The organism is Candidatus Enterococcus moelleringii (genome assembly GCF_017377575.1).
Classification (GTDB): Bacteria; Bacillota; Bacilli; order Lactobacillales; family Enterococcaceae; genus Enterococcus_A; species Enterococcus_A moelleringii.
Genome location: NZ_JAFREM010000048.1, coordinates 1 through 57,671 on the forward strand (window position 1 = coordinate 1; position 57,671 = coordinate 57,671).

The 57,671-nt window shown below is 42.0% G+C and carries 57 protein-coding genes, 2 pseudogenes and 1 other annotated feature (1 of these 60 running past the window's edge); of the genes and pseudogenes, 11 read left to right on the top strand and 48 right to left on the bottom strand.

All coding sequences use genetic code 11. The features are described from left to right. Positions 1-189: 189 nt before the first annotated feature. From JZO70_RS21775 to JZO70_RS21800, 6 genes and pseudogenes are all read right to left on the bottom strand, one after another. Positions 190-435, bottom strand: a pseudogene (locus tag JZO70_RS21775) (PhzF family phenazine biosynthesis protein); the annotation flags it as partial. A 200-nt stretch (positions 436-635) separates the two neighbouring features. Continuing rightward, a pseudogene (locus tag JZO70_RS21780) lies at positions 636-857 on the bottom strand (transposase zinc-binding domain-containing protein); the annotation flags it as partial. Between the two features lie 177 nt (positions 858-1,034). Further along, positions 1,035-1,775 (bottom strand): SDR family NAD(P)-dependent oxidoreductase, encoded by a 741-nt coding sequence (locus JZO70_RS21785; RefSeq protein ID WP_207675808.1) that lies wholly within the window; start codon positions 1,773-1,775, stop codon positions 1,035-1,037. Between the two features lie 223 nt (positions 1,776-1,998). Continuing rightward, a complete protein-coding gene (locus JZO70_RS21790; RefSeq protein WP_207675809.1) occupies positions 1,999-2,217 on the bottom strand; it encodes a hypothetical protein in 219 nt (72 codons plus the stop codon). A 108-nt stretch (positions 2,218-2,325) separates the two neighbouring features. Further along, entirely contained in the window at positions 2,326-2,526 is a 201-nt protein-coding gene (locus JZO70_RS21795) for a cold-shock protein (RefSeq protein WP_207675810.1), read from the bottom strand. A gap of 236 nt (positions 2,527-2,762) precedes the next feature. Beyond that, on the bottom strand, positions 2,763-3,056 hold the full coding sequence (locus tag JZO70_RS21800) for a hypothetical protein (RefSeq protein WP_207675811.1): 294 nt from the start codon (positions 3,054-3,056) through the stop codon (positions 2,763-2,765). A 250-nt stretch (positions 3,057-3,306) separates the two neighbouring features. On the opposite strand from JZO70_RS21800, the gene JZO70_RS21805 reads away from it, so the two are divergent. The 3 genes from JZO70_RS21805 to JZO70_RS21815 are packed head-to-tail and all read left to right on the top strand — an operon-like array spanning position 3,307 to position 5,165. Continuing rightward, positions 3,307-4,266, top strand: a complete 960-nt coding sequence (locus JZO70_RS21805) for an alpha/beta hydrolase (RefSeq protein ID WP_207675812.1) — start codon at positions 3,307-3,309, stop codon at positions 4,264-4,266. A gap of 16 nt (positions 4,267-4,282) precedes the next feature. Beyond that, on the top strand, positions 4,283-4,741 hold the full coding sequence (locus JZO70_RS21810; RefSeq protein ID WP_207675813.1) for a LytTR family DNA-binding domain-containing protein: 459 nt from the start codon (positions 4,283-4,285) through the stop codon (positions 4,739-4,741). Beyond that, on the top strand, positions 4,734-5,165 hold the full coding sequence (locus JZO70_RS21815; protein WP_207675814.1) for a DUF6608 family protein: 432 nt from the start codon (positions 4,734-4,736) through the stop codon (positions 5,163-5,165). The genes JZO70_RS21810 and JZO70_RS21815 overlap by 8 nt, the downstream gene beginning before the upstream one ends. Before the next feature lie 56 nt (positions 5,166-5,221). On the opposite strand, the gene JZO70_RS21820 is transcribed toward JZO70_RS21815, so the two are convergent. The 4 genes from JZO70_RS21820 to JZO70_RS21835 all read right to left on the bottom strand — a co-directional run bounded on the left by JZO70_RS21820 (position 5,222) and on the right by JZO70_RS21835 (position 7,563). Continuing rightward, the gene (locus tag JZO70_RS21820; RefSeq protein WP_207675815.1) at positions 5,222-5,563 is read right to left on the bottom strand and encodes a toxin-antitoxin system; all 342 of its coding nucleotides are present in this window, start codon (positions 5,561-5,563) and stop codon (positions 5,222-5,224) included. Between the two features lie 57 nt (positions 5,564-5,620). After that, positions 5,621-6,310: a helix-turn-helix domain-containing protein gene (locus JZO70_RS21825; protein WP_207675816.1), complete on the bottom strand. Its 690-nt coding sequence runs from the start codon at positions 6,308-6,310 to the stop codon at positions 5,621-5,623. Between the two features lie 195 nt (positions 6,311-6,505). After that, entirely contained in the window at positions 6,506-6,973 is a 468-nt protein-coding gene (locus tag JZO70_RS21830) for a PTS sugar transporter subunit IIA (protein WP_207675817.1), read from the bottom strand. A gap of 143 nt (positions 6,974-7,116) precedes the next feature. Further along, entirely contained in the window at positions 7,117-7,563 is a 447-nt protein-coding gene (locus tag JZO70_RS21835) for a hypothetical protein (protein ID WP_207675818.1), read from the bottom strand. 141 nt (positions 7,564-7,704) lie between these two features. Here JZO70_RS21835 and JZO70_RS21840 point away from each other — a divergent pair, with 141 nt between their 5' ends. Together JZO70_RS21840 and JZO70_RS21845 are read left to right on the top strand one after the other, a co-directional pair. Beyond that, positions 7,705-8,616 (top strand): DUF2268 domain-containing putative Zn-dependent protease, encoded by a 912-nt coding sequence (locus tag JZO70_RS21840; protein ID WP_207675819.1) that lies wholly within the window; start codon positions 7,705-7,707, stop codon positions 8,614-8,616. A 367-nt stretch (positions 8,617-8,983) separates the two neighbouring features. After that, the gene (locus tag JZO70_RS21845) at positions 8,984-10,252 is read left to right on the top strand and encodes a RidA family protein (protein ID WP_207675820.1); all 1,269 of its coding nucleotides are present in this window, start codon (positions 8,984-8,986) and stop codon (positions 10,250-10,252) included. A 94-nt stretch (positions 10,253-10,346) separates the two neighbouring features. On the opposite strand, the gene yjeM is transcribed toward JZO70_RS21845, so the two are convergent. The 6 genes from yjeM to JZO70_RS21875 all read right to left on the bottom strand — a co-directional run bounded on the left by yjeM (position 10,347) and on the right by JZO70_RS21875 (position 17,534). After that, positions 10,347-11,828: a glutamate/gamma-aminobutyrate family transporter YjeM gene (yjeM, locus tag JZO70_RS21850; RefSeq protein WP_207675821.1), complete on the bottom strand. Its 1,482-nt coding sequence runs from the start codon at positions 11,826-11,828 to the stop codon at positions 10,347-10,349. 741 nt (positions 11,829-12,569) lie between these two features. Next, positions 12,570-14,561 carry an ABC transporter permease gene (locus JZO70_RS21855; protein ID WP_207675822.1) on the bottom strand — a complete coding sequence of 664 codons (1,992 nt, stop codon included), beginning with the start codon at positions 14,559-14,561 and terminating at the stop codon, positions 12,570-12,572. Position 14,562: 1 nt separating this feature from the next. Then, positions 14,563-15,324 (bottom strand): ABC transporter ATP-binding protein, encoded by a 762-nt coding sequence (locus JZO70_RS21860; protein ID WP_207675823.1) that lies wholly within the window; start codon positions 15,322-15,324, stop codon positions 14,563-14,565. Between the two features lie 93 nt (positions 15,325-15,417). Further along, the gene (locus tag JZO70_RS21865; RefSeq protein WP_207675824.1) at positions 15,418-16,407 is read right to left on the bottom strand and encodes a sensor histidine kinase; all 990 of its coding nucleotides are present in this window, start codon (positions 16,405-16,407) and stop codon (positions 15,418-15,420) included. A 3-nt stretch (positions 16,408-16,410) separates the two neighbouring features. Next, on the bottom strand, positions 16,411-17,085 hold the full coding sequence (locus JZO70_RS21870) for a response regulator transcription factor (protein WP_207675825.1): 675 nt from the start codon (positions 17,083-17,085) through the stop codon (positions 16,411-16,413). Between the two features lie 38 nt (positions 17,086-17,123). Continuing rightward, the gene (locus JZO70_RS21875; protein ID WP_207675826.1) at positions 17,124-17,534 is read right to left on the bottom strand and encodes a hypothetical protein; all 411 of its coding nucleotides are present in this window, start codon (positions 17,532-17,534) and stop codon (positions 17,124-17,126) included. A 213-nt stretch (positions 17,535-17,747) separates the two neighbouring features. Between JZO70_RS21875 and JZO70_RS21880 the strand changes: the two genes are divergently transcribed. Continuing rightward, positions 17,748-17,963 (top strand): hypothetical protein, encoded by a 216-nt coding sequence (locus JZO70_RS21880; RefSeq protein WP_207675827.1) that lies wholly within the window; start codon positions 17,748-17,750, stop codon positions 17,961-17,963. A 402-nt stretch (positions 17,964-18,365) separates the two neighbouring features. Here the strand turns inward: JZO70_RS21880 and JZO70_RS21885 are convergent, their stop codons facing one another. Further along, the gene (locus tag JZO70_RS21885) at positions 18,366-19,493 is read right to left on the bottom strand and encodes an RNA-guided endonuclease InsQ/TnpB family protein (protein ID WP_207675828.1); all 1,128 of its coding nucleotides are present in this window, start codon (positions 19,491-19,493) and stop codon (positions 18,366-18,368) included. Positions 19,494-19,667: 174 nt separating this feature from the next. On the opposite strand from JZO70_RS21885, the gene JZO70_RS21890 reads away from it, so the two are divergent. Next, complete coding sequence (locus tag JZO70_RS21890; RefSeq protein WP_347565231.1) at positions 19,668-21,224, top strand: PucR family transcriptional regulator; 1,557 nt, start codon at positions 19,668-19,670, stop codon at positions 21,222-21,224. 53 nt (positions 21,225-21,277) lie between these two features. Here JZO70_RS21890 and JZO70_RS21895 read toward each other — a convergent pair whose 3' ends face one another. The 16 genes from JZO70_RS21895 to JZO70_RS21970 form a co-directional block, all read right to left on the bottom strand. After that, a complete protein-coding gene (locus JZO70_RS21895; RefSeq protein ID WP_207675829.1) occupies positions 21,278-22,876 on the bottom strand; it encodes an ABC transporter in 1,599 nt (532 codons plus the stop codon). Beyond that, positions 22,873-23,610: an ATP-binding cassette domain-containing protein gene (locus JZO70_RS21900; protein ID WP_207675830.1), complete on the bottom strand. Its 738-nt coding sequence runs from the start codon at positions 23,608-23,610 to the stop codon at positions 22,873-22,875. The genes JZO70_RS21895 and JZO70_RS21900 overlap by 4 nt, the downstream gene beginning before the upstream one ends. A gap of 143 nt (positions 23,611-23,753) precedes the next feature. Then, positions 23,754-25,496, bottom strand: coding sequence for a carbon starvation CstA family protein (locus tag JZO70_RS21905; protein WP_207675868.1), 1,743 nt, complete (start codon positions 25,494-25,496; stop codon positions 23,754-23,756). 198 nt (positions 25,497-25,694) lie between these two features. Continuing rightward, complete coding sequence (locus JZO70_RS21910) at positions 25,695-26,372, bottom strand: hypothetical protein (protein WP_207675831.1); 678 nt, start codon at positions 26,370-26,372, stop codon at positions 25,695-25,697. A gap of 15 nt (positions 26,373-26,387) precedes the next feature. Then, a complete protein-coding gene (locus JZO70_RS21915) occupies positions 26,388-27,506 on the bottom strand; it encodes an NAD(P)-dependent alcohol dehydrogenase (protein WP_207675832.1) in 1,119 nt (372 codons plus the stop codon). A gap of 18 nt (positions 27,507-27,524) precedes the next feature. After that, positions 27,525-28,589, bottom strand: a complete 1,065-nt coding sequence (gene buk, locus JZO70_RS21920) for a butyrate kinase (protein ID WP_207675833.1) — start codon at positions 28,587-28,589, stop codon at positions 27,525-27,527. Between the two features lie 4 nt (positions 28,590-28,593). Next, entirely contained in the window at positions 28,594-29,484 is an 891-nt protein-coding gene (locus tag JZO70_RS21925; RefSeq protein WP_207675834.1) for a phosphate acyltransferase, read from the bottom strand. Between the two features lie 10 nt (positions 29,485-29,494). Then, the gene (locus JZO70_RS21930) at positions 29,495-30,835 is read right to left on the bottom strand and encodes an aldehyde dehydrogenase family protein (protein WP_207675835.1); all 1,341 of its coding nucleotides are present in this window, start codon (positions 30,833-30,835) and stop codon (positions 29,495-29,497) included. Between the two features lie 144 nt (positions 30,836-30,979). Then, the gene (locus tag JZO70_RS21935; protein ID WP_207675836.1) at positions 30,980-31,558 is read right to left on the bottom strand and encodes a TetR/AcrR family transcriptional regulator; all 579 of its coding nucleotides are present in this window, start codon (positions 31,556-31,558) and stop codon (positions 30,980-30,982) included. A gap of 253 nt (positions 31,559-31,811) precedes the next feature. Further along, positions 31,812-32,669 (bottom strand): AraC family transcriptional regulator, encoded by an 858-nt coding sequence (locus JZO70_RS21940; RefSeq protein WP_207675837.1) that lies wholly within the window; start codon positions 32,667-32,669, stop codon positions 31,812-31,814. A 94-nt stretch (positions 32,670-32,763) separates the two neighbouring features. Continuing rightward, positions 32,764-33,915, bottom strand: coding sequence for a pyridoxal phosphate-dependent aminotransferase (locus JZO70_RS21945; protein ID WP_207675838.1), 1,152 nt, complete (start codon positions 33,913-33,915; stop codon positions 32,764-32,766). 19 nt (positions 33,916-33,934) lie between these two features. Then, positions 33,935-34,657 (bottom strand): amino acid ABC transporter ATP-binding protein, encoded by a 723-nt coding sequence (locus JZO70_RS21950; RefSeq protein ID WP_207675839.1) that lies wholly within the window; start codon positions 34,655-34,657, stop codon positions 33,935-33,937. Next, entirely contained in the window at positions 34,650-36,104 is a 1,455-nt protein-coding gene (locus JZO70_RS21955) for an ABC transporter substrate-binding protein/permease (RefSeq protein ID WP_207675840.1), read from the bottom strand. The genes JZO70_RS21950 and JZO70_RS21955 overlap by 8 nt, the downstream gene beginning before the upstream one ends. Before the next feature lie 206 nt (positions 36,105-36,310). Next, the gene (locus JZO70_RS21960; RefSeq protein ID WP_207675841.1) at positions 36,311-36,853 is read right to left on the bottom strand and encodes a hypothetical protein; all 543 of its coding nucleotides are present in this window, start codon (positions 36,851-36,853) and stop codon (positions 36,311-36,313) included. Between the two features lie 120 nt (positions 36,854-36,973). Next, a complete protein-coding gene (locus tag JZO70_RS21965; protein WP_207675842.1) occupies positions 36,974-37,495 on the bottom strand; it encodes a hypothetical protein in 522 nt (173 codons plus the stop codon). 129 nt (positions 37,496-37,624) lie between these two features. Further along, on the bottom strand, positions 37,625-38,206 hold the full coding sequence (locus JZO70_RS21970) for a hypothetical protein (protein ID WP_207675843.1): 582 nt from the start codon (positions 38,204-38,206) through the stop codon (positions 37,625-37,627). 207 nt (positions 38,207-38,413) lie between these two features. On the opposite strand from JZO70_RS21970, the gene JZO70_RS21975 reads away from it, so the two are divergent. From JZO70_RS21975 to JZO70_RS21985, 3 genes are all read left to right on the top strand, one after another. Beyond that, positions 38,414-39,508 (top strand): iron-containing alcohol dehydrogenase family protein, encoded by a 1,095-nt coding sequence (locus JZO70_RS21975; RefSeq protein ID WP_207675844.1) that lies wholly within the window; start codon positions 38,414-38,416, stop codon positions 39,506-39,508. Positions 39,509-39,941: 433 nt separating this feature from the next. Then, complete coding sequence (locus JZO70_RS21980; protein ID WP_207675845.1) at positions 39,942-41,363, top strand: basic amino acid/polyamine antiporter; 1,422 nt, start codon at positions 39,942-39,944, stop codon at positions 41,361-41,363. A gap of 67 nt (positions 41,364-41,430) precedes the next feature. After that, positions 41,431-42,147 carry a DUF1361 domain-containing protein gene (locus tag JZO70_RS21985; RefSeq protein ID WP_207675846.1) on the top strand — a complete coding sequence of 239 codons (717 nt, stop codon included), beginning with the start codon at positions 41,431-41,433 and terminating at the stop codon, positions 42,145-42,147. A 51-nt stretch (positions 42,148-42,198) separates the two neighbouring features. On the opposite strand, the gene JZO70_RS21990 is transcribed toward JZO70_RS21985, so the two are convergent. The 7 genes from JZO70_RS21990 to JZO70_RS22020 all read right to left on the bottom strand — a co-directional run bounded on the left by JZO70_RS21990 (position 42,199) and on the right by JZO70_RS22020 (position 48,028). After that, positions 42,199-42,798, bottom strand: a complete 600-nt coding sequence (locus tag JZO70_RS21990; protein WP_207675847.1) for a DUF1349 domain-containing protein — start codon at positions 42,796-42,798, stop codon at positions 42,199-42,201. A gap of 80 nt (positions 42,799-42,878) precedes the next feature. Beyond that, complete coding sequence (locus JZO70_RS21995) at positions 42,879-44,609, bottom strand: hypothetical protein (RefSeq protein ID WP_207675848.1); 1,731 nt, start codon at positions 44,607-44,609, stop codon at positions 42,879-42,881. A gap of 50 nt (positions 44,610-44,659) precedes the next feature. Beyond that, entirely contained in the window at positions 44,660-45,202 is a 543-nt protein-coding gene (locus JZO70_RS22000) for a GNAT family N-acetyltransferase (RefSeq protein WP_207675849.1), read from the bottom strand. A 19-nt stretch (positions 45,203-45,221) separates the two neighbouring features. Next, positions 45,222-45,737 carry a GNAT family N-acetyltransferase gene (locus tag JZO70_RS22005; protein WP_430748909.1) on the bottom strand — a complete coding sequence of 172 codons (516 nt, stop codon included), beginning with the start codon at positions 45,735-45,737 and terminating at the stop codon, positions 45,222-45,224. Positions 45,738-45,808: 71 nt separating this feature from the next. Then, a complete protein-coding gene (msrA, locus tag JZO70_RS22010; RefSeq protein WP_207675850.1) occupies positions 45,809-46,315 on the bottom strand; it encodes a peptide-methionine (S)-S-oxide reductase MsrA in 507 nt (168 codons plus the stop codon). An 18-nt stretch (positions 46,316-46,333) separates the two neighbouring features. After that, positions 46,334-47,146 carry a MetQ/NlpA family ABC transporter substrate-binding protein gene (locus JZO70_RS22015; protein ID WP_207675851.1) on the bottom strand — a complete coding sequence of 271 codons (813 nt, stop codon included), beginning with the start codon at positions 47,144-47,146 and terminating at the stop codon, positions 46,334-46,336. A gap of 75 nt (positions 47,147-47,221) precedes the next feature. After that, positions 47,222-47,464, bottom strand: a binding site (T-box leader). Positions 47,465-47,572: 108 nt separating this feature from the next. Continuing rightward, positions 47,573-48,028 carry a hypothetical protein gene (locus JZO70_RS22020; protein WP_207675852.1) on the bottom strand — a complete coding sequence of 152 codons (456 nt, stop codon included), beginning with the start codon at positions 48,026-48,028 and terminating at the stop codon, positions 47,573-47,575. Positions 48,029-48,181: 153 nt separating this feature from the next. On the opposite strand from JZO70_RS22020, the gene JZO70_RS22025 reads away from it, so the two are divergent. Then, a complete protein-coding gene (locus JZO70_RS22025) occupies positions 48,182-49,282 on the top strand; it encodes a DNA alkylation repair protein (RefSeq protein ID WP_207675853.1) in 1,101 nt (366 codons plus the stop codon). Between the two features lie 28 nt (positions 49,283-49,310). On the opposite strand, the gene rbsU is transcribed toward JZO70_RS22025, so the two are convergent. From rbsU to JZO70_RS22065, 8 genes are all read right to left on the bottom strand, one after another. Then, complete coding sequence (rbsU, locus tag JZO70_RS22030; RefSeq protein ID WP_207675854.1) at positions 49,311-50,198, bottom strand: ribose/proton symporter RbsU; 888 nt, start codon at positions 50,196-50,198, stop codon at positions 49,311-49,313. Between the two features lie 86 nt (positions 50,199-50,284). Next, positions 50,285-50,680, bottom strand: coding sequence for a D-ribose pyranase (gene rbsD, locus JZO70_RS22035; protein ID WP_207675855.1), 396 nt, complete (start codon positions 50,678-50,680; stop codon positions 50,285-50,287). A gap of 18 nt (positions 50,681-50,698) precedes the next feature. Further along, on the bottom strand, positions 50,699-51,604 hold the full coding sequence (gene rbsK / locus JZO70_RS22040) for a ribokinase (RefSeq protein ID WP_207675856.1): 906 nt from the start codon (positions 51,602-51,604) through the stop codon (positions 50,699-50,701). 105 nt (positions 51,605-51,709) lie between these two features. Then, positions 51,710-52,711 (bottom strand): ribose utilization transcriptional repressor RbsR, encoded by a 1,002-nt coding sequence (rbsR, locus tag JZO70_RS22045; RefSeq protein ID WP_207675857.1) that lies wholly within the window; start codon positions 52,709-52,711, stop codon positions 51,710-51,712. A gap of 123 nt (positions 52,712-52,834) precedes the next feature. Further along, positions 52,835-54,244, bottom strand: coding sequence for a glycoside hydrolase family 1 protein (locus JZO70_RS22050; protein ID WP_207675870.1), 1,410 nt, complete (start codon positions 54,242-54,244; stop codon positions 52,835-52,837). Positions 54,245-54,260: 16 nt separating this feature from the next. After that, complete coding sequence (locus JZO70_RS22055) at positions 54,261-56,105, bottom strand: beta-glucoside-specific PTS transporter subunit IIABC (RefSeq protein ID WP_207675858.1); 1,845 nt, start codon at positions 56,103-56,105, stop codon at positions 54,261-54,263. A 113-nt stretch (positions 56,106-56,218) separates the two neighbouring features. Continuing rightward, complete coding sequence (gene licT, locus JZO70_RS22060; RefSeq protein ID WP_207675859.1) at positions 56,219-57,052, bottom strand: BglG family transcription antiterminator LicT; 834 nt, start codon at positions 57,050-57,052, stop codon at positions 56,219-56,221. A 238-nt stretch (positions 57,053-57,290) separates the two neighbouring features. Continuing rightward, positions 57,291-57,671, bottom strand: the end of a protein-coding gene (locus tag JZO70_RS22065; RefSeq protein ID WP_207675860.1) for an MFS transporter. The gene runs 864 nt beyond the window's last position; the window shows 381 of its 1,245 coding nt (coding positions 865-1,245); the start codon falls outside the window, past its right edge; the stop codon is at positions 57,291-57,293.

The following is a 57,671-nucleotide window of genomic DNA, read 5'->3' on the forward strand; positions in this document are numbered from 1 at the left end:
CAATGGGCGGAAGAAAAAGAAGCGAAAAAAATCAAGAAGGCGCTAGATAAAAAGAAACCTGGGAAGAAGAAACCCGGGAAGAAAAAACCGAAGAAGAAACGGTGATGGGAGTTGCTTTACTAAGAACAACTTTAATCGAAAACAAATAAGCCCTTGAAAACAAGAGCTTTAGGCACTACAGAGGGCGGATCATGCCCATTCACCTTTGGCAACTAAATGAACATTGCCGCCAACATAAATTTCATAAGTATCTTTGATTAAGGATGCCTCAATGTGAAGCAAGGAAGGACGATTGATTTCGATCCCCTGCCGAAGGTTGTATTGAAGCTGATTTTTCCCAAAATAATTGTACTTCAGCAGATAGGCGGCCAAATTGCCATTGGCACTGCCAGTCGCTGGATCTTCTGTGATACCGGCATCTGGCATAATGACCCGAACATAAAGGTCACTGCATCAACGGATTTTAACGGAATTATTGTACAAGGCAATCCAGTGGAGACTAATTGAATCGGATAATCAGAGTCAATATCCTCTTCACTAAGATTAAAAATGGCAGCCATTTCCGGAACCGCGATCGCTTCTTTCAATGATTTACCGAATACCGGCTGATTCTGCTGGCTTTCGCCTATTGTTCAAGTGGGACAAAACTTTCCACGACATTTTAAAGGAACAAACTTTGTGGTATGGCATCCTTCGCAGACAAACAAGCGGTATCCTTTTCGAATATCTCCACAATAACTGAATTTGTTTACTTCTCGCTTGACAATTGGTCGAATCCGGCGTCCATGAGTAGCAACAAAATTATCCCAATTGTGGTATTCGTCGAAAAAGGTTGCTTCGAGGATATTTGCTTTCATAGGATTATTTTACTAGTTCAAAAAAAATGAAAAGGGTCAAGAAGACTGGTGTTACAGCCTTCTTGACTCTATATTTTTTATACTTTCTTTACTGTCAAAAAAACCTTAGCAATAATTCAGCATAAAACTGAATAATCGCTAAGGTCATTTCCAACCATAAAATTACATCTGTTCTTTTTAAGGCATTACAAATCCGCCATTTGGCGAAATAGTCTGACCAGTTAAATAAGGTGCGCTAATAATATATTCCATACAACCAGAAATATCCGAAACATCTCCAATTTTGCCTAATGGAATTCCTGATGCCAAAGCATTCAATTCATCTTGATTTACACCTTTAAGCATGTCACTCATAATCATTCCTGGTGCAATGGCATTGACTCGCACTTTACGTCCAGCATATTCCAGCGCCAGTGCACGGGTCAATCCCAAGACGCCGCTCTTCGCTGCACAGTAGTCGGCTTGGTTTTCTACACCGATTAACCCACCGATTGATGAGGTGTTGATAATGCACGAATCATGATCCACCATGTGAGGCAGGGTCAGGTGACACATGTGCAATAAGCTCATCAAGTTCGTATTGATAACCGCTGTATACTGCTCTTTCGTAATATCGATAAAATTGCAATTGTTAGTAATTCCGGCATTATTAACCAGAACATCGATCTTTTCACCAAATTTATCAATAGCTGCCTTCACTAACGCTTCGCAATCTTCATACTTGCTGACGTCCGCTCGAACCACCAACGTACCCACACCATATTTTTCCTCGATGTCTTTCGCCAGGTCTTCCGAGATAACTTTGGAGCTGTCACTAACATAATTGATGACGACGTTATAGCCCATCTCGCCTAATTTCCGTGACATAGCATTGCCGATTCCCCGTGATCCTCCTGTTATTACCGCTGTTTTGCTCATTTTGTTACCCCCTCATTTTTTATGGTACCAATTACTAGTTTAGCATAAACAAAGTTGGAATATTCAGAAAATTTTATTTATAAAAGATTTTTTTTGTATTTAACTATCTATCTGTCTTTTTACACAAACAGCTGGCACTAATTTTCTTTTAAAAGAGCAAACAAAAAACCTTAGCAATTTACCAGCCGAAGACTGAAAGATTGCTAAGATTTTTTTAAATGCCTTAGTTAGTGGTTAATTTGCCATAACTAATGACGGTTTTTTCGTTTTGAGCCTTTTCATTAGGCAAGTCTTTCAGATTGATAATCGCTGAATTGACCAATAAAACTGCTACTTCGCCGCTGCGCATCACTTTTTTATGAGTGAAAAATACTTCTTGTCCCTCACTAAAATCTTTGCTTTTTTCTGAAGGTACGGTTTGTCTCCATCCATTGAATCCCATTGAGAATAGCCCCTTTTCTTTGTCTAAAGCATCGGTGTAACAACGTGTGGCAATTTTGAAAAAAAGAAGCGACCCAAAACTTTTTGGATCGCTTCTGACTAGTTTAAATTAGTTTTTGAAGATGTTAGTTGCTTGTAAGCCGCGTTGGCCTTCTTCAACGTCGAAAGTCACTGCTTGACCTTCGTCTAAAGTTTTGAAGCCGTCACCTTGGATAGCTGAGAAGTGTGCGAACACATCTTGTCCGTTATCTTGAGTAATAAAACCAAAACCTTTGTCTGCATTAAACCATTTCACTGTACCTGTATTCATATTGTGTATCCTCCTAGTGCTTATGCACATATAATTTTTTGCAATATCTTGTTGCTAAAAATGAAGAATGACAACACCCATACGAATGAAATGACTCTTTGTTTTAACTGAACAAATCTACTACATCTATTAATATACACCCATTAAGCAGATATGTATACCTATCTAGGCCTTAAACCCAAATATACTGCTTTTCTTACGTGTTCCTTAATGTTTGACGACAAATTTGTCGTTTTTTAGCTAAAAAGCGCCAGAATGAAGAATATTAGGGAAATAGCCACACATACATAGCCAGCGAATTTACCACACTTGATTTCAACAGCCGATAATTCATTCCTGTCTCTCGAAACCATGGTGGAAAGGAAGTAGTATTTTTTGAAAAGAATCAATGCTGCCATCATGCCCAGAACGCTACCCAGAATCAAATTTCCATAAACAGGCGACAGCATGCCCCACGACATAAACAAAATAGGTCCTGCGAACAAGACAACAAAGGTTACTAAAATGATTCTTTTCTTTGCGATACTCATCTTACACGTTCCTCCTCATAAAAAATCCCTTGCACCAATCTTCACCTAAAATGATAAACAATCTAAACGTGATTGTAAAGGCACATACATGAACGAAAATCCCTTCGATTCATTTTTTCTGACCCGTCAACCAACCAGTGCAACTCAGTCCCTCTAAAGTGCAACAAAGGAAAAAGTGGTAGAAACTCCTAACAAGATTCCTTATGATGATTTTAGAAGCAAAGCAAAAGAAGGATTGGAGGAACACAAAATGAAAAAATCAATCAAAAAGAAATTAATCATCGGAGTAAGTATTTTGATGGGCAGCATCGTCATTGCGGGTCTCGGAGCTAGTTATTATTTTGGCAAACTGGTAGTCGAAGGCTTATTTTATCAAAACGACGGAAATGATACGAAAAACAACAGTCTTGTGCAGTTGGAAGAATGGGGCTACGACTTAGAAGCTTTCAATGCCAAATACTCTGGCAAAGATTTTAATCTGGAAGCCGAAGATGGCAATACTGTTCCGGTTACTTTTTTCAGCACGGACGATAATGAGAATAAGGATACCGCGATCTTGATCCATGGTGCAGGCGGCGACCACGTGTTTGTTTCGCCTTTGGCTGAGATGTATTTAGAAAACGGCTGGAATGTACTATCCTTTGACACCCGAGGCCACGGCGATAACGAAAGTCCTTTGGTAACTTTCGGCTATTTGGAACGATTTGATGTCAGTGCCATTGTTGACTACGCTGAAGAGATAACTAACAATAAAAAAATCGTGGTTCACGGTCAATCCATGGGTGGTGCCACTGCCGGAATGTACGCAGCAACGGAGCATGCGGCCGAGCATACGGATGCCATTATCATGGACTCGCCGGTGTACAGTATGGAAGAAATGTTCGTGGGCGTTTGGCAAGAAATGGAGGATACCGAAGACATTCCCCTACCTTATATCATTGCTTGCGGGAATTTATATATGAAGCTAAATCACGGCTTTACCTTTAAAGATGTTGAAATCACGGAGCAACAAAAATATAATGAAGTCAAAACCTTGGTCATTAACAGCGCTCAGGATGACATTTGTTCGCCGGAAAAAGTGGTGGCCTTATATGACAATGTGGCTTCTGCCGATAAAGAACTTGTCACCATCAATACCGAACATATCAAAGGCATTTTTGACCAAAAGGAAGAATACGAAACAGCCGTTATGCAATTTTTATCAAATTAACCATTGGAGCTGACTTATGCGGATCAAACTATTTCAAGAGAAAACCCTTGAAGAAGACCGAGCAGAAATCTATTACCGAGAGATGACTGTGGAAATCGAAAAAGTGTGCCAATTGCTGGAAGGAGCCACGCCGCAACTTTATGGTCTGGAGGATGGCCAGCAGATTCTGCTGAAGCTGGAGGAAATTTACTATATCGATACTGTCGACAAAAAAACCTTTGCGTACTTAAAGGAGCAGGTCTATCAAATCCAAGGCAGCTTGTCTTTTCTCGAAACGGCTTTGTCCCAGCATGGCTTTTGCCGCATCAGCAAAGCCAACATCGTCAATATTCAGCATATCCACAAAGTGAAATCCGAACCCAACATGCGGCTGAAAGTGGTGTTGACTAACCAAGAGGAGTTAGTGATCAGCCGTTATTATCGCAAGCCGTTTCAAAACTACTTAACGAAAGTACGAGGAATTTTGCATGACTAAAGCCCGTTTAAAAGAAATGCTGTTGGTAATTTCTGTCAGCTATACGATTATCTCTTTAGGCACCAGCCTGTTTGATGCGGTACTTTCTGGCAGCGGTGAAGAATTTTCCCGGTTGCTATTCAAGTTTATCTGTACCGTGATTGCGGTAAGTATTCTTTATACCCATCCGATGCTGGAACGCTTGTCTCCATTGGCAATGATCCTGCTTCAGTATGTGGCTGCCATGCTGCTGGTATTTTTAACGATCTGGATTAGCAGCTTTTTTGAAGAAATCCACGAATCCGGTTATTTCGATGCCTTCCGATCCTTTACGATTATTTATATCATCGGTGCTGTTGCCTATTATGTTGGCCTTCATCTGGATGTTCGCAAACAAAATAAATTGCTGCAGGAAATTCAAGCGGGACAGAATAAATTACATTAATATAAATGAAAAACTGCTGCTGAGTATTTTGGGCTCAACAGCAGTTTTTTGATCAATTATTGCGGTGAACACTCCTTGTTTATTTCTTTCTCAAGTTCTGTTCGTGTCATTATCGGTTCGCTCATAGTCTCTACACTTAATTTTTGGAGCGCTTTTGAGACTTCTTTCTTTCGCTGCGAAAATTTGTTAACTAAATCTTCTCCGGTTACACCTTGGCTAACCAGCTCGTGTAAAACTTCAGTATCGAAATCCAAAAAATCATCCTCGGATTTGATGAATTCATAAAAAATACCGGTAGGAAATAGCTTTGCTTCCATCGTCATATCCTCATCAATATTGAATTCTTTCGGGACAGTTACCGTAATAGAGTTTCCTTGTTTGCGTGTTTTTATCTTCACTTTCACCCCTCCATTATTCCATTTCATTTACTTCCCTAAAAGTATCATGAAGAATTTCTACTGATCCCCAAGTTTATAAGAAGCTAACTCTTCAGCAATCTCATCTATTTCTACATTCGCCAAATCATTCAGTAATCGTACTTGTTCAATCTGATGCGGCTCAGTCTCTTTCCCTAATAATTTTAGCCGAACTTCTACCGGAATGAGTAAAGTCAAAATGATTTGTGAAGAGCCTGAAGCAGGGCCTACCCCTTGTTCCCAACGACGAATTGTCGTCACTTTTACATTCAATTTTTTGGCAAGTTCTTCTTGACGCATATTCCAGTATGCTCGCAGATTCTTGTAAAATTCCTTATTTTCAAAATGCTTCCCTCTTTTAATGATTCGATAAAGACTGGCAGAATAATATTCTTTTCTGCGAGCGTTGACTTCATTTATCAAATCTTGATCTATTATTATCGATATCTCCTTCAACACCTCATTTTGTTCACCAAATAAAATTTTATCTAAATCCTCTTCATCTATTCTGTATTTTTCAAAAAGGTATTCATCTCGATAATTTAGTTTTTGCAAATTCCAATTAATTCGTCGACCTATCTCTAGAAAGTCTTTTTCTTTATCGTCTACCTGATCAATTGGTTTTTCTTTTTTTAAAACTAAGTAATCATCGTTCTCTTCAGTCAAAAAATCTATAATCCTCCATCCAACAAACGCTTCATTTTGTTTTTGAGAATCATCTATTTTCATGTGGCTTTCCTCCTACCCAACCCCCTGAAAGAAACATCATAATATAAACGAGGTAACATATTATATTACTGTTCTTCTATGATTTTACCATAGACTTTCAGAAGGAAGAACAGTAATCAAAAAATATATATTAGTTTATTCTCGCTTTCATTTGTGAACAAAAAAAGACAGCCATCTCTGACCGTCTTCCTTCTATTATAATTCAGCGACTAAGTCACCTTGATTCGACAAATCGAATTTGCCTTTTTCCCCTTTGTCCAAACTAGGGAAGACCACCATGACATCTGTGCCTTTACCAGCTTCTTTAATAGAAACAAAATCAACCGTGGCGATTTTTTGTTGAGCAGTTACCTTGTCGCCGGCTTGGACTAAAATCTCAAACCCTTCTCCCTTTAGCTCAACAGTGTCGGTTCCGATGTGGATCAGAATCTCCAGCCCTTTGTCCCCTTTAATCGTTAAGGCGTGCTTAGTTGGAAAAACACTTTCAATTGTTCCGTCAATTGGTGAGACAATCTCATTAGAATCCGGCTGAACTGCGAAGCCTATTCCCATCATTTCACTGGAAAACACTTCATCGGCTACTTCTTGCAGCGATACCACGGTTCCCGATACCGGTTGGTACACCTTCACTGGACTTTTCTTTTTGAATAATTTGTTAAACAAAGAAATTCCTCCTCTAATCGTCATCAAGTTATTGATTCGCATCGTTTATTACTACTTTATCATACCGCATTTCTCAAAATGTAGAAAACGTTTTTAATCCTAATCCCAAAAAAGAAACAGCACCCATGCACCGTTTCTTCCTGTTACCCATTTTCCGACAGCTGCTTCCAGCGAATCAGGGTCTTATTCACGTAATTCAGCACCATGATTTTGCACTTTTCCTGCTCATTTTTATCAAAGCCCACTTGCTTGAACTGCTTTTGAAAGTCCTTCAAAGCAGCAATCACTTCATCGATCGCCTCTTCATCGATACCGGCAGAAGGTCTTTGGCGATTTAACATCAATTTTTCAATAATTGCTGGCGTGTGTTTTTCCAAATAGGCGAAACCAAATCGCTTGGTGTCGTCTCGATAAGTTCTCAATGTGTCGATCGGCGTCTCAAAGGATGCCTGGCGTGTCGTTCTTTTAACTGGTTCTGGCTGGCTGGTTTTCTTACGCTTGTGCCACCAATTGGTTAACAAAACCGCTACGATAAAAACGATAATATTGGAGATCAGAGTTTCCACTGTAAATAAATTTTCTATGTTCAAATGCTCACTTCCTTAATATTTATCATAGCAGTAAAAGGTTAAATGACAAAGATTATTTTGCGATAATTTACTAAAAATATTGCTTGACCTTCACGCGGCGTAAACCACTATAGTAAAAGTATCGAAAAGGAGATGAGAAACATGCAAATTCAAGCGATTCGTTCCGATCAAGTCTATCAAAAAATGATTGACTCCCCCCTGCAAAAGCGCAACGATCTTTTTCGCTACGAGCTGATGAAGCCTTTTGAGAAAAAGTGGGCTTGCTATCACGTTCCCTTAAAGGCAAAGGAAGAAAATGGCTATGATGTCGTAATGGCTAGTAGTATGTTAGGTTATTTGGCACCTGCCCAAATTGACGAAAGCCAACAGGACAGTGTAAAGCTGCTATCAAATGATGATTTTTGGCAAACTTGCCAGCAAGCAATAGAGGAGAGTCTACATCGGTTTGAAGAAGTTGGGATTGATTTGCCAGTGAAGGAGTACTTGTACACTATTTTGCTAGCTGACCCTGAGAGTCCTTATACCATTTTAAGTGATGGTTATTCTGGTGATGGCGGGATTCCAGGGTATATTTTTGGGGCGATTTCGCCGAATACCTTTACGCTAGATCGCATGCCGGCTGCTCTAGCCCATGAATGCAACCACAATGTCCGCTTTCAATTTATTGAGTGGCGCAACGATATCACTTTAGCAGAGATGATGGTGAGTGAAGGTTTAGCGGAAAATTTTGCCACTTCACTTTATGGCAAAGATAAGTTGGGGCCTTGGGTTAGCAAGGTGGACCTGGCAACTTTAAATGAGTATATCAAGCCGCTGATCAAGGATGCCCTTGACGTTTCTGGTATGGAGAATTTGACTGCTTACCTTTATGGAGATGAAATTGCTGAAATGAGCAATTATTTCCCGGTCGGTCTGCCTTTCTGTGCTGGTTATGCTTGTGGTTATTACATGATTGAACATTATTTGAAGAAAACCGGTAAGACCATTGTCGAAGCAACGATTTTGCCGGCTGATGAAATTTTAAAAGAAATTGAAGACTTTTGGGAGATTTAAACAAGCAGGCAATGAGAATTTCTCGTCGCCTGCCTTGTTTCTTCTATTATATATAATCTATTGCTGTCACTTCGATCTCTTACTATCATTGCGGCTGGTTTGATTTCGGCGAAAAACTCGCCGTGAGCTTTGCCGATTATATCTCAGTAAGTAATGTCGGCGACAAACATTCTAGTGTGAATGACATTTTACAGTGACATCCCCAACTGTCCTTAAATTGTTAGCAATCTCACTCAAATTTTGGTGAGATTTTTTATTTTTCCAGGTTAAATAAAAAAACTTTAATGTAAGCGTTGACATCTGGTGCTTTATCCTTTAATATCTCTTTTATGACAAAAATTATTTCGCTTCAAGAAAGGAACCATTTATGACTAAAGACAATGCAGTATTAGCAAGAAACACTCAAGAGGCACCAATCGACAAATTCGCTTCACAGTCCGTTGCTTTTTCTCATTACAACAATCTTTCTGCCCAATTGCCGATTGATCCGCAAACGGGTGAATTAGCAGCTGGCGGAATCAAAGAACAAGCGGAGCAAGCCTTTAAAAACGTAGCTGCCATCGTTCAAAGTATTGATCACGTGATGAGCGATGTGGTGCGCTTAACTATTTTCGTAAAGGATTTAAGAGATTTGGATGCAGTTGACGCGGTTTACAAAAACTATTTTGCTGGCTATCTTCCAACACGAACGGTTGTGGCAGTTGACGCATTACCATTAGATGCCTTAGTTCAAGTTGAAGCGCTGCTTTCAAATGGCGAAGGAACTATTCCTGATGCTCCACAAGCTGGCGACTTGATCAAGCTAACGAACCATACTGAAAACGCACCGGCGGACGCATTGTCTAGTCAAATCGTGGCATTTTCTCACTACACCAATCTTTCGGCTCAATTACCGATTGATCCAGAATCGGGTCGGGTAGTCGCTGGTGACATTAAAGTACAAACGGCCCAATGTTTGAAAAATATTAAAGCCATTTTGACTAGTGTGGATGTTCCAGTGGATGACATTGTTAAAATCACGATTTTTGTAAAAGACTTAAGTCAAATGAAAGCGGTTGACGAAGTGTACAAAACCTTCTTTCCGGATTCAGCGATTGCCAGAACGGTAAATTATGTACCCGCTCGAACAGTTGCAGTTGCCAGTGATTTACCAATGGGCGCAGACGTTCAAATCGAAGCAGTGGTTTCTTATGGCGACGGCACACCACCGCAGGCAGTTGAAGATCGTCACGGCTTAATTCTAGAAGCGAACAATACAAAGGATGCTTGGAAATGTCCAATGGCTACCCAAACGGTTGCTTTTTCTCATTACAATAACCTAGCGGCCCAATTGCCGATTGCACCAAACACGGACGATATTGTATCCGGCGGCGTAAAAGCGCAAACGGAACGATGCTTGAAAAATATCAAAGCCGTGATTGAAAGTGTCGATCACTTAATGGAAGATACTGTGAAGATCAATATTTTCGTTAAAGATTTGGCTGACATGGATGCAGTCAATGAAGTGTATCAAACATTCTTCCCAGAAGGCACACCTGCTCGCAGAGTCGTGGGCGTTGGTGAATTACCAAAAGGTGCGCTGATCCAGATGGATGCCATCGTTGGAAACGCAGAAGGCACGCCACCATTGGCTTAGTTTTTCAATTTCAGCAAAAAAAGTAGGCATAGGATATGCTCCTATGCCTATTATATATTAAGAACCTAGCAGCTTTCACTGCTGAGTCCGTAATTTATTCTTTTTCGCGACGAGTGTAGTTTGAATACAAGATCATACCGACAATCGTGAAGCCGATTGGTCCGGCAATCATCCACAAGGTATCACGTATGCCGGCACCTTCGATGATTGGTTGGAAAATCGTGAAGATGTTAGCGCCCAATACTAGTAAGAAGACAACAACACTGACGATCATGGTCATGCTTTTTGTTTTATATACTTCAAAGGTTTGAGGCATATTTTTTTGTTTGAATTTAGGAAATGCATAGATCAAGAACAAGTATGGTAAAGTCATTGATACGTTTGCCATTAACGTTAAAATGTTGTAGAAGGCAGATGGATCTGGTGTCGCAAATGATGCGATTAAAATGATCGCAACCACTAACGCACATTGTGCCCACATTGCATAAGAAGGCATGCCGTTTGCGTTCAATTCCGTAAATTTCTTTGGCCATAATTTCTTCGGTGTTCCCATGATCAAGGTCTTCAATGGTGAATAAGTTAAGGTAAAGAAAGCACCACTGTAAGCTAAGAACATACCTAAACCAGTGTAACGAGCGAACCAGTTACCCATGCTGATGGCTGCTGATTGACTCATGCCGATTGCATTCCCGAACTCAACCCCTAAGTTGTTCATCATTACATAGCTGATGTTACCAAGGTTTGTAGAATCGCCAGAAAGAACGGCATCCCAGTTAGTACTTACACCCCATAGGAAGATCCCTAGCGCATAACCGATGGAAATAACAATCGCTGAGAAAACGACACCTTTAGGGAAAGTTTTCTCTGGGTTGCGGGTTTTATCAACCATGCCCCCAACAGCTTCGATCCCACCGTAAGCGAAGATCGCAAATACTGCGAAACCTAGTAAGCCGATTGGGCTTTGGTAGCTAGGGTTTGGTGAATGTAAAATTTGTTCGAATGGTTGTGCCAATTGGCCGCCATTGATCACCAAAATAATACCAGAAATAATAATTAATACGACGTTCAAGCTTGTTACCGCAATCCCACCAAGACTGGTGATTTTTACGATTCCCTTGATCCCTTTAATAGAAACCACCGTTACGATAACCATCCATAGACAGGCTAGTAAACCAACCATTTGTGTGGAATTTAAACCAAACAAACCAAGTTTTTGCGTTTGGTCACTGCCGGCAAATGCTGTAGTAAATGGAATCCATACTTTCGAAGAAGTTGATACCATCCAGACAACATAAGAAGCAAACCACATAAAGGTACCGATAAAGGCAAATCGTGGTCCCACACTAACTTCCAACCATTTGTACATACCGCTGTTTTCGCCCTTGATAGTCGAACCAAACTCCGCCATCATCAATGCAAACGGGATGAAGAATAAAATCGCTGCAACGACGTAGAAGACGATTGATCCATAGCCCATCAAGTAAAAGGCCACCGGCCCATTGGCAAACCCGAAAACTGAGGTAAAGATCATCATGACTAAGGCACCCAGTGTCATACCTTTTTCCGCTTTGGACATTTCAATCACTCCATTTCGATTTTTTTATTGGGCTGCAAATTATATTGCGTAATAAATAATTGACAGTTCGTTATTGATTGAACAAGTTAGTTACAATAAAATAAGAGCTCCCACTTATGACTCTACCTTTAAAAAAGACGTCTAGCAAGAAAGGCGCTCACAGAATATTTCTGTCAAAACTGCGGTTTTCTCATTGTTTTACAGTGAGCAAGCCTGTTTTCGCCAGATGATAAAATAACTATAACATTTATAATATAGCACTATATATATCACTTAAATTCTAATAAACTCGCCACTTTCAATTTAGTATGACGTTATCACAGACGAAATAGGCTTACTTTTTGCAAGTAAACCCGAAAAAAGGTATTATGAGAAGCATTCTAACTAAAACTAGTTAAAGAACTCATTAATCAAAAGAAAAAACATGAGAGATTTGCCATCGCAAGTCAAAAGACTTTTTAGCGTCTTTTTAAGAGCGCTGTAATGAGGGTTAAAAGAGAATAATTTTAGTTTATTGCCCATTTAATTTTAACTTATACACATCCTGCGGCCATCAAATTCCGTGCAACGGCTAATTTTTCTGAAAATTTTTGAAATTATTGTGACTAGGAATTGTGCGGATTTTTAAAACTATTGATACCGTTTACTATGTAAGTTACCCCGGTTGCTGTCTTTAAAAATTTCAACAACAAAAAAGGTAAGAAGACGGAGAATTACTCAAGTCTTCTTACCTCTTCTATTTTATTGGTGGTCCCGCTCAACAATTTGGTAATAGCTGCGAGCGGTTAGTTGATAGACTAAAAAGTACAAGAAAGCAAAGATCAAGACAACTACTAGTGCTACCACTAAAGTAATATGCCAATTCGTCAGGCCGAACATGATGAGCAGCTTACAAATAATCCGAAAGGCAAAAGCCAAATGGATAACCGCAATAATTAGCGGAAATAAGAAGACCATTAATACTTGCTTGTGGATGACCTTTTTCACATCACGATGACTCATCCCAACTTTTTGCAAGATTTCAAAACGTTCTTGATCGTCCATACCTTCCGAAACTTGTTTGTAGTAGATAATTAAAGCTGTAGCCAGGGTAAAGGTGACCCCGAAAATCGCACCTAGAAATAAAAAGCCGCTAGCAAACGTTCGATTATCCCGAGCATACTTGTCCTTTGAACCCATCCGGTAGGTTCCCGCTTCAAACTGTTGCGCAAAGCTTTGCTCTAATATATCAGCAAAGGCGATGCGTTTTGCTGGTGAGGCAGCGATATTAAAATCCATATTATAAACCGGTGCCCGCAGCTCCGCTTCTTGTTCCGGTGTAGTCAACCATTTATCCAGTAAGCCATCAAGTATTGTTTGATCCTTTAAAACGACTATGAACATGTCGCTTAAGTTATTTTGCTTCTGCAGACCAACAAACTCACTGACCTTCTCTTTAATTTCGAAGCTTTGATCCTGCAGCGATATAGTTTTAGCTGGTGCATCGCCGCTTTCTTCGAAAATGATTACCTCATTATCAGTCAGCTGCTCCTGTTTTCCAGCCAGCCGATTATATTCATCCAGTGTCATAAAGCTCATCAATGAAATTAGCGGCAAAACATCCACCGTCAAATGATCCTCCAGCTTAAACTTAGACGAATCCTCCTGTCGGACAAAAGAAAGCTGCTGCGACATTTCTAAGATTTGCATATTTTCCAGTGATACGCCTTGCTCTTCAGCCGTCGCCAACGCACTTTCTTCCATCTCCGCAATGGGCAGATCTGAACTAACACTAATATCATGGGTAAAACGAGAATCCACCATATTTTGTTGGCCAAAGTACAGACTCCCAGTGGTGGTCAATGTGACGATCACCATCGTGGATAAAATACAAATGCTGGCCAGGCCTGCCGCGTTTTGCTTCATGCGGTAGATCATATTGGAAACGGAGATAAAATGATTCGGCTGATAATAGTAGCTTTTCCGTTTCTTCAGCTGCTTCAGCAAAGTGATACTGCCGGAAATGAACAAGCTGTAGGTTCCGATAATAACCAAGATAATCGCTACAAAGAAATACGTCAGCGCCTCAATTGGCGATTGAATTTTTACAGCAAAGATATAGCCGGCCGCTAAGCAAATGATCCCGATAATCGACATAATCCAGCGGCTCTTCGGTTCTTTTTCTCCGGACTTGCTGCCATACAAGAGTTGAATTGGATTCGTTCTGCTAATTTGCAGACAATTGATGATAAACAGCAATAGGAAAACCAAGGCGTAGAACAAAGCCACCATCACCGTGCCATCCAGTGCTAGGGTGAATTCAAATGCTTCACCAATACCCAGCATCTTTTTCAAAATTAGAAATCCTAAGCGGCCAAAAATAATCCCGCTGATGATTCCAGCAACCAAAACCAGAATAAAGCTAAACAAGTTTTCCCAAAACATTAGGATGTAAAGCTCTCGCTTGCCTAAACCTAAAACATTGTACAAACCGATTTCTTTTTTCCGTTGCTTCAGCAAAAAACTATTGGTATAAATCGAGAAAATCACCGCAAAAATCAGCAAAATGATATTTCCTAAATTGAACATCATCATCGCGGTTTGACTATCCGGCAATGTGCGCATTCCAGGATTGTTGACGATGACTTGGGTCATAGTGGTCACCACTACCAAGAAAATCATGGAGATTAAAAACGGCAGGTAAGCCCGCTGATTTTTCCGTAAGTTGTTGAGGGCTAATTTTATGTAAAACATACTACCCCTCCTTTGACAATAAGGCCGTCATTGTTTCATTGATGGTCTCAAGAAATTGGAAGTTGGCCTTTTGTCCACGATACAGCTGATGAAAAACCTGCCCGTCCTTAATGAAAAGCACCCGATCCGCATGACTGGCGGCAATCGAACTATGGGTAACCATCAAAATCGTTTGCCCGTTTTGGTTGATCTGTTGGAAAATCCCCATCAATTGATCAGAGGTTTTGGAATCCAGTGCGCCAGTGGGTTCATCCGCCAGCAGCAATTCCGGTTCGGTAATAATCGCCCGTGCCACCGCGACCCGCTGTTTTTGTCCGCCAGAAAGCTCGTAAGGATATTTTTCCAATAGCGGATAAATGCCCAGCGATTTGGCAACTGGTGTCAGCCGACTTTCCAAGTCTTTTACTTTCACCTGCGATAATACTAGTGGCAATAAGATATTGTCTTTCACTGAAAAGGTATCTAACAAATTAAAATCTTGGAAAACAAAGCCCAAGTGATCCCGTCTGAAGGCCGCCGCATGTTTTTCGGGAATTTTGGTTAAATCCATATCGTTTAACATCATGGTTCCGGCAGTTGGTTTGTCTAAGGTCGCCACTAAATTCAGCAGTGTGCTTTTTCCTGAACCGGATTCTCCCATAATCGCTACATACTCTCCGGCATCGACACTAAAATTAATCGAACGCAGGGCCTCCACCGCCAAACCGTTCATCTGACTTTGATAAACCTTCCGTACATCTTTTACATATAATAATTCGCTCATGTCTATCTCCCCCTCTCCTATATCATATGCCCGAAGACGACCCAGAGCTACTTACAAAAAGAAACCCAAACTTACAGTTCTGAAAGTTTGGGTTTACTCCATCGGCCGCTTCTTAGGAAAGAAAATAGAAACCGTCGTACCTTCGCCAATTTTCGATTCAATCGCCAGACGGCTGCCAATCTTATCGGCAACTTTGCGGCTAAGATACAAACCTAAGCCACTAGCCCGTTGCTGCTCCCGACCATTGTAGCCGGTATAACCTTTTTCAAACACCCGCGGCAAATCCTCCGCACGAATGCCGATGCCGGTATCTTGAATATCCAACTGCTGACCGTAAAATGCTATCGTGATTTTCCCATCCGAGGTGTACTTAATCGCATTAAACAAGACCTGCTCCAAAATAAAGATCAGCCATTTCTTATCCGATAGTACCGTCCCCTCCAGCTGCTTTAATTCCAGCTGCAGATTTTTTTGCGAGAAGAAAAAAGCATACTTCCGCAATACCTCCTTCACGACTGCATCCACGGATAATTCCTGAATCATCAAATCCTGGTTATCTAAATTCTGCCGCAAATAATTCAGCATCAGCTGCAAATACTCGTTCACCTTAAACAGCTCAGCTTTCATTTCTTGCGGATGAGCCTCGCCAGATTGGATCAATAAATCCATTGCTGCTACCGGGGTTTTGATTTGGTGCATCCACAAGCCGAAATCATCATAGACTTCTTGCTTGTCCTGCTGGCCCTTAATTCGTTCCTGATTGGTTTCCGCTAACAGTTGGCGAACCATTTCCTGATAATAGCGTTCTTCCTGGGTTTCAGCTTTAGGAAAAATCACCGGCGTTTCCGCCTGCACCACGTTATCCACTAGCAGCTTCAAACTTTTCTGCTTGCGAACGTATCGATAGAAAGCAATGATACTATACAACACCATCACAAATCCGGTAAACAAGGCTTGATCCAAAAACGGTTCCCAGGAAAAAGTATGCAAATAAAAAGTAAAGCCACTCAACCCGATAATTAGCAGATACAACAAGTAAAGCACTCGACGCTCATAAATAAACGAACCCACTAGTTTTAGCATAGCCTACTCCTCAATTAAGTATCCTTTATTTTTCACCGTTTGAATGATGTCCGTTAACCCGGCTGCCGCCAATTTTTTACGTAAACGTGTGATATTCACAGCCAAGGTATTATTATCAATAAACTCGTCATTTTGCCACAACAACTCAATGATTTGTTCCCGCGCCACAATTTGCCCCCGATTTTGACACAATAATTGCAAGATTCGCGATTCATTGGGAGAGATTGGTACACTGGTCAGCTCATTTTTCAAAAAGTTCTCTGTCGGATAAAACTGGAAATTCTTCAACGGATAAACAGTTTCCTGATTGCCATATTGGTAGCTGCGCCGTAACAGGGCTTGAATTTTCGCCACTAATAAAGACAGATCAAAGGGCTTCGCCATGAAATCATCTGCCCCCATCGACATCGCCATGATCTGATTCATTTTATCCTCCGCTGACGATAAGAAAATAATCGGCACCTCCGAAAATTTGCGAATCTCCTGACACCAATGAAAGCCGTTAAAAAATGGCAGCGAAATATCCATAATCACTAAATCCGGTGCTTCCTTTCGCACCTCCTGATCCACTGCCTGAAAATCCTTCGGCGCCAAACATTCATAGCCCCACTGCTGCAAATGTTCCTGCACCACCTTCACAATCGTCGGATCATCTTCCACCAAAAACAATTTTGTCATTTGCTTACTCCCTTTTTCTTCTATTATATAGTCTATTTTTAATTGTTGTTTTCCTGAAGAATGGACTTTGAATAGAACTCCACCCATTGATTATCAATCCAGCGGCTGACTTCCTCGTAACAACTGTTTTCCGGCGACGGTTCTTCCCATAAAAAAATACGAATGTTTTTCCCATGGATCAGATTTTGCATCAGTGCATAAGTCAGCTCGGAAAATCCTGAAGGACCGATATATCCGGCTATCCCCTTTTTCTTCTTATTATATAGTAGAAAAATATCCGCCTCTTCAATGTGTCGAAAGAATTCTTTCAACAGCATCGGATACTCTTGATCCAGATCATCGCCCAATCTCGGATAATCAATTACCTGAATCCCCGCTTGTTCAAACTTTTGGATCAACTCTTGGTATTCTGTTTGAAATGCTATACTACCTGAAATGATCGCTTTCATTCATATTCTCCTCTAACTGTTAAAAAGTAGTAGCCAAAATCCCCCGAGATTTTTCATTTCCTTCTATTATACTAGAAGTCTGACAGGCTGCGTAGAATTTTCCGATTTCCCAGATATTTTCCCCACAAGCCCAAGCACATTAGTTGAATCTTTTCTGCTTTCGTATTATCACTATATATAGAGGTAATTATAAATTGAAAGGATTGATCAGCTATGCCAGAAAAACCAGTCGGAAATATGGAACACGCACATGATCCAGAAAAACTAGGATTACCAAAACCAGTCATCGTTACGTTTATGGACGGTGAAGTCGTTGAAGGAACCTTAATCGCCGTTCACCCTAAACGGATGGATATCGAATTAAGCGACAAACGCGTCATCAGTGTCTTTAAACACGCCATTAAGTATTTTGAACATCCAGAAGGATAAAGAAAAGAGGTTGACGTCGGCGTCAACCTCTTTTTATTTCGAGCGACACACAAGCGATTAAGAAACGGCGGCTATTAATACCTCTATTCCTCTCTCTAATTTTTCTTCGAATCATCAAATTAGAATAGCCGTCTTCCCCATTTTCTGCTAATATATCTCTAATCATTTATAGTTTTACAGGAGAGGATGTGCCCTTTGAAACTCAATCAATTATTAAGCGCCTGTCAACAACTCACGACTAAAGTCACGAGCTTGTCTCTCACTAAAAGTGAGTGTGTTTAGTTCTCTAAACACCTTTTAGACTTATTCCTATCCGGTAGTGTAAACATACTGATTACCTCAATACTCCTACCTTAAAGTGATGGAATATTAGGACGGTTGACTTCGCCCCTGCTCAAGAGGTCATGCCCCTTGAACATCTGTTTCGATCAGGTTAACACCTTTTCTAAACAGATTCATGGCACCGATGCGATCATCGTTGCTTTGGTACCGACATTTTTTGCAGCAGAAATGGTGACGTTGCTTATCACGATTCCCTTTATTAACATGCCCGCACTTCGGGCAGGTCTGAGAAGTGTACTTCGGTGATACAACAACTACTTGTTGTCCGTTCAAAGCAGCTTTGTATTCTAGAAATTTCCGGAATTGATAGAATGCCCAACTTACTGTCACGTATCGATGCTTCACTCGTACTTTCTCTGTAGTTTGCCGCACACCAGATAAATCTTCAAGAACAAAAAGGGTGCCTTTCGGATAGTTCTCTACGAGTGCCTTCGTTACTTGATGGTTTATATCTGTAACATAACGGTTTTCTCGTGAGCCGATGGTTTTGATCTTCTTGCGACTGCTTGGTGTTTTTCGTTGCTGCAATTGTTTGCGGAGAGCCTTGGCTTTTCCGCGATGATGCTTGACTTCACGGCCATTGAAAAAGTTCGTCTTGCCGTCGCTGTCATAAGTAGTGGCTAAGAAGTTAATCCCAAGATCAATGCCAACTACTTGAGTTGTTTCTGCTAATTCTGGAAGTTGGTTCTCCTTTGACATAGAAATATGCAAGAACCACTTATTGAATTTGTGTACTAGCTTTGCCGTACCGAATTTCCAAGTACCGTCAAAGAAACGCCGCATTCCTTTCTTTTCAAAGCAGAGCTTCAAGCGACCACTTAGGGTATTTACAGAAAACCACGACTCTTTCAGTGAATAATCTCGGTTCCAAACTAAGTCATATTGCGGCTGCTTAAACTCAATTTGAGTCCAAGCGTGCCCGTTTGATTTGCACGTTTTATACTTGGCAATCACGGTCTTCATGACGGATTGAGTCATCTGAGCCTTCAAACCAAAGCATTCACGCAATTTTCGATAATAAAGTTCATTCAAAAGGAACTGTTTTAACACTTTCGATTGAAACACCTGCTGGGATAACCAGTTGCACGCATTCTGATAGGCTGTCATGGTTTGCATTAAGTTTACTTGGTCTTTTTCATCGGGTACGTAAAGTTGGATTTTCGCTGTGAGTACATTCAATTGTTTCACCGCCTCTCACCTTTAATTATAAAGCAATGAGAGAGAAAAGTATATAAAAATACGAACGTTTGTTCTGTGTTTTTTTTTTTTGAAAAGAGGAGATTTTCGGCCAAGCCGATTATTTTCTCCTCCCCTGACTGAAGTCACGGGTATCCGAAAACAAAGGTATATAAAGCGCAATATATCCAAGTTGCCAATCAGCAGGCGGACTTGACGAGAGAAGTTACTACTGTTGGTATGATGGAGGCGCCAGACATTATCGATTTTTTAGTTGAAGGACAACTTTTGGTGACCACTGGATTTCATTTTGCCCAGGATATCCCAAGCCTGATAGAAGTAATCAAAGAAATGCATCAGCGAAAATGTGCCGCTATCGGTATTAAGGATCAACGTTACTTTTCAACGATTCCAGCAGAAGTAATCGCGGTGGCTGATCAGCTGCAGTTTCCGATTTTGCTGCTGCCTAAAGATGTTGGGTTATCTGTCGTTGTACGGGATTTGCTGCATCGCTTGTTAAACTCCCAATCGGATCAACTGAAGCGAGTGATCGAGACCACCAATGAATTGTCCAATTTGATTTTAGAAAAAGAAGATACTGAGCTTTTCTTGGAAAAAATCGCGGATCGGCTAAAAAAGGATCTGTTCATCATTAATTCTCATTACGAGATTATTTATTGCAGCAGCGGGATTCGCCATCATGCAGGAGAAATTGAGCAGGCTCTTCGACTAGGTATGCCGGAACATTTACTTGATCTCACTCATCCATTAGCAGACACTTATTCACAATACTCAATTCAACTGTTTCCAATCAGCACCAATTTCCGATCGGAAGGTCAATTTTTAGGCATTTTAAACGAAAAAGAGGAGGACTTTGAAACCAAATTATTAATCCAGCAAATCGTTAACCTATTAGGCTTCTCCACATTGCGAGCCCTAATTAATCAAGAAACGAAACGACAAATCAAAAATGACTTGTTTACTTCTATTATTTCGGGAAAAACCGAGGCAGCAGCTTCTGCAGATCAGTTGGCGTTGCAGGAAATTGATACGGAAAGTGAACACAAATGTGCTATTATTTCCATCAACACTGAAGGAACCGCCCATTTGATCAACTACAAGACGATCCGTTTTGTCCACGATTACATTAAATGGTTTTTTGATGAGCGCAATACCCTTGCACAACTGTTTATCGACGGTCAGGAGTTGGTGTTATTTCTCCCAACAGCAGCAGCGAACCGCAGCGTTCTGGAGCAGCTCTTAGAATTTCTAACTGAACGTTTTGCCGGAAAGTACGTTTTTATCATTGGCTATTCCCATAGCAGTTCGCCTTTGACTCAGCTAGCAACATTGTACAAAGAAGCCAGCGACGCTCTTTCATTGGCCGAAAATCCTAAATACGGACAGCTGATTGAATATCGACCAAAAATCGTTTCCGAATTATTACAGCTAATTCCCACCAGCGATCAAATCAGCTACATTGAAAACAATTTGCACGGGCTGATGACTTTGGAAAATCAAGTGGAAAGCCAAGAATTGATTGAGACCTTGTATCAATATTTTTACTATTCACGGGCCATCAATAAAGTCGCCGCTGCTCTCTTTATTCATCGCAACACAGTCATTTATCGTTTGAAAAAAATTGAGCAGATTTTGGGAATTTCCTTGGATGATCCAGAAGTAAGGATGCGATTAATGATCGCGGTATTGTTGATGTATAAAGCCGAAGAAACTCCGGAGTGAAAAATAAAAAGCCGCTAACAGGAATCCTTCTCCCCTGTTAGCGGCTTCGATTGTTAATCCATTAGCTTATTCCAAAAATACGTCTGTTTATTTTTCAAAAACAGAACAGCAATTACAGCAATCACTAAGAACACTGCACCATTTAACAGCCATGGATTGATAAGCTGTATCGCCACAGCCACAGTGTAGGCAGCAACCAAAATACCCCCTATAATCATCACGCCAAACATCCAAAAAACTAAAGCAAAATTGCCGCTTCCCCGCGTGAACAGTTCGCTGATGTTGTTCCATGTCAGATTCAACAGCTGGTAATCCCGTATAAAGAAATGCAGCGAGATTAGAATCGTTCCTAAAACAATTCCCGCCATCATTGACAGCAGTAATAAGAATGGCAGACGGAAAATTAATCCTCCCAACAGCCCTACTCCGCCGGTAATAATAATCTGAACCGAACAGGCAAACCAAAATTTAATCCGCATATAGCTTTTAAAAGACAACGGCAGAGAACGAATAAAGGAAAAATTTTCTCGATCCAAAGAAATAATTGAGCTGACAAAGGACGTCTGATTGATCGTCATGCCAGCTATGAAAATCCCGGCGACGAAAAATACGCCGAAGAACCGCAGCGAGATTCCTGAAAAGGAAAAATCGCCAGTAGTCATAAAGGTAATGAAAAACACAACCGGCATAATCAAGGAAGACGACAGCATCTGCATCACCAAGTTAGGATTTTTGATTAGCTGCATATTGTAGCTTCGCATCAGCTGTACTAAGTTTTGATTTTCCTTGCGTTTACGCGACTTATTTTTACTCTGGGTTGGTGCACTGCTAACCGATTTATACAGCTTCGGCACGATGTTCTTTCGTAAAATCACAAATATAATCCCTAAAGCTGCCAGTAATCCGGCAATACTCATCAAGCCTGAGGCCGAAAATGGTGCGGTTACCGCATAAAAGAAAGGCATAAAAGGTGCCAATGCAGCCTTGTCGACAAATTCATTACTGTAACTTACCTGGTTCTGAGCAGAATTAATAATCAAAATCCCACCGATGGAGATGACCATCGAAAGCACCAGCATTCCGGTAGTAAAAGCTTTTTTATGTCTAGCAAACAGCTTTGTTTGGGTTAAGCCAAAAATGAACAAACTACACAAACCAAACAGCAGCAACACAAACACCACAAACAGAATAAAAGCACTGAGAACCGCAAGTACGATCATCTGTCCGCCACGCCAAGCGGCTAAGAAGAAGACCACCATTAGCGGCAGCAGAAACGGCACAATCGTAATGCCCACTACTAAAAATTTCGCTAGAAAAACTTCCCCTTGCCGAAACGGCAGCGACAAGTAATTTTCCAAATCCCGACTTTCAAAAAAGACATTGAAAATCGACGACATCGCTTGCGATAATCCGATCAGTCCAAACAACGCCATATAATAGGTAAAGTATCCAGGATATTTGGAGAAATCGATCATAAACATAATGCCGACATAGATGACTAGAAAAAGGATACCAGAAAGAATATACGAGCTGAAAATACTGCGAATCAACTTGGCGCCGGTTTTTCCTTTTTTTCGAGATTGGTTGGTGGCGGAAGGATTCACACACAAGACATTGGTTTTGATCAACGCCTTTATTTGCTGGAGCTTCATGCCTCTTCCTCCTGTTCTTGCGCTTGGCGGCCGGCCATTTTCAAGTAGACACTTTCCAAGGATTCATTTGGATAATGTTCCAGTAACGCATCCACTGAACCGTTGTAAATCAGTTCACCTTTCTTCAAGATCGCCAAATCGTCACACAGCTGTTGGGCCGTATCTAAGACATGGGTGGAGAAAATGACTGTTTTGCCCTTAGCAGCATGCTGCTTCATCATTTCTTTCAAGTCAAAGGCAGCTTGGGGATCAAGGCCTTGCAAGGGTTCATCCAAAATCCAAATATCCGGATCTGGCAGCAGCGCTCCGATAATAATCGCCTTTTGCCGCATCCCATGAGAAAAACTTTCTAAGGTTTCATCCACATGGCTTTGCATATCGAACAAGCCGATTAATTCCTGCAAACGAGCATCTTCGCCGTTCAATTCGTAAGCTGCTCGGATTAAATCCCAATATTCATTGGCAGTTAATTGTAAAAATAAATCCGGTGTATCCGGCACATAAGCAATTTTTTTCTTAATCGCTAAACGATGCTCCTGCAAATCCATCCCATCAAAACTAATCGTGCCCTTAGTTGGCTCGATAATGCTGACTAGACTTTTGATGGTGGTAGATTTCCCGGCACCATTGTGTCCTAAGAAGCCAAATATTTCGCCGCCCTTAATGGTTAACGTTAAATCCTTTAAAGCGGCGGTCTTGCCGTACATTTTCGTTACATCTATTATTTCAATCACTTTTATTCACTCCTCTTACTCTACTATACGTGAAAAATAAGGGACTGACAATTATCCCTTTAAAAACTTGACGATTCATCAAATTACTGAAAAATCGCCTTGAAAGCTACCCATTCGGCAATTTTCCAAGACGATTTCTAAATTTATTCTACCACAACTTTTTCTTTCGGTTTTTCACCGGTCTGGAACAGGGCCTGCAAGCATTTTGTTGCGACCATAATTCCCAATCCTAATAACAAGAAGGCAAAGACTAATTGCAGACCGTCTGACAAGAAGACAAACTGTCCGACTGCTGGTGTTGCTGGAATGGTCACTAAGAATTGGGTTGCACTCATTAGTTTAGTGACTAATCCGTAAATTGACATGCCAAGCGCCGTGAAGGTAACTGCCAGCATGATCCCCATTGGAATGTAGAACATCACGCCCGATTTTTTCGAGGTTTTCATGTATACTGCTACGGCAATCATTACCATTGCTGCTAACAATTGGTTGGCCGAACCGAATAATGGCCAAACACTGTTGTAGCCGCCAAGTGACAACACATAACCTGCTGCTAAAGTAATCACAGTTGCCACATATTTGTTGGTCAACAATTTGGCGATTCCAGTTTGTTCCCCTTCTTCGAAAAAGAACTCCTGTAAAGACATCCGACCGATCCGAGCCACTGAGTCAAGAGATGTCAACGCCAACGCCGATACACACATAGTCATGAAGCATTGCGCTACATGAACTGGCAAACCAAAGTTCGTCAAGAAACCAGCGACTGAGCTGGAGAAAATTTGGAATGGCGTTCCTTGCGGCAATTGACCGTTTTGCGCCACAGCACCCGCAACGACTAAAGCGACAACTGCCAAGACACATTCACACATCATGGCACCAAAACTAATTGGGCGCATATCTTTTTCGTTCCGTACTTGTTTAGAAGACGTACCCGAAGATACCAAACTGTGGAAACCAGAAACCGCACCACACGCTACAGTAATGAACAAAATTGGGAACAAATATTTCACACTGCCAGTGGCATCCACTACCGCAAAGCCGTTAAAGGCGTTCAAATCCATCGCTGGATGTTCCACCAACAAACCTAACACGGCGGCGATAATCATCCCTAATAACATATAAGTGCTCAAGAAATCCCGCGGCGCCATCAACAGCCACATTGGCATAACCGAAGCCAAGAACAAGTAAGCAAACACGATCAACAACCAAGTTTGTTTATCAGCAAAAATTGGAAAAGCGATCCCTAATGCCAAAGTTCCCAGCAATACAGCAATCCCAAAGATGTGCATCACTGCACCCTTCATATGGACTTTTTTCATGACAAAGCCGACTAAAATCGCAGCTACGATAAACAACATAGAGATAGAAGCCGCTGAAGCATTTGCGGTATTAACTGATTCCGCCACATCTGGAGTAAAGCCGTTAAAGGTAGTAGCAACGATATCACCGAAAGCCGCGATTACCAATAAAGCAAACAACCAGCAAAACAGCAGGAATAATTTTTTACCCATTTTGCCGATGTATTTCTCAATAATCAGGCCGATTGATTTACCGTCATTTTTAACAGAGGCATAAAGTGCCCCAAAGTCATGAACCGCTCCAAAGAAAATTCCGCCAAATAATATCCATAAGAAAGCCGGCACCCAGCCAAACATGGCTGCGATAATGGGACCCGTTACCGGACCTGCTCCCGTAATCGAAGAAAATTGATGACTGAACACTACAAAAGCTGGTTCTGGTACATAATCCTCACCATCTTCTAATCGAACTGCCGGTGTGAGCGCTTTGGGATCGATCCCCCATTTTTTCTCCAGCCACTTAGAATACCCAACATAAGCGGCGATAAAACAAATAATTCCAACTAACAAAATCACGACACCGTTCATCTTTCTCACCCTTCCTCGTTTATCATTTAATTTTAATTTACCTCATATATTCCCACATTCACATTAGAATGTAAAGAGAATTGCTGAAATTTTCTGACAAATATTCTAGAAAGGCCTGAAAACACCGCGAAAACGAGCACATCCCGCGATGTGCTCGTCTTTTCTAACTATTTAAGCCACTTTCTCCAGAAGCTGCTTTTACACCAGTTCTTCCTCCTCCGTGATTTGCGCAGGTTCGCTGCCTTTTTTCGCTGCAAAGGAAAGGATAATTCCTAAAGCAATCGAACTGAAAGCTGCTACTGCAACACGAATATCTTCTGGCAATAAGAAGACGATGGAGTGAACCGGAATCCAGAATAAGATCCCGACTTTCAACCAGTTGAAGGTAACAAAGGTGCCCCAGTCAATCTTGTTGACCAAACCTTTGAAGGAAACCTTCTCATTGTTGTACTTACTCTCAATCCACAAATCTGCCAAGCGATGGAAGGTGTTCATTGCCGGAGCAAATGTTAGGTTCATGATACTACTTCCAAAAATCGCCTGCGCTACTGGTACACCGTAAAACGGTAATAGACTTCCTTCTTGCGCTTGTCCTGCTCCACCCATGAAGACAGGAAATACTAAGGTAACCATACAGCCGATGATCCCCCAGACCACAGAAGTCACCAATACTCTAGAAGATAGTTGATAATCCCCTGAAACGATTCGCTTGCCCATCACATCACCCATCGTAGCCAAAATCGCGAACTTGATAAAGCCGCTAATGTAATGATGGGCATTGCTAAAGCTTAAGATGACCTCTCTTGAGCTCGGTACTAAAAACAATGCCAATGCAACCAAGAACAGCAAGGCCCAAATGACGTCGCCTTTTTTCATTAATGTGCCCTCCTCTTAGCTTGGCGGTTGATAAGATTTGTCCATAACCACCACTGCTTTAATGACCTCACCGCTAACAGAATCCGCTTCGGCTTGGTTAATATCCTCAAAGTCATAGTATTTCACAAATTGATCAAACGGAAACTCGCCACGTTTGTAGAATTCGATCAAGTTTGGCAAATGGAATTTCGCAATCGTGTCGCCAATTAAGACGCCGCGGATTTTCTTGTTGCCGAACACTAGATCAAAGAAAGTATTCACTTCAAAATTATTTTTCGTTACCGCTAATGGAACAAAGGTACCTGAATTTGTTAACGAGTGCATCGCTTGCGTCATAATTGGCGGTACACCAGTTGTGTCAATGACATAATCCACTCCAGCACCGTTGGTTACTTCCATGACAAAGTCTTGGCCGCTGGCTTCTTTACTATTAAAGATATGGCTGGCACCTAACTCTTTAGCTTTTTCCAACCGCTCATCATTAATGTCCATCGCAATAATTGGATAGCAGCCGGCAATTTTCGCTGCCATAACCGCCGCAAAACCTACTGCACCAGTTCCGAAAATCGCAATGCTTTGACCCACTTCAGGTTTCAATACGCTGAGAATCGCACCACTACCAGTTCCCAATCCACAGCCTAAAGGTCCTACTAAACGCAAATCTACATCTTTAGTCACTTTTACAATGTTGGATTCGTCCGTCAAGCTGTAAGTTGAGAAGGAAGATTGGTTAAAGAAGTTGTTTACTTCTTCGCCGTTTTCGGTATGAAGAACATATTCTCCCCGTGGATTTTTCCCAATATTATTCACAGCAAACCAGCGGTCACAGGATGATGGGTGACCTTCTGCACAATGTTTACATTCGCCGCAATAAGCATAGGATAAGATAACATGATCGCCGACTTCCACAGACGTTACTGCATCACCGACTTTTTCGACAATTCCTGAGCCTTCATGCCCTAATACGTTAGGAAACTCTAAACTGTTTCCGTTTCTTTCCCCGTAGTCAGACCGGCAAAGACCGGAAGCGACGATTTTAACTAAGACATCCTTTGCCCCAACATCGGCTAATTCTACATCGGTAATCTCATATGGTGCACCTTTTTCTTTTACTAACGCTGCTTTGATTTTCATTGAGTTGTGCTCCTCTCGTTATTTGTATTGAAATTTTTGAGCTGTTTCTTGGCCTAATACCACCCGTTCGGCACCTTTGGATAAGGCAATCATTTCGTGTTCGCCGGCTTCGATAACCACTGGTGCGATAAAGCCGACCCGTTCAGTCAATCCGCTGACCACTCGTTTGGAATGAGCAACCCCACCGGTTAACACAATCCGATCCACTTGCCCGTTTGCGACAGTTGCCAAGCCGCCGATTCCTTTGGCAATTTGATAAATAAAAGCATCATAGACAACTTTTAGTTCTTCATCTCCACCATCAATTCGTGCTTCAATCTCCCGTGCGTCGCTGGTGCCGGCGTAAGACTTTAAGCCGCCTTCCCGTTTGTACAGACGCATCATTTCTTTTTCGCTATTTTCGTAGCACAAAGCAATTACATACTTCAAAGGCAAGCCGCCGGTTCGTTCGGTTGAAAAAGGTCCTTCATCATCGGAAATTGAATCAACCATTTTGCCTTTGTGGTGAATACTAATGGAATTTCCCCCGCCTAAGTGCGCAACAATTAAGGTGGCGTCGTTGTAGTTGAGACCTTCTTCACGAGCTACCTTCATGGCAACTGCCCGCATGTTTAATGCATGGCCGATGCTTTTGCGTTCAATTCCTTTTAGTCCTGAGACTCTGGCTACATCTTCGAATTGATCCACGGAAACTGGATCATAAATCAGAGCCAGTGTTTTCTCGTTGCCTTGCCGCTTAATTTCATCGGCTAGGACCGCTCCTAAATTCGAAGGGTGTTCTACTTTGGTGACGTGTTTCAGATAGTGGATCATTTCATCATTTACTTCAAAGGCTCCAGCCGCAACTGGCGGTAAAATGCCGCCGCGACCCACCACTGCATCCAATTCTTTGGGATCAATCCCATGTTCTTCCATGAAGCTTAATAGAATGTCTCGCCGAAAATCAATCTGATCAATCGGCCGCTGAAAGTCTTTCAGCTCTTCAGCGGTATGGGAAATACTTTGTTCCTCAATGATTTCTCCATCGACATAGTAGGATACTTTGGTAGAGGTTGAGCCTGGATTAATCGCTAAAATTTTCATGGACTCACTCCTTACTGCAATACATGGCGACTAAGATTGAGTACGCCTTTTCTTCTTCAGTTGACCCCCGCGAGGTCATAACAATCGGCACCTGAGCACCCATAATTATTCCTGCCATCTTGGCACCAGCCAAAATCGTTAAGCTCTTGCCTAATACATTCATCGTGGTAATGTCTGGTCCCACAACGATGTCGGCATCGCCGGCTACTGGACTTTCGTAGTGTTTAATTGCTGCAACTTCTTTACTTAAAGACAAGTCCAATGAAATCGGGCCGTCAATGAAGCAGGATTCCGGTGCTTCTTTTTGGATTTCTTCCATAATTTCTTGGGCTTCAATCGTAGCAGGCACCTTCGGATTAACATTTTCAGCAGCTGCCAATAAGCCAACTTTTGGTTTTGCCACCCCGATTTTGTTCATCACTTGAATTCCATGTTCAATTAGAATTTTTTTCTCGGCTTTGCTGGGGGCTAAGACCATCCCGCCATCTGTGGTTAACAATAATTTGTGGTAAGCGGGAATTTCATTTAAAGCCACGTGACTCAATAAACCGCTTTTGGCTATTCCGTTTTCTTTGTTTACGATCGCCTTCAAGAATGGCCGCGTTTGAATGTGTCCCTTCATTAGAAAGTCAATCTTGCCTTCTTTAACCAGTTCTACCCCTTTTTCAGCACAGGCGTCTTCCCCATCAGCATCCACAATCGTCGCAGAGTATCCTAGCTTAGCTAGGATATCTGCGATAACTGCTTCCGGCCCGATCAAAACGGGTTCCAAATACTCTTTTACCTTGGGATTAAAAACCGACTGAATAGTTACCTCATCGCTGGCGTTTACGACCCCGATGCGGATTTTTTTATTACTGGAAAAATTGGCCAATAAGTCATCAAATTTTTTCATTAGTCTCACCTTAATCCCATGGAGAGCCAGTGTCTTCTGGTTCTACTGGCATCGCAACGCGAGAAGTGTTAATTAAATGTTTGTAATTTAAGTTTTCAGAAATGATGTTGTTGCCCCATGAACCGCAACCTAATGAAACCGTTGGACTTAGACCGTTGGCTGGTGAACCGCCGGCATCAATCGTTGGCTGGTTGATGACTACCCGGCTGACTGGTAATTCTTCACCGGCATAAACCATATGCTCTTTTGTATGAGTGAATACGCCAGCTGAGTGTCCAGCACCTTCTAATAGTAGGTTTTCTTTTGCGTAATCTACCGCTTCTTCAAAATCTTCGTAGCTCTTCAAAGCTAAAACTGGCAGCATTTTTTCTTTACAGAACAGTTCTGCTGCGCCCACTTTGTCTACCCGAACCGCAATAATTTGTGAGCCCTCTGGAATCGAAATGCCTGCTTCTTTGGCAATCACATCAGGATCTTGACCGATCATATCTGGATTTGCCCGACCTTCAGGGAAGATTGTTTTTCTTAATTTGTCTAAGTCCCCTTCATCAGTGATGACAGCCGCTTGTTTGCCTTCCAAAGCTTTGAAGACTTCTGCTTCTTTTTCACTTGGGTAGATCAAGCTTTGTTGGCAAGCGCATACAATTCCGTTATCGAAGGAACGCCCGATTACAGTTAATTCTGCGGCTACTTCTACGTCGAAATCACGATCCAAGATAGCTTGCACGTTCCCAGGTCCTACGCCGTATGCTGGATGACCGCTTGAATAAGCTGATTTAACTAAGCCCGGTCCGCCTGTAGCAACGATTAAATCAACAGCTTTCATTAATTCCTGTGATAGTTCAATACTTGGTTCTTCAATTACTTGTAATAAATCTCTTGGAGCGCCAATGCTGACTAAGGCTTCACGCATTAACTCGATTGTTTCTTTGGTTGTTTTCTTTGAACGAGGGTGTGGTGACACAATCATGGCATTTTTGCCTTTTAATGCCATTAAACCATTTCCTAATGGAGTAATGGTTGGATTAGTTGTCGGTGTTACTGAACCGATAACCCCTACCGGATGTCCAATTTCAATGAGTCCTTCTTCTGGAATTTCACGTAACACGCCTACAGATGGTTTATTCTTCAATGCGCCGAAAATGTTGGTAGCCATCCCTTGATTTTTACCGATCTTATGATCCAAACGTCCCAAACGCGTTTCTTCGATGGCCAACTTTGCTAAAGGTTCTGCTTGATCGAAAACTGCCTTAGAGATCACATAGAGCATTTTGTCTGTTTGTGCTTGATCGTAATCGCTGATTTCCTCCATTGCCGCACGTGCATTTTTTACCATTTCTTCAATTGTCATAGCCCTTAAAACTCCTTTCTTTTTTTAAACATACATCGATGTATGTTTCTTACAATCTCATCATAAACACAAATGGAAGCGCTGTCAACATCGTGAAAAAAGTAACTTGTCTGATATGCTGCCTCAGACAAGTTACTTGGTTGGTTATATCATGTTAAATATAAAGGAAACATTTTTGCGGATAGTTTCGAGGGTGTAATTATCTTTAACCTCTTGGGGAGTAGCTGAGCCGTACATGCCTTCAAAGTAGTTATAAAAAAGGCTGGCTAAGGCTTCGGCATCCGCTTTGCTAAGTCCTTCAGCCGTCAATCCTTCTAAGAAAAATTGATACAATCGACGTTTCGACTCACGAATTTCTTGCAGTAATTCCTCGAATTCCTGATGCTGCTCAATCGTTTTTAAGGACTGCTGAAGGAATTTGAAGTTCATCGAGTTATTGTAAGGGACGAAAATGACCTTAACAACCTTCTCCTTGAATGATAAGGCGTCATCTTCCATAATAATCTGCTTTTCAGCTTGAACTTTCTCCAAAATTTGCAGTACTAGCTGATAAAATAGTTCAGTCTTATTGGCAAAATGCCAATAGGCCGCGCCACGACTAACATGAGCATCTCTGGAAATTTTATCCAACGACGTATTTTCAAAGCCAATCTGGTAAAAATTCTTCAATGCTGCGTCCATTAAATCCTGCTTTGTTACTTGACTGTCTTTCTTTCGGGCCATGCCGGACCTCCTCACTAAAAATAACAAATTTTACTTTTTCAATTTTCTTTTGAAACCTAAAAAAAAGGATCAGAAAATCGAAAAAAGCAAGAGATTGTGAAACAAATCATTTGTTCAACTCATTTTGACACGCTAATTCTGTTGAAAATATCGCTAATTCGTTACCACATTATACCATGATTACCGCTTTTAGCGATATTGCCTTTCAGAAGAAAGAACCAACGACTAATGATCAGTCGTTGGTTCTTAAGGTTTATTCGCTTTTAGCTCTGACTGGCAGCCAAATTTGAAACTTGGCATCGGCCGGATTTTGATCCAGATAGACTTCCATATCTGGAAGTTCTGCGTATTCAAAGCCGGAAGTCGGCAGCCATTCGGTGAAAATTTGTTTGCCTAAATCTTGAATCGCATGAGGCATCGGACCAGTTCCGGCGAAAACCGCCCACTTAGCGGCTGGGATTTTGTACTGTTGGAAACCTGCTGGTACTTCTTCGGAAGCAACTGCGATGATGTATTCCCACTTTTCCTGAACCGCTTCGGTCATCAGGCTGATACCAAAAACTCCTGGACTATTTGCATCCATAATTGGCAACAGCTTCTGCAGCTTGCCTGAAGCAGCTGTTTCATTCCAAAACATTGGAATTTTCTGTTGATTTTCCTCCATGTTTTCTCCAAGCTCTAAGCCCAGGCCTGTCACATGAAACGCCTCTTTGTCGATTAATTGATATTCCATTGCGTGCACCCCTTTAACGGTAATTGCGAAGGTCAGCATGGGATAACTGGTTAGTTTGGCCCCATCCTTTTTCGCTTCCTGAGGGGTGATACCATGAACCGTTTTGAATACTCGATTAAAAGAAGTCGGCGATTCATAGCCGTATTTTGCTGCTACATCAATCACTTTTTGTCCTGCCTGCAAATCCACACCCGCTAAGCTCATTCTGCGTCGGCGAATATATTCTCCCAACGTCACACCAGCGATATAGGAAAACATCCGCTGATAATGATAGGCGGAGCACTTAGCCCGTTTGGCAGCTTCTTCAATCTCAATTTCACCGGTTAACTGTTCCTCCACATAAGCGATGCTATCGTTAAACCAATCCAACCATTCCATTTTCTTACCTCCTGCCAGATTTCTCTGATACTTTTAGTTTAAGGGGTTTCTTAGGATACTTCCTCTTAATCCTTGCACGTTTGTAAGAGTTTTTTTAGAAGCTTAGTTTTTCTAAACGGTCGAAGGCTTCCTTCAAGAGTTCTTTTGATTGGGTAGCCGCCAGACGAATGTACTCATCCCCTACGGTTTCACCGAAAGCTTTGCCGGGAACGAAAAGCACCCCGCTTTTTTCCAGAACCGTTTCTACAAAAGTTACCGAATCTAGTCCGCTTTGGCTAATGTTAATGAAGGCATACATACTGCCGGCCACCGGCGTTAAGGACAGGTAAGGAATAGTCGCTACTCGTTCTTCAATATAATCCAAGCGCTCTTTGAAAAGCGCCACGTTGTCCGGCACAATTTCCTGATAATGATTCAAGGCATAAATTCCGGCCTGCTGAGAAACGGTGGGCGCAGAGTAGGTTACACTTTCATTGATTAAGCCGGCGATATCATTTACAAAAGTCGGCGCAATCATGTAACCAATTCGCCAACCCGTCATCGCGAAGCCTTTGGAAAGTCCGCTGATGGTAACCGTATGGTCTGGTGCGAACTTCGCCATCGGGACAAATTCTTCTTTGAAGGCAAAGTCTTCGTAAATCTCATCGGAAATAATGAACAGATCATGGACAATTGCCACCTCAGCGATTTGCTTCAAGGTTTCGGCTGAGAAAACCGCACCCGTTGGATTATTGGGTGAGTTGATAATAATCGCTTTGGTTTTGTCGGTAATGGCTGCCTTTAAATCCTTCACATCCAATTGAAACTGATTCTCCTCGTAAGTCGGCACCATTACCGGCTGACCGCCAGACAATAATACTTGTTCTTTGTAAGGAGAAAAGAAAGGTTCATGAATAATCACTTCGTCACCGGGATCTAAGATAGCCTGCATGACTAAATACATCGCATGCAAGGCCCCCACAGTTGCCCGAATTTGTTGCGTTTCAAAAGTCAGATCGTATTTCTTCTTATAATAGGAAGCAATTGCTTCAAGAAATTCTTTTTTGCCCGCCGGGGCCGTGTAATTGGTCGCCCCATTGGTCACATCCTGAAACGCCGCATCAATGATTGATTGATGGGTAATGATATCTGGATCACCGATAGACAAATCGATGATGTTTTCTGTTTCCTTCGCTAAAACCGCAATGCGCATCAACAGATTTTCCGCCGGTTGTTGAAAGCGTTGGGCCAATTTGGTTTGATCCATCCTGAGTTCCTCCCTGTTTCTATAGTACTTTGTTCAAAAAGTCTTGCGTACGTAGATTTTTCGGCTGATCAAAGATTTCCTCAGGTGTACCCTCTTCTTGGATTACACCATCAGCCATGAAAATTACCCGATCAGCAACTTCTTTGGCAAAGCCCATTTCGTGGGTAACCACCACCATGGTCATGCCTTTTTCGGCTAAATCTTGCATAACACTCAGTACTTCCCCCACCATTTCCGGGTCCAAAGCAGAAGTCGGTTCGTCAAACAGCATTACGTCTGGATTCATTGCCAAAGCACGGGCGATCGCCACCCGCTGCTGCTGGCCGCCAGATAAGCTGGAAGGATAAGCCGTTGCTTTGTCCTTTAGTCCTACTTGTTCTAACAGCTTCAAAGCGTTTTGCTTCGCCTGTTCGGGATCTTCTTTTTTAATTTTTACTGGTGTGATGGTCAAATTATCCAACACACTCATATGAGGAAACAGATTGAAGTTTTGGAACACCATTCCCATTTTTTGCCGCAGCTGGTCGATATTGACATCTGGCGAGGTAATATTTTGGCCTTCAAAGCTGATTTCGCCAGAAGTTGGCGTTTCTAATAAATTCAAGCAACGCAAAATCGTACTTTTCCCGCTGCCGGAAGGACCAATAATAACTACCACTTCACCGGCTTCTACCGTTAAGTTGATAGATTTCAAGACTTCATTTTCACCAAAGCTTTTGCTGAGATTTTTTACATTAATCATTAACCCCTAGTCTCCTTTCGGCTAAGCCTAACAAGCGTGAAATACAGAAGGTCATCACAAAGTAAATCAGTGAGACGATCACGTATGGCAAGAAGGGCTTAAAGCTGGCACCTTGTACGACACCGGTTTGGAAAATCAGTTCCGATACACCGATGACGGATACTACGGAAGATTCTTTAATAATTGTCACAAATTCGTTGCCTAAAGCAGGCAGGATATTTTTAATTGCTTGCGGGAAAACAATATAGCGCATGGCTTCTTTTTGGTTCATCCCTAACGAGCGAGCCGCTTCAGTTTGGCCTTTGTTCACGGCATTGATCCCAGCTCGAACAATTTCCGCCACATAAGCGCCACTGTTTAAGGATACTGCAATACAACCGGCCAGCAGCTTCGATAAATCTAGGCCTAAAACACCTGTTCCGAAGTACACGATGAAAATTTGTACCAGCAATGGTGTGCCCCGTACATATTCAATGTAAGCAATTGACAAGAAACGCAAAATTTTGTTCTTGCTTAGTTTCATTAAGGCTAAAATACTGCCGACAATCATTCCGAACAGCACACCCACGAAAGCTAGCAAAATCGTATATTTTGCACCGCTAACGTAATAAGGCAAATATTTCTGGAAGAAGGATTGATCCTCTTGGAACATTAATTCGTTGGCATCCGACAAATAACCGTCTAATAGATTGTTGTCATTGATCTCAGCAATTGATTCGTTGACATGCTCTTTTAAGACCGGCGTGTTTTTCGAGATCGCAATTGCGGTGACCTTTTCCCCTTGTTCAAATTCAACTGGCGCGATTGCTACATTGTCACTTTGCTGCACATAGGCTTCAGCGATGGGTTCTTCTAACACAACAGCGTCAATTTTTTGATTGATTAAGTTGTTAATCAGATCAGGAACTTTTTGCAGCGAAGTAACCTCTGAACCAGCCATTTCGGTTTTCGCTAGTTCTTCTTGGGTCGTTTGCTTTTGTGCCCCGACAGGAACGCCGTTAAAATCAGCCGTCGAGCTAAATTTATCGGCATCATCTTTACGGACTAATACTTTTTGCTGAACAATGTAATAGGGGTCAGAAAAATCGACTTCCTGCAGTCGTTCTTCAGTAATTGACATTCCCGAAATAACCATGTCGATCTTCCCGGTCTTCAAAGCGCCTAACAACGCATCAAAACCTAATTCTTCCACTTTTAATTTCACGCCCATATCTTCGGCGATCTTCTCAGCGATGGAAACATCAAAACCGACGATCGTATCCTTGCCGTCTACCTCCGCATGAAATTCGTAAGGACCGTAGTCAGCTGATAAGCCCACTACTAACTCTCCACTTTGCTGAATCCGCTCATAGATCGGATCTGTTTCTTCTGCCTGTGCTGATACAAATGGAAAAATACTTGCCAGTAACATCAGTATCGCCAGGAAGACTCCTGCTTTTTGTTTCATCCTATCCACTCCTTGTTTAATGAATAATAATAATTTCTTAAAGGAAATCCATTGAATAAATATACATTTATTCAATGGATTTATCCTACCATATGTAGGTGAGGATGACAATGGGGATTTTGTTGATCAAAAAGTACGAAAGAAAAACTGCGAAATCCCTATTTAGGTCTTCGCAGCTTGCTAGTTTTCTATCTATTAATTGAGCATTATTCTAGTGCAATTGCATAAAATCCAATGCCTTCATCTTTCCAACCAACACCCACTAACATATCTCTTTCAGCAGCATTTGTTGTGAAATGATGGGCTCCTGCGATTGCATTTGGATTGTACAAGCGGTAAATTGGATATCTGTCAGCGTGTGCAGACGGGAAGGTCAAACGATCGTCTTCCCATCCTTGTTCCAACAATATACGACCTTCAATAAGATTCATGGTATAGTGATGGTCGCCAGCATTCGGATTATAGAACCTAAAAATATGATCGCTTGCATACTTGTTGTGATGATTGTAATTCCCCTCGGCAACGATTGGTTTCGGTGCCATCCACGCGATTCCTTCATATTGCCAGCCAAGGGTTTCTAACGTTCGAGATTCAAAGCGACTTGGTGTATAGAGATGCTCACCAGAATTTGGATTATACACCCGACAAATTGGATCTCCTTCTAAAGTTCCCCATTGCGCATTGGCCGGAATAGATAAACAAAAAGTAAAGCCGATAACCATCAAAAAGCCTAGAAATAATTTCTTCAATGTAAACGTCTCCTTTTAGCTTATTGAACTTATATTGATATAAAAGCAGTATCAATTCCCCTGCAAAGAATGATGGAAACCTTACTTTCCAATAAAGCTTCCCTCATGAATTACTACTTCTTAATTAAGAGAATCGGCATAGAAGCTGATTCCTTCATACCGCCAACCAACACTCACCAACATATCTCTTTCTGCCCCGTTTGCAGTAAAGTGATGGGCACCAACTTTAGCATTTGGGTTGTATAAACGATAAATTGGAACACCTTCATCCGTTGCAGATGGGAAGGATAGACGATCATCATGCCAACCAACTTCCAATAAATGGGCAATTTCATTTACATCTGTTGTAAAGTGATGATCGCCCGCATTTGGATTGTATACGCGGTAAATTGCTGCTCCCACATATTCTCTTGGCGCAAACCATGCTGTACCTTCATCTTTCCATCCAAGGTTAAATAAAGTTGCTTGTTCAAACATACTTGGCGTATAAAGATGTTCACCTGTATTTGGATTGTACATTCGATAAATTGACTGACCCAATACAGGTATTTCAACTTCTATTTCCTCAGCTGCCTGCACAGGTGCGGATAGCCCCACTCCAAGACCAACAATCATCAAAAATCCTAGAAATAATCTCTTCAATGTAAACGCCTCCTTTTCTAAATATTATACCATGACAGCAAATAACTCGTCTAAGATTATCCAATAAATTGTGAATTCAGAAAAAAAGAGAAGGCCTACTTTAAAAGTAAGACCTCCTCCGGAATTTAATTATTCAACTGATTCAGCGTAGAAGCCAATTCCTTCGTATTTCCAACCAACGCTAACTAACATGTCTCTTTCAGCGCCATTTGCAGTGAAATGATGCGCTCCTGCTTCAGCGTTAGGGTTGTATAAACGGTAAATTGCTACACCTTCTTTATTTGCTGATGGGAACCACAATTTATCATCGTCCCAACCAACACTCACTAGATGATTTTTTTCATTTACATCAAGCGTATAGTGGTGGTCACCAGCATTTGGATTATACACACGATGAATCGATTCTCCCTGTTGAGGTGCTACCCAAGCCATTCCTTCGTCATCCCAGCCAAGTGTGAATAATGTTCTTGCTTCAAACATACTTGGTGTATACAGATGCTCCCCTGAGTTTGGATTGTACATTCTGTAGATCGGATTACCCGGTTCAGGTAATACTGGAGTAGTTGGATCCTCAGCAGGTGTACTTGATTCCGTTGTTGATTCTGTTGTTGTTGACTCTGTTGTTGACGAAGATGTTTCCGCCAGCATTGGGCTAGCAACACCTAAAGCAAATCCGGCTACCATTACAAAGCTTAATACGATTTTTTTCATGTTAACGCCTCCTTTTCTATCTATTATTATAGCATGAAGTGTAAATAACAAGAAATATTTTTCTGGATATTATCAATAAAAACCATTTGTTTGCGAAAAACACTCTATAAAAAAGAAAAATAGCGTACTGTATTTTGGTACCTAGACTTTTAGTAGAACAAGTGTATATAATAAACAAATGAAAACTTGAAGAAAGAAGATGGATAAATGACATCAAACCTAATTGTACGGGGCGCGCCACAGGAATATGAATTGAAACTAAACGCTTGGCAAGATTTGCCAAAGCATCTGGAGCGCAGAAATTTAAAGAAAGCGATGATTTTTCACGGGGATAAATCCTGGGAAGCCGTTAAAAATTATTTCCCAGAACTGACTAAATGTGAAACTTCCTTCTATTATTATGGTGGGAAATGTACCGATGATGCGGCGGCCCACTATGCTGAAATTGCCGAAAAAGAGCAAACACAGGTTTTAATCGCTGTTGGCGGTGGAAAAGTGGCGGACCTGACTAAGCTGACGGCTTATCGTTTAAACTTACCAATTATTATCTTGCCGACATTGGCGGCTACGTGTGCAGCTTATACTCCATTAAGTGTTGTTTATGACGATGAAGGTGTGATGCTGCGTTACGATATTTTTCCAAAGGCTACGGATTTGGTTTTGATCGATCCACAGGTCTTGCTGGAATCGCCTTATGAGCTGATGGTTGCAGGAATTGGTGACACACTGGCAAAGTGGTACGAATCAGATGCAATTATTTCGCAATTGGCTGTTAAACCGATTGAAATTCAAGTGGCGGAGTTCGCGGCGCGAAAATGTCGCGACATTTTACTATCAGAAAGCGACGCAGCCTTGCAGGCAATGAAGGAACAGCAATTAAACCCGTCCTTCATCGATATTGTGGAAACCAATATTTTACTAGCCGGGATGGTGGGAGGCTTCGGTGATGAATATGGCCGAACTTCTGGTGCCCATTCGATTCATGATGCCTTGACTGTTTTGCCGGATTCTCACAAGCAGCTGCACGGCAATAAAGTGGCCTACGGTATTTTGGTGCAACTAATGATTGAGCAAAAAGTGGCGGAAATTCGCCAGCTGCTGCCTTTTTATCATCAATTGAATTTGCCGACAAATTTAAAAGCGATGGATTTGAGTTTGTCTGAGGAAGATTTCCAACAGGTTGCCGAAAGGGCTAGTGCACCGGATGAAATGATTCATTTTATGAAAGAAACGATTACCCCAGAAGTGGTGATTCAAGCAATGAAGGAGTTAGAAACGTTGACGATTGACGCATGGAGCTGATCCCTGCGTCTTTTTGTTATAAAAAGTTAATGAAGAACCAGCATGATAAATCTATACAGCAAGACCTAGTTATTTAAATTGGTCTAAGAAAAAAAGAAGACAGCAGCCTGTCTTCCTCAAAATAATTTTCCAGTTTTCACGGCATAAAACGTTAACGAAATTAGAATGAACAACGCTAGCATTTCCAGAAAAATGTCTGTCGACTTCACTTGGTTCCTAGGACCATTCTTCTCTCTTTTCATACAAGAATTAGCCTCCTTATTTCTCTCACAAACACCTTAACACTTCCGATTGGTCTAGTTAAAGAATAAAGCAAATTGATTTTGATGAGAATCTAATGATAAAGCTCTTGCTTAATTTTATGCGGATTGATTGCTTCTTTTCATGGGCTTGTGGTTCAATAGACGGGATATAATTTTTATAGGAGGAATTCATGGATACACAACCAAAAAAAGCGGCCTCTCATAAAGAGGTGGGATTATTAGGGCTGACTATGATCGTCGTAGGCTCGATGCTGGGGGGCGGCGTCTTTAATCTGCCCAGCAGTATTTCCCAATCGGCTGGGCCGGCGGCTTCACTAATTGCCTGGACGATTACCGGCGTGGGTGTTTTCTTTATTGCCAAGGTTTTTCAAACATTGGCGGATGAACAGCCGGAGATTACTGGCGGAATTTATTATTATGCGAAGGATGGCTTCGGATCCTATGTCGGCTTTAATTCGGCTTGGGGCTATTGGTTAAGCAATATTATCGGCAACGTATCCTTCGTCATTTTATTTTTGGATGCCTTAAGCAAATTTTTCCCGTCAATTGGTGGCTCCAAAGGAACTGTCGGTTTCTACTTAGGCAGTTTGATGATTTGGCTGGTGGTCTTATTAGTTTCTCGGGGAATTCGTGCGGCGAATGCTTTGAATGTGGTGGCGACATTTGCTAAGGTGGTGCCGATCTTAATTGGAATTTTCATTCTGATTGTTCACTTTCGCTTCTCAACTTTTTCAGCTGATCTTTTTGCGCAAAACATCCGAACGGTCGGCGGTGACTTAGGCGGACTTCCCACCCAAGTGAAAAATGCCATGCTGCAAACGATGTGGGTATTTGTCGGAATTGAAGGAGCGGTGGTTCTATCAGGACGAGCAAAACGGGCAAAAGACGTTGGCCGGGCTACATTAATCGGCTATGGCACGACTTTGGCGATTTATGTATTGATCGTTATGCTGAGTTTTGGGATTTTGCCGCAAGAAACTTTGATCCAGCTGCCGAATCCATCTCTTAGCGGAGTACTGAATGCGGCTGTAGGCACATGGGGCGCGCGCATGATTGACATCGGGGTGATTATTTCGGTGTTAGGGGCTTGGATTTCCTGGACCATCTTGGCAGCAGAAATTTCTTTTGATGCAGCGAAGGATCAGATGTTTCCGGCTTTTTTAGGAAAAGAAAATCGGCAGAATGCACCTGTCAACGCGCTGTTACTGAACGGCACTATCATGCAGATCGTGTTCATTTTTTCCCGCTTGGCAATGGACGCCTTTCAAGCAGTCACGGATACAGCTACCACCATGGTGCTGATTCCTTATATTTTATCGGGGGCTTTTTTATGGAAGCTTTCGGCTAAAAGTCATCGACTGTTAGCGGGCGGGGCGATGGTGTATGGATTTTACATGCTGTATTCTTCTGGGTTGATAAATCTGCTATATTGTGTGGGGATTTATGCTTTAGGCTTCAGCTTTTGGTTATGGAATAGTCATACGTATAGACGCCCTGTCTTTCAAACGTCAAGAGAAAAAATTCTTTTCACCGTGGTTAGTGTGCTGGGAATTATTAGTCTAATTGTTCTGCTTATGCAACTCCTTGCTTAAGTGAAGCATCGCACTTGCTCTTACTTGCCCTCCTAAGTTATTCTTAAATTTAGGAGGAGAACACTTTATGGCACTAATGTTTTTTATTACCTTATTATTCAATTTATTTGCTTTGCTGCTGATTTTGATTCGGCCCAAGCTGTTTCAAACCAAATTATTTCGTCCCATGATCACTAATTTCAAACTTTCAGTTATCCCGCTCTTCATTCTTATTGGGACCTTGGCTTTGCAACTATTCTTTGCTTGGTTGTCATCTGCTACCTCTTTTGCCTTTTTAGGTATCTTGAGCAGTTTGATTTTGATCGTTGGCTTGATTGTCTGGTTGGTTTTTCTGCCAAACGCTGGTTATCTAGTTACTGAACTGAATTTGACCCATCGGGAAATCGATAAAGTTGAGGTACCGATTTGGTATGACATCGTTGCAGTACTTAGTTTGGCCATTTCCGGTGTGTTGAATACGGCGTTGAATATTGTTTTGCTGCAGTTTACCTTCATTATTTATTTTGATCCGGCAAACTTTGCGGCCATTAATACACCCACATTTTGGTTGCTGACCTGGCTGGTGTTCCCAGTACTAAGCTTCGGAATTTATTTAGGTCGTTATATTCGTTTTAATACGTGGGATCTGTTCCATCCGCTTCAATTTGTGCAAAAACTGGTGAAGCATTTTCGTGAAAAAGAGCATCGCCGCGAGGCCTTTGTATTTACGATTTTGTTAGGCGTGTTCCTGGCTTTGTTTTATGCCCTGACTTTTTTGAATCCTTTGTGGGAAATAATCAAATAGAGAGCCAATTCAAAACGTGTGTTTTGAATTGGCTCTCTTTATTTTGTAGGCCTAATCTGGTTTTTGCCCATCATGCGCCGCCCATTGACAATCCATCAGCTGCATCTGGGTAAACACAGCTTTAAAGGATGAGTTTTCTGGTGAGCAGGCATAGATACCAAACTTGATTTTGCCTTTTCCTTTGTACATATGGCAAATCCGCATTTGCTGGAAGGAAACACCATCGGCTGAACATTCAATTCGGTAGTCGTCTTCTCTTCTGCTGAAACGATACCACATGGTTTTGATCGAAGCATCGATGGTGGTTGTGGCCCAATCAGAGTAGCCTTGATTCGTTGCCACACTTCCCAGATGCTGGAATTCCTCGTTTTCGTATTCAATCGAACCCTTTAACCAATTCTCGCTATCCAGGTACATCACGATGCCGCATTGGTCAAAGCGATGAGAGCTTTCGCTGAAGTCAGTTTTTACGACAAAGCTGAAATATTTTTCTTCGGTTTCCATTTGAAAAACGGGCGCATTGTCATTTTGGAAGTGGTAGTAAGTCCGCTGCCACAAATCGGTATGAGGTTTGGTGGTGATTTCAACTCTATCCTCGCTTACTTCGCAGCTTTCTGGGGTTCTGGTCCATTGAAATTTCTCTAAATTCATTTTTCGGCTCCTTATCAAGTAGTAAATAAAGACCTGCCTGCTGATTGGATGATCGTTGGGCAAGTCTAAAATTAAGTTTATCAATTGATTTTCATTTTCCTTCGATCCAGCAGTTTTTGTACCAGTAATGAAGCGCACAAAATTTCGATCAGCTGCACTAACGGCACACCTGCTCCTGTGTAGAAGGACATGAAGGTCGCTTTCCCTCCCGGTGCCCAAGTAGCAAACCAAGATACGCCAAAAAGATACAGCAGGTAGCTTAATCCTAGGCCAGTGATAATAATCAGAAAGCTGAATAAACGCTCCCGCTCATTTTTCTCACTGCTTTTTACAAATACTCGGATAAAATACAAGTAAATGAAGAAAGAAGCGGCCGCCAAAATAGGCGAAATAATTTTATAGGCTTTGATGATTATATTTCCAGCTAGAACGTAATTTTTCGTCCGCTCGTATTCAAAGCTGGTTTGGAATGAAGCCATCGCCAACGGCTGAACATTTAATAATTCCAGAATCGAAATGGCTGGTGATCCCGGAATAAAAATGGAACCGCCATAGCTGGTGTTATAGCTAGTATACATGGTGGTCTCGCGAATTCCAGCCAAGGTATAATCCAACACTTTTGGAATATCCTGCATACGTTTGCCATTGCTTTGTTTGGAAATGAAGACGGTTTTCTTCCTATTAAAGTGTCCTTCATCGAAACCGTCCTGTAATTCGTTAGCGATTTTTTGAAAGACCTCTTCATTTTCGGCACCATTTTGGTAAAGACCGCCCCGCTTGAAGGCATCCCGCAATCCCCAAATCACCATATCACCTGGAAGCTCATCGTGCTTCAAAGACCAAGTATCAGGCCAGAAGGATTCGTCCTCCAACCATTGGATCTCTTCTTCATACTCTGCCAAGGTAGGAGAAACCTCCATCGCCTTTTCAAAAGTTGCTCTTGAAACCCAAACGGCTTCATCATTCACCAATTCAGGACTGTCCCATTCACTATTGTCGATCTGAATTAAATGCTCAGTCACATCAGCGAAGGCTGTTTTGGTTCGGTCATTAACGGTAAAAATTTGATAGTGATTGTAATTGATTTGCGATAGGCCTAAAGTTGCCAACACTAAAGATAAAAAAGGAATAGCCAGAAATCCGATCCGCTTTAGCATTCCTGAAAAAATGGGGCGTTGGTTTTTTCGCAAGTCCTGCAGCCTGTTAAACAGCATCATCAGCAATACGACGAAATAAAGGGGTAGAATCCAAATTGAATCTTCCCGTAAATACCAGAAAAAGGGCAGAATAATTGCTTGAAGTGCCAGCCAGGGAATTTGTTTTTTCAATGGACTCTTTCGCCTCAAGTAAAGGCCAATAATCCCCGCCAAGAGAAACAATACTGTAGCAAACACTAAACTATTGCGGTAAATCCGCAGCGAAAAATCAGAAGACAAAGTAATGGGTGAAAAAATTAAGAATAAATAGCTGAGGCCCAACACCACTTTGTTTTTGATTAACGGTTTAAAGGCGGTTGTTACACTAGCACTAGCCAAAATATTGAATAAGGCTAGAAAAATTGGGTACGGTATGCGACTAAAATGAACCGCTAGTAAAAAGAAGGTGTAGGAAGTTCCTTTAGACAGCGTTTCAATGTCATAAGGTCCCAACCACTGGCCATCTAATATGAACAAAGCTTGGTTTATGGACAAAGCATCATCGTATTCAGCCTGCATATAAACCTTGACGGGAATCAGGTAGGCTAAGACAATTCGCAAAATTGTGGCAATAATTAATACAAGGTAAAAAATTTTAATTCTATTCTTTTTCATTGATTCCTCCGAAACAGCTCTAATTGCTTCATTATACAATAAAAGCTAGCTCAATTGTTGATTTCTCGGTAAGGAATCATCTTTTTCATAGGAACCGTTGGCTGTCCCATCATCTTTTGCAGCCAGTAGACATCGTGCCATTGATCGAACTTGTAGCCGATTTGTTTGAAGACACCTACCTGCTGATAGCCCAGCTTTTCGTGGAATTGAATGCTGTGGGTGTTGCCGCCAGTGATACAGGCCGTTAAAACTAAGATGTTTTGTTTTTTCAGTTCTTCTTCTAAGGTTTGATACAATTTTTGCCCGATGCCTTGACCTTTGGCTTTTTCAGACAGATAGATGGTGACTTCGACACTCCAGTCATAGGCGACACGCTCTTTGTAGGCATGGGCATAGGCGTAACCGAGAATTTCCCCTTGGTCATTTTCAGCCACTAAGTAGGGATAATTCTCCATGGTAGAAATAATTCGTTGTGTGAATTCCTCTACGCTGGGGATGTCGTATTCGAAGGTGATCGCAGTATCGGTCACATAGGGTCCATAAATTGCCAATAAAGCTGGCGCATCGGCAGCTTTCGCTAAACGGATGTTCAATTTTCACTCTCCTCAAAGATTACAATGTTTTAGCCAGGATAAAATCAGTTTGTTCATCATCACCCATCCAGAAGGAATGCTGGGAAACTTTTTCAAATCCTTGCTTTTGGTAAAAGCCGATTGCGGGCAGGTTTTTCTCCCAGACACCTAGCCAGACTGTGGTACGACCTTTTTCCTTGGCAACCTCCAACGCTTTTTCCATTAAGGCTTTGCCAAGACCTTGCCCTTTGAACGCTACATCCACATAAATTCGTTCGATTTCCAAAGCATTCTCAGCGATGTCTTCGGTTTGAGCGTCATTCACATTTACTTTCAGATAGCCTGCCAGCTGATCGTCAGTATAAATGAAGAAAAAATTCGAATCCGGGTTGGCTAGTTCAGCAGCCATTTTGTCTAATTGAAAAGCCTCGGAAACATAAGCTTCCATATTCTCAGGTGTATTTTGAGGGCTAAACGTATCATTAAAAGTTCGTAAGCCTAGATCCAGTAAAATTTCTGCTTGTGAAGCTTCAATCGGAATAATTTGAATAGTCACACTTGAATCCTCTTTTCTGTTTTTGCTTATCTTACCGAAACAGTTGAGGGGATTCAAGTGCTTTTGCTTTATTACCAGGCCGTTTCGAGAAATTTCTTCCGCCGTTGAGCGTTGCGGGCGTAATTTTCCGGATGCTTTTTATAATAATTTTGATGCTCCTCTTCCGCTAAATAAAAGGGAGCTGCTGGTTCGATACTGGTGACGATCGGTGAGGAAAACCGGCCGCTGGCTGCTAAGGCCTGCTTGCTTTTTTCAGCGACTTCTTTTTGTTTTTCATCAAAATAGAAAATGACTGGGCGGTAATTGTCGCCGCGATCTTCAAATTGACCAAAAGCATCGGTCGGATCGGTCTGCTGCCAATACAGCTCTACTAATTCTTCAAATGTGATCAACGCTGGATCATAAATAATTTCTACAGCCTCGGTGTGGCCAGTTTGGTGACTTTTCACCTGTTCGTATGTCGGGTTTGGTACGTGTCCTCCGGTGTATCCGGAAAAGACTGAATGAATTCCAGGTAATGAATCAAAGGGTTTAATCATGCACCAGAAGCAGCCTCCGGCAAAAATTGCTCGTTCCATTTTACATTCCTCCATTTTTTATTGGGCAACTGGGATGACTGAGCCGCCCCATTTTTCTTCGATCCAGGATTGGACTTCTTTGTCCTGTAAAGCCGTCACCAATTTTTCAACTCTCGGATCGTCTTTATCTTCGGTTCTAGTCGCGATGATGTTCACGTAAGGTGAGTCTTGAGCTTCCAGCATCAAGGAATCTTTGACTGGATTTAAGCCTTTTTCATAGGCAAAGTTGGAATTGATTGCTACTAGGTCGCCTTCATGATTTTCATAAGCCGTTGCCAGCAAGGTTGGTTCCACTTCATGCTTGAAGACCAATTGCTTCGGATTTTCAGTGATGTCGTCGAAGGTTGCTTTATCAATAGCGATTCCATCTTTTACTTTAATCAAGCCGTTATCTTCAAAAATCCGCAGTACCCGTCCCCATTCTGAGGCAACGTTGGAGACAATCACGGTTGCTCCTTCAGGGACGTCCGCAACATTTTTTATATCATGAGAGTAAATACCCATTGGTTCCAAATGAATGCCGGCTACATTGGCAAAGTCGTAATCATTTTCTTCCTTCTGCAAGTTGAAGTAAGGTACAGTGGAAAAATAGTTGGCGTCAATTTCTTCTTCTGCCAGCGATTTGTTGGGCAAAATGTAATCATCAAACTTTACAATTTCCAAATTGATGCCCTCTTCCTCCAGCATCGGCTTCACATGTTCCAAAATTTCCGCATGAGGTGTTGGCGATGCCCCCACCTTCAATGTATCCTCTGAGCTGCCGGCCGCCTGTCCACAGCCTGACAACAATAAAATTCCCGCTAAAGCCAAAATACCAATAATTTTTTTCATTTGGTCACCTCTTCTATATTTTATGCTAAATGCAAAAAAAGCATTCATCCCTTGACCTGTTAATTGCTTAACAGCCCAAGGGACGAATGCTTTCGCGGTACCACCCTTATTCGTATTAGTTCCTAATACCTCAACCGTACGTACTTAGCCTGGGCTAAATAGATACGCGGCAAAGTAACGGTTGCCACCGTCTAAATTGCGTGAACAATTTAGATGCTCCGAGCTCATCTTCACCCCAACTTCCCATTCCCCTTTTTCACCAACCGGGGTCTCTGCCAATGTTCACATTAAAGCTACTCTTCTCTTCCACACGAAATATGATGTTGGAAATGATCATAATACAAAACGGGTGAGATTTCAATTAAAATTTACTTTTTCAGGAATTTTTTCTCGAAGGTAGTACAAAAAATCCGACTTCTATTCCAGTTATGGACGGACTCGATAATAGTCAAAAGCCTTAGAAGTTCCATCGGTCTCAGGCCTGCTCACAAATGAATTTACGGTAATCATATCCTCATCTGCTTCAATCACAGAATAATAAAAACTTTCGTCAGCTAAGGTATAAAGCAGCCAGCGATTGTTTGATGAATCGTAGCCATCCAACATTAAGATGGATTCAGTTTTTTCCTTGTCTGTCGCCAAATTTTGTGAAATTAGCAGAATTTTTCCATCCTGATATTGGAAACTCAGGGTCATCAATTTATCGTCGGTTTCCCAATCTCCGGCAAAATGTTCCAGAAAGTCGACGTCATCAGCAGTTGAGGTATCACTTTTTTCTGTAGTGGAAGACGTGATCGTGTTCGTAGGCTTCTCAGCAGAACACGCCGCAAAAATTCCGGCACAGAACAATAAGATAAGCAGCAGCTTGAACTTTCTTTCCAACTTCAACTCCCCCTTTTTGATAGTTTACCAAAAATTCAGAACACTTTCTTGTACCTGTCTAGGTTCGTAAAGATTGGGAGTAAACTTTTTCAGCTTGATTACCGTGTGCTTTTCCTCTAAACTTCGAAGTGAAGGCAATGAGGGAGGAACAATATGACTGAATTGATGAAAGACAAATACTATAATCACGATACGCTTTACGATCTGGCTTCCCGTATCAAAAATGTGTATCCTCCGTTTCCGATTGAGAATTTTGTCAGCGATATCATGGACGAAAACTGGGAAACGCTAGAATTGAAAGCTCGCATGCGGCAGATTACGGTCAATTTAGGAAAATATTTGCCAAACAATTATGGAGAGGCACTAGGAATTCTCGATCAGGTTGTCGCGGGTTTCCCTGCTGGTCATAACGACAATGCGTTAATTTACTTCCCTGATTTTGTGGAAGTTTATGGGCGGGCGGAGAAGGATTGGGATTTGACCATTGCGGCATTAGAAAGATACACCAAAATTTCAACAGCTGAGTTTGCGGTGAGGCCGTTGATTATAAAAAACGAAGCTCGCATGATGGGACAAATGGCGGTCTGGGCCAGGCATGAGAATGAACATGTTCGCCGTCTAGCTAGCGAAGGTTGCCGGCCCGCTTTGCCTTGGGGTCAAGCGTTAACCAGCTTCAAAAAAGACCCCGCGCCGGTTATTGCAATTTTAGAGCAGCTGAAAACTGACCCATCCTTGTATGTACGCAAAAGTGTTGCTAACAATTTGAACGATATTTCCAAGACTCACCCTGACTTGGTGGCTGAAATTGCCAAGGATTGGTATGGCAAAGATAAACATACGGATTGGATTGTTAAACACGGCTGCCGGACTCTGTTGAAAAAGGGAAATCGAGAAGTGTTAGGCATCTTTGGTTACTACGATGCTAGTTCTGTAGATATTCAAGACTTCACTTTAGAATCTAACACGATTCCCATTGGAGAGAATCTGACGTTTTCTTTTACAATTTCCGCCAAAGAATCAACTAAGTTAAGGCTGGAGTACGGCGTCGACTATATCAAAGCGAATGGGAAACGCAGTCGGAAAATATTTCAGCTGTCCGATACTGTCTTAAAAGCCGATCAGTCAAAGACTTACACCAAAAATCATGCCTTTGCTGATTTGAGTTCTCGAAAGCATTATCCAGGAGTTCTTTCCGTCACACTTATTGTCAATGGTACTGAGCGAGGGACGTTGGAGTTTGATTTGACCAAATAAAAAGCCGTCAGCTGACGGCTTTTTACTCTTATAACATCACGGTCATGGCTGCAGCGGCTAAAATCAGTACCAAACCAATAATCGTAACAGTCATTTCCTTTTTTGTTTTCTTTTGTCCTAAGAACCAAATACCGGTTAAGGTTGCCAGTACCACAGAGGTTTGTGACAAGATGAAGCCGGTGGCTAAACCGTTCATATTTGGTTGCGCCGAGATTAAATAAGTCAAGGCTGCAAAGGCAAAGAAGAAGCCGGAAAAGATGTGTTTGTAAGAAACTACTTCTGCAAATGGTGATTTTTCTTTGCCTTTAAAGGTTAAAATTGCTGAGTAAACGACTGCAACCAGCACCATTCCAATGGCTTGCGGCAAGAAAGCGTGCATGCCGTCAATATTGGTGGCTTGTGGGGCGGCAGAATAGGCCCAATAACCAATTTCACCAACCGCTAACAATAGAACGGCCGATTTCAGCAAACTGCTGTTTTCCTTAGTTTTTTCTTCGGTCCAAACGGTCATTGAAGCACCGATAATGATCAAAATCAGTGCCAAGCCGCCTAACAATTTAGCGGTCGTTCCTGGCCAGTTGCCTAAAGCTAAGACACCCCACAGGGAAGCTCCCAACAATTGAAAAGCCGTGGTGATCGGCATTGCGCGGGATGATCCGATCAGTGTAAATGATTTAAAGGTAATAATTTGCGCAATCGCCCAGCCGACACCAGATAGAATGGAGAAGACTAAATCCATACCAGTTGGAAAACTCAAACCGTTTACAATTGCGAAAACAAATGCGAAAATCAAGGTTCCTAAGGTTGATCCTAAGATTTGGTTTACCGGCCGGCCACCGATTTTTGATGCGATGGTTGGGAAAAGACCCCAACCTAATAATGGCCCTAAGCCGATCAATAATGCCGTAGCATTCATGAAAAATTCCTCCTTAAATTTGAAGGCTTCGCAAACTTGCTTTAACCGTTTGCGAAGCTGAACGTCGATGACTCGGTCATCCTAGCTTAAAAAACAACGCCGCTTTCTAGTAAGATATTCGCGTAAGGCGTCATTTCTCCGGTACGAATAAAGGCGTGAACGTTGTTCAACTCTTGCTTCATTTCACTGTGAGGGATGAAGGTAATCGGTGTTTCCGGCAAACGATTTTTGATGGCTTCCAGCATAGTTGGATTTTCAGTTTTAATTTCTTCTGCTAAATAAATCCGTTGCACTTCTAATTCTTCCAGCACATTGTTCAAAACTTCCATGAAGCTGGGAATTCCGTTGTCCACTGCTAAATCAATTTTTTCCGTCATTCTTGGAACCGGCATACCGGCATCGCCAATACTTAATTTATCGAAGTGCCCCATTTGAGCGATGACGCGAGAGATATCTGAATTAATTACTTTGCCTTTTTTCATTGTGAAAACTTCCTTTCTTTAGTCCAATTCGTTTTTGTAAGGGATGGATGGTTGGGCGCCGAAGCGTTGAACCGTAATGGATGACGCTTTGTTGCCGTACTTGATGGCTTCTTCCAGATTGCTGAAGTCGTTGGCTAAAACACTGCTCATGGCGCCGATAAAGGTATCACCGGCAGCTGTCGTGTCGACGGCTTTTACTTTGAAAGCTGGGACAATTCCACTACGTCCATTGACATCATAGAAGGCCCCTTTGCTTCCGATGGTAATAATAACTGCTTCCATGCCTAACTGATGCAGATGATCGGCGGCTTTTTTCATGCTGGCTTCATCGGTAATCGTGATGCCAGTTAAAATTTCGGTTTCAGTTTCATTCGGAACGATCATATCAGTAACTTCCAGCAATTCTTCCGGAACTTTTTCCAACGCTGGCGCTGGATTCAAAATAGTTTTTACGCCAGCTTGACGGGCGATTTTGAAAGCCGCGATTGTACTTTCCATAGCGCTTTCAAACTGGGAAATTAGAAAATCACTGTCTTTGATCAGGTCTTCGTGCTGGCTGACATGCTCTGGAGTGAAAACATTATTGGCACCGGAATGAATCATGATGCTGTTTTCTCCTTGGTCGTCGACAATAATGTAGGCTTGTCCGGTTGCTTGGTTATCTAATGTGGCAACACCAGTTAAATTAATTTCTTCCTGGTTTAAAAGGTCAGTCATCATTTGTCCGGCTTCGTCGTTGCCGACTGCCCCGATAAAATTGGTTTTGGCACCAGAACGTTTAGCTGCTACCGCTTGATTGGCGCCTTTACCGCCGCCAGCTGAGAAAATTTCCTTCGTATGCATGGTTTCACCAGGTTTAGGCATTTGTTTGACGCGAATGGTGCGATCCAGGTTGATACTGCCAATAATTGTAATCGTGTTCATTTTGTCCACTCCGTTTCGTTAATTGTTCTACAACTTTTCTACAAAAACGTTTTACTAAAACGTTTTAAGTTTATGACAAGAATATAGCACATCCTGAAAGCAATTTCAAGTATGCTGTTTTATTCTTTTTGTCGAAGCTCGTTCTACCAGTTGAACTGGCAGCATTTTCTCCTCCCAATTTTTTTCCGGCTGCTGGATCCGTTCCAGCAATAACTCCGCTGTGGTCTGGCCTAATTCAAAAATTGGCTGGGCAATCGTGGTCAGCTGGGGAATCACGTATTCGCACATGTCAATGTTGTCGTAACCGACGATGCTATAATCGTCAGGAATTTGTTTGCCAGCTTCGTTTAGTCCCAAATACAAACCAAAGGCGATTTCGTCGTTCACGGCAAATAATCCGGTGAAGTCCTCTTGGGTAATTTTTTTCGCCGCTTGTCGTCCACCAATTTTCGACAGTTCGCTGTTCACTTTCTCTGCTTCGGGGAAAATTGAACAAAAACCTTCGTACCGTTTTTGGATATTATCCGGTGCATCTTCAGGCATGACGACTGCTACCTGCTGATGGCCCAAGTCGGCTAAATGCTGCGCTGCTAATTGCCCGCCTGAGAAATCGTCTGTCAGTACCGCATCACTGATTCCTTCAGCTTTTTTCTGATCCAAAACGATGAAGGGCAAGCTGTTTTTCTTTAGCGTATCATTGATTGCTTGGTTGGAAACAGCCGAGCTGGCAATAATAAAGCCATCCACTCCCCGGCGGCTCAGCTCCTGCAAATACTCGCTTTCCTTGGCTTCATCCATATCAGCATTGCAAAACATCGCCACAAAATTTTCCCGGTACAAGACATTTTCAATTCCCCGCAAGAGATTGCTGAAGAAAGGATTGGTGATATCTGGAACTAAGACACCGATGGTTTTGCTTTTTTTCATGATCATGCGGCGGGCAAAATAATCCGGTTCGTAATCCAGATCCTTTTTGGCTTCCAGTACTTTTTTGACAGTTTTTTTACTGAACATGTCTTCTTTGCCGTTTAAAATTTGCGATACCGTGGTAATGGATACCCCCGATCGCTTCGCTACGTCTTTGATTGTCACTTTCTTATTGGCCATTTTTCTAAGTCCCCAGTCTTTTTCTATGTAAAACGCTTCAATAAGAGTTTACATGTATCTCAGAGAATTGCAAATTTTTCGGAAAAAAAGGCTGCTCTCAACAAAGAGAACAGCAAGGTTGTTTTATCGGCTCAGACTGTCGCCGTTTGATTCAATGATTTCTTTATACCAATGGAAGCTTTTTTTCTTGTAGCGATTTAAAGTACCAGAACCGTCTTGATTGCGGTCGACATAAATCATGCCGTAGCGTTTCTTGATTTCAGCGGTGGTGAAGCTGATTAAATCAATGCAGCCCCAAGAAGTATAGCCCATAATTTCCACACCATCTTTCAGGGCTTCTTCCACCTGCACCAAATGATCGTTCATGTAGTTGATGCGGTAATCATCCAGCACTGTTTTGGTGCCATCTGGTAATTCCACCAGTTCATCGACAGCACCCAGTCCGTTCTCAACAATAAAAACTGGTTTTTGGTAGCGATCATACAAGCAGTTCAAGTAATAACGCAAGCCTTCAGGGTCAATTTGCCAACCCCAGTCGCTGGCTTTTAGATAAGGATTAGGAATTCCTCCGATGATATTACCTTCTCCGGCTTCCTTCGTCGGGTCAGCGGATTCACAGACACTCATGTAATAGCTGAAGGAAATGAAATCGACGGTGTGTTTCAGATCGCTTAAATCTTGATTAGTAATCTCCAATTGAATATCGTTTTCTTTAAACAGTCGCTGACTATAGCTTGGATAGTACCCGCGAACCTGTACATCAGAGAAGAAGAAATTTTCCCGTTCGGTAGCTAAAGCTTTTAGTACATCCTTTGGTTCTGGTGTTAACGGATAGACCGGCACGCCAAGAATCATGCAGCCGATTTGGGCTTGCGGAATAATTTCGTGACAAGCTTTTACCGCTCGGGCACTTGCTACCAGCTCATGATGAATCGCCTGATAAATGTCTTGCTTCGTTAGTTCTTCCTTCGGCGTATTGATCCCGCCGCTGAGAAATGGCACATGACTGATGGAATTAATTTCATTAAAGGTCAGCCAATATTTTACTTTATCTTGGTAGCGAGTGAAGACTGTTTTCGTGTAGTGCTCAAAGAAGTCAATCACTTCGCGGCTGCGCCAGCCATCATAAGTGCGGGTTAAATGCAGCGGCATCTCATAATGGGACAAAGTCACCAAAGGCTCGATCCCATATTTTAAACATTCGTCGAAAACTTTATCATAAAAAGCTAACCCGGCTTCATTGGGTTCTTGCTCGTCACCTTTTGGAAAAATCCGAGCCCAAGCAATCGACATGCGATAAACCTTGAAGCCCATTTCTGCGAACAAACGGATGTCTTCTTTATAGCGATGGTAAAAATCGATACCGATTAATTTCAAATTGTCTTCCATCGGTTCCTCAGTTGGCGCTTCCCGCCAGCCTTTGCGGGTTAAATCCTGCCCGGTTAGACCTTTGCCGTCCTCGTTATAGGCACCTTCTAATTGGTTGGCGGCAGTTGCTCCGCCCCATAAAAAATCTTTCGGAAAATTACTCATCATTAAACTCCTTCTTTTAAACTACATAAAGTACTGCTTCGTCGTAATTAGCAGTTTTCATTTCGTCTTTGGCTACTACATCGATAAATTGGTCCGAATTGGTTACCACAATTGGCGTAACAATATCGTAGCCGGCTGCTTTGACCGCTGCAAAATCAACCTTCAATAATGGTTGGCCGACTTTAATTCGGTCATCCGCTGAAACTAACGCTTCAAAATGTTTGCCGCCTAATTCCACTGTGTCGATTCCGACGTGGATCAATAATTCCAAACCAGCATCACTGGTCAAACCAATCGCGTGCTTCGTTGGGAAAATCGCAGTGACGGTTCCATCAAAAGGTGCGCGAATCGTATCTTCTGTAGGAATAATCGCAATGCCCTCACCCATCATCTTTTTCGAAAACGCTGAATCATTGACTTGTTCTAAAGGAATCACTTCCCCTTTAACTGGTGCAAAAACTTTTTTAGGATCGCTGCTGCCGGTTTGAACTTCTAGAATCGCTTCTTCAACGGGCGCATCTTCTTCAAAACCAAATACCCACGTCAACACGAAAGTCAGAATAATCGAAGCGGCTGCTACAATACAGGCATTGATGATGTTGCCAGAGTTTTCACCGATAAATTGTGGCAATGAAACGATTGACGGTACAGCAAATGCGTAAGATTCAAGTCCAGTGAAGCCCATATAGACCCCGCAAATTGCGCCGGAAATCATCGCTGCGTACAACGGACGTTTGTATTTTAAAGTTACCCCGTATAAAGCTGGCTCTGTTACGCCGGCTAACAACGCCGAAATTCCTGAAGCTAAAGCGACTTGTTTTAAGTTTTTATCTTTGGCTTTCATTGAAACGGCTAAAGCTGCGGCACCTTGGCCTAAGTTTGCGGCCAACATTGCCGGTAAAATCAATAAATCAGGTGTTGCTGGTGAAGCGATTAAGAAAATTGGTGCAAACGCCCAGTGCATACCAGTCATGACAATCAGTGGCATGAACGCGGCCATCAAGCCTAGCGCTAACCAGCCGGCTTTGCCTTGGACCCAAATGATTGCAGCTGATAGACCTGATCCGGCAAATGTACCTAATGGACCTACGACAACTAAAGCAATCACACCTGAGACTAAAATAACTAGCAATGGTTGAGTGAAGCTCTTCATTACAGCTGGGATCACTTTATTGAAGGCTCCTTCGATAAACTTCATCAACCAAACCATGATCAAAATCGGAATAACCGATGAGCCGTAAGAAGCTAAGGTGATCGGCAGGCCGAAAACATTTAACGGATTACCATCAGCAACTAAGGCAGTAAAATTCGGGTGCAGCATGATGCCGGCAATGGTCACCGCCAGCATTGGTGTCACCTTGAATTTCTGAGCGGCAGTAAAGGCCAGCATAATTGGCATGAAATAAAACGGTGCATCGCCAAAGAAAGAAAGCACAGCATAGGTTTGGGAATCAGCACTTAAAATTCCAATTAACGGCAGTACAATCAGTAATACTTTGATCATTCCGCCACCTAACATGGCTGGAATCAATGGTGACATGCAGCTGGAAATGATATCTACAAAACGTTCAAACAAATTGCCTTTTTCGCCAGCGTCTTCTTCAGCTGCTGAGCCGAAATTGCCTAATTTTGCTAATTCTTTGTAGTAATTCGCTACGTCATTGCCCATAATAATTTGGTATTGGCCGCCTTTTTTCATGACGCCCATGACACCGGGTACTTTTTTGACTTGTTCATCGTCCACTTTGCTTTCATCCTTTAAGACTAAGCGCAAGCGGGTCATGCAATGGGTAGCCGAACGAATATTGGCTTGTCCACCTACTTGTTCAAACAGCTGTTTTGCGGTATTTGTGTAATCCATTTTAATTTCACTCCTATTTTTTTAGTAAAAGAAGCAAAAATGACCTAAAACTGCCCGAAATACTCTCGATCAGCTCTAGGTCATGCTCCTTTTGGGATAACAATCCTATTTGACTATAAATTTTTAGTTATGCGGCGAATGTGGGCGGTTAAATACAGCAGTTCTGTGGAGCTTAGTTCGTATTCGAACTGCTGCTGCACATAGTCGCGAATCTTTAACGAACACTCATATTCCGTCACATATTTGCTTTTTAAGGTTTCTAATAATTCTGCATCTTCGTCATCGTAATGCTCGCCGGTCAACAAACGTTGGGCAAAAAATTTCACATGGGTAATGAAGCGGTAGTAGTCCAAGGAATCTTCATCAAATTCCGTGCGGTAATGATTTTTGATAATTTCTTCGATTCCTTTGGTGATCTCGGCTACTTCATAGGCCAAATCATCCTTGCGATCCAATTCGGCGTTGACAAAATGGGTAGCAATAAAGGCTGCTTCATCCACTTCAAAGGCAACTCCTAAATCATTGCGTACAATTTCCAGCGCTTTTTCCCCGACCGCGTATTCGTCGGCATAAAAACGGGCGATGTCCCAGCGCAAAGGATTTTTTAAAATGATGCCTTCTTGATAACGCTCAATCGCGGAATGAATATGGTCGGTCAAATTCACGTAAATAATTTCGTTTAAGTTTTTTCCCAGTTTAATTTTCCCGAAATTGATAATTTTCTCCGACACCATGATGTGCTCCATCGGTACATTGATCAACAGCTCGGTGAATTTATTTTGGGTATCCTTGTCTCGCAGCAGAAAACTCTTTTCCACCAGTTCAATGTCTACTGGGTTGCCTTTTTTCTTGCCAAAAGCGATGCCCTTACCCATCAACAACACATCAATGCCCTTGCTGTTTGAAGAAATAACGGTATTATTGTTTAATACTCTTTTTATGATCATAAAATTTCCCCCGTTAGCCACAAAAAAAGCCCATTTACATACACTACAACTGTGTGGTAAATAGGTCCTGCTCACATTGTGATAACATCCAACATTTTTCAATTTTTTTGAATTGCTGCATGCTTACCCGAAGTAATAACATCAGCAACTTAATGAAAAGGTTACCACGCAAACATATAAATGTCAACTGTCAATTTAAATAAAAAATGCACCAGCCGCAGCCAGTGCATTTCCCCGTCTAATTTTCCTTCACCATATAGATGTCACTTTCCTTGGTTTCCTTAAACCAGTTAAAACATAGGAAGGAAATCAACAGGATAAAGCCGCCCACTGCCAGAATCGGAAAGAATACGGAAGTTGTCGTTCCTTTAAACAGCACACCCATCACTAATTGTCCCAGCGGCACCGCGCATTGAGCTACCGCGATGATGGTGGCCATCACTTTTCCTAAATTTTCTTTTGGCGTAATGCGCTGAACCAGCGAAATCAGGTAAATGGAAATGGCGCTCATGATGATTCCGATGATTACGCCGGCCATCATCACCACCGCGAAGCCCCCGCTGCTTCCTAAAAACAGCAGCAGCACGTTCATGATCAGTATAAGAACTCCCGAAAATCC

Bases quoted from the DNA above. Each gene is read 5' to 3' on its own strand.
- JZO70_RS21785 (WP_207675808.1), bottom strand. From the start codon at position 1,775: ATGAGCAAAACAGCGGTAATAACAGGAGGATCACGGGGAATCGGCAAT.
- JZO70_RS21790 (WP_207675809.1), bottom strand. From the start codon at position 2,217: ATGGGATTCAATGGATGGAGACAAACCGTACCTTCAGAAAAAAGCAAA.
- JZO70_RS21795 (WP_207675810.1), bottom strand. From the start codon at position 2,526: ATGAATACAGGTACAGTGAAATGGTTTAATGCAGACAAAGGTTTTGGT.
- JZO70_RS21800 (WP_207675811.1), bottom strand. From the start codon at position 3,056: ATGAGTATCGCAAAGAAAAGAATCATTTTAGTAACCTTTGTTGTCTTG.
- JZO70_RS21805 (WP_207675812.1), top strand. From the start codon at position 3,307: ATGAAAAAATCAATCAAAAAGAAATTAATCATCGGAGTAAGTATTTTG.
- JZO70_RS21810 (WP_207675813.1), top strand. From the start codon at position 4,283: ATGCGGATCAAACTATTTCAAGAGAAAACCCTTGAAGAAGACCGAGCA.
- JZO70_RS21815 (WP_207675814.1), top strand. From the start codon at position 4,734: ATGACTAAAGCCCGTTTAAAAGAAATGCTGTTGGTAATTTCTGTCAGC.
- JZO70_RS21825 (WP_207675816.1), bottom strand. From the start codon at position 6,310: ATGAAAATAGATGATTCTCAAAAACAAAATGAAGCGTTTGTTGGATGG.
- JZO70_RS21840 (WP_207675819.1), top strand. From the start codon at position 7,705: ATGCAAATTCAAGCGATTCGTTCCGATCAAGTCTATCAAAAAATGATT.
- JZO70_RS21845 (WP_207675820.1), top strand. From the start codon at position 8,984: ATGACTAAAGACAATGCAGTATTAGCAAGAAACACTCAAGAGGCACCA.
- yjeM (WP_207675821.1), bottom strand. From the start codon at position 11,828: ATGTCCAAAGCGGAAAAAGGTATGACACTGGGTGCCTTAGTCATGATG.
- JZO70_RS21855 (WP_207675822.1), bottom strand. From the start codon at position 14,561: ATGTTTTACATAAAATTAGCCCTCAACAACTTACGGAAAAATCAGCGG.
- JZO70_RS21860 (WP_207675823.1), bottom strand. From the start codon at position 15,324: ATGAGCGAATTATTATATGTAAAAGATGTACGGAAGGTTTATCAAAGT.
- JZO70_RS21865 (WP_207675824.1), bottom strand. From the start codon at position 16,407: ATGCTAAAACTAGTGGGTTCGTTTATTTATGAGCGTCGAGTGCTTTAC.
- JZO70_RS21870 (WP_207675825.1), bottom strand. From the start codon at position 17,085: ATGACAAAATTGTTTTTGGTGGAAGATGATCCGACGATTGTGAAGGTG.
- JZO70_RS21875 (WP_207675826.1), bottom strand. From the start codon at position 17,534: ATGAAAGCGATCATTTCAGGTAGTATAGCATTTCAAACAGAATACCAA.
- JZO70_RS21880 (WP_207675827.1), top strand. From the start codon at position 17,748: ATGCCAGAAAAACCAGTCGGAAATATGGAACACGCACATGATCCAGAA.
- JZO70_RS21895 (WP_207675829.1), bottom strand. From the start codon at position 22,876: ATGAAGCTCCAGCAAATAAAGGCGTTGATCAAAACCAATGTCTTGTGT.
- JZO70_RS21905 (WP_207675868.1), bottom strand. From the start codon at position 25,496: ATGAACGGTGTCGTGATTTTGTTAGTTGGAATTATTTGTTTTATCGCC.
- JZO70_RS21910 (WP_207675831.1), bottom strand. From the start codon at position 26,372: ATGAAAAAAGGCGACGTCATTTGGGCCTTGCTGTTCTTGGTTGCATTG.
- JZO70_RS21915 (WP_207675832.1), bottom strand. From the start codon at position 27,506: ATGAAAATCAAAGCAGCGTTAGTAAAAGAAAAAGGTGCACCATATGAG.
- buk (WP_207675833.1), bottom strand. From the start codon at position 28,589: ATGAAAATTTTAGCGATTAATCCAGGCTCAACCTCTACCAAAGTATCC.
- JZO70_RS21925 (WP_207675834.1), bottom strand. From the start codon at position 29,484: ATGAAAAAATTTGATGACTTATTGGCCAATTTTTCCAGTAATAAAAAA.
- JZO70_RS21930 (WP_207675835.1), bottom strand. From the start codon at position 30,835: ATGACAATTGAAGAAATGGTAAAAAATGCACGTGCGGCAATGGAGGAA.
- JZO70_RS21935 (WP_207675836.1), bottom strand. From the start codon at position 31,558: ATGGCCCGAAAGAAAGACAGTCAAGTAACAAAGCAGGATTTAATGGAC.
- JZO70_RS21940 (WP_207675837.1), bottom strand. From the start codon at position 32,669: ATGGAATGGTTGGATTGGTTTAACGATAGCATCGCTTATGTGGAGGAA.
- JZO70_RS21945 (WP_207675838.1), bottom strand. From the start codon at position 33,915: ATGGATCAAACCAAATTGGCCCAACGCTTTCAACAACCGGCGGAAAAT.
- JZO70_RS21950 (WP_207675839.1), bottom strand. From the start codon at position 34,657: ATGATTAATGTAAAAAATCTCAGCAAAAGCTTTGGTGAAAATGAAGTC.
- JZO70_RS21955 (WP_207675840.1), bottom strand. From the start codon at position 36,104: ATGAAACAAAAAGCAGGAGTCTTCCTGGCGATACTGATGTTACTGGCA.
- JZO70_RS21970 (WP_207675843.1), bottom strand. From the start codon at position 38,206: ATGAAAAAAATCGTATTAAGCTTTGTAATGGTAGCCGGATTTGCTTTA.
- JZO70_RS21975 (WP_207675844.1), top strand. From the start codon at position 38,414: ATGACATCAAACCTAATTGTACGGGGCGCGCCACAGGAATATGAATTG.
- JZO70_RS21980 (WP_207675845.1), top strand. From the start codon at position 39,942: ATGGATACACAACCAAAAAAAGCGGCCTCTCATAAAGAGGTGGGATTA.
- JZO70_RS21985 (WP_207675846.1), top strand. From the start codon at position 41,431: ATGGCACTAATGTTTTTTATTACCTTATTATTCAATTTATTTGCTTTG.
- JZO70_RS21990 (WP_207675847.1), bottom strand. From the start codon at position 42,798: ATGAATTTAGAGAAATTTCAATGGACCAGAACCCCAGAAAGCTGCGAA.
- JZO70_RS21995 (WP_207675848.1), bottom strand. From the start codon at position 44,609: ATGAAAAAGAATAGAATTAAAATTTTTTACCTTGTATTAATTATTGCC.
- msrA (WP_207675850.1), bottom strand. From the start codon at position 46,315: ATGGAACGAGCAATTTTTGCCGGAGGCTGCTTCTGGTGCATGATTAAA.
- JZO70_RS22015 (WP_207675851.1), bottom strand. From the start codon at position 47,146: ATGAAAAAAATTATTGGTATTTTGGCTTTAGCGGGAATTTTATTGTTG.
- JZO70_RS22025 (WP_207675853.1), top strand. From the start codon at position 48,182: ATGACTGAATTGATGAAAGACAAATACTATAATCACGATACGCTTTAC.
- rbsU (WP_207675854.1), bottom strand. From the start codon at position 50,198: ATGAATGCTACGGCATTATTGATCGGCTTAGGGCCATTATTAGGTTGG.
- rbsD (WP_207675855.1), bottom strand. From the start codon at position 50,680: ATGAAAAAAGGCAAAGTAATTAATTCAGATATCTCTCGCGTCATCGCT.
- rbsK (WP_207675856.1), bottom strand. From the start codon at position 51,604: ATGAACACGATTACAATTATTGGCAGTATCAACCTGGATCGCACCATT.
- rbsR (WP_207675857.1), bottom strand. From the start codon at position 52,711: ATGGCCAATAAGAAAGTGACAATCAAAGACGTAGCGAAGCGATCGGGG.
- JZO70_RS22050 (WP_207675870.1), bottom strand. From the start codon at position 54,244: ATGAGTAATTTTCCGAAAGATTTTTTATGGGGCGGAGCAACTGCCGCC.
- JZO70_RS22055 (WP_207675858.1), bottom strand. From the start codon at position 56,105: ATGGATTACACAAATACCGCAAAACAGCTGTTTGAACAAGTAGGTGGA.
- licT (WP_207675859.1), bottom strand. From the start codon at position 57,052: ATGATCATAAAAAGAGTATTAAACAATAATACCGTTATTTCTTCAAAC.